Origin of the sequence: Candidatus Sodalis pierantonius str. SOPE, assembly GCF_000517405.1 — a bacterium.
Taxonomy (GTDB): domain Bacteria; phylum Pseudomonadota; class Gammaproteobacteria; order Enterobacterales; family Enterobacteriaceae; genus Sodalis_C; species Sodalis_C pierantonii.
Genome location: NZ_CP006568.1, coordinates 1,787,819 through 1,842,328 on the forward strand (window position 1 = coordinate 1,787,819; position 54,510 = coordinate 1,842,328).

The window sequence follows — 54,510 nt, forward strand, 5'->3', positions numbered from 1 at the left end:
CGCGTCGGAGATCTTCGTCGCGGCGATGCAGGATTATGGCCGGGCGCTGGTGGTCGGCGAGCCGACCTTCGGCAAAGGCACGGTACAGCAATACCGTTCGCTGAACCGCATCTATGATCAGATGCTGCGCCCGGAATGGCCGGCGTTGGGGTCTATCCAATACACTATCCAGAAATTTTACCGGGTCAACGGCGGCAGCACGCAGCGTAAAGGCGTGGTGCCGGATATCATCATGCCCCCCGGCACTGAAACCGTCGAAACCGGCGAAAAATTTGAAGATAATGCGCTGCCCTGGGACAGCATCAACGCGGCCACCTATACCAAGGCCGGCGATTTGAAGCCGTTCTCGGCCGAGTTGCTCAAAGCGCATCAGGCGCGCATCGCCAAAGATCCTGAATTCCAATATATCCAACAGGATATTGCGCGTTTCCACGCCATGAAGGAGAAACGCAATTGGGTCTCCCTCAATCTCGCCCAGCGGGAGAAGGAGAATCACGAGGATGATGCTATCCGCCTTCAGCGCACCAACGAGCGGCTGGTGCGGCAGGGTAAAAAACCGGTGAAGAATCTGGAATCTATCCCCAAGGATTATAAAGAGCCGGATCCCTATCTGGATGAAACGGTGCAAATTGCGCTGGATCTCGCCCATGCCGCGGCCAGCCAACCCGCCGCCCCGCCGGCGGGGTAGCAACGTCATCAGGCGCCTTAACCGGCGCTTTTTTTCGCCGCATCTCAGGGAAGGGGGCGAAAAGTTTAACAAAATGTAAAGTTATGTCTTTTTAGCGAATTATCGGCGCGTAATGCTTGAAAAACGCCGCCAAGACCCTAGATTAACGTTACGCAGTAGGCGTGATTATTTCCGAGGAACCTGACATTTTATGATGCGTATCGTTCTTTTCCTGCTCACTAACCTGGCGGTGATGGTGGTGTTCGGTATTGTACTGAGTCTCACCGGGATCCAGTCCTCCAGTGCCGCCGGATTAATGATAATGGCCGGGCTGTTTGGTTTCGGCGGAGCCTTCGTTTCGCTGTTAATGTCAAAATCCATGGCGCTACGCTCGGTCGGCGGCGAAGTGATTGAGCAGCCGCGCAATGAAACCGAACGTTGGCTGCTCACTACCGTCCGCCAGCAGGCGCAGCAGGCCAATATCGCCATGCCGCAGGTGGCGCTTTATCACGCACCCGATATCAACGCTTTCGCCACCGGCGCCCGGCGTGATGCCTCGCTGGTGGCCGTCAGCACCGGTCTACTGCAAAATATGAACCGCGACGAGGCCGAGGCGGTCATCGCCCACGAAATCAGCCACATCGCCAACGGCGATATGGTGACCATGACCCTTATCCAAGGCGTGGTGAACACCTTCGTTATTTCCGTCTCGCGGATCCTGGCACAGCTGGCGGCGGGGTTCATGTCGTCGGATCGCGACGAGGGTGAAAGCGGCAATGGCAACCCGCTGGTCTATTCCGCCCTCTCCATGGTGCTGGAATTGGTGTTCGGGGTACTGGCGAGCATCATCACCCTGTGGTTCTCGCGTCACCGCGAATACCACGCCGATGCCGGTTCAGCCAAGCTGGTGGGGCGTGAGAAAATGATCGCGGCGCTACAGCGGTTGAAGATCAGTCATGAGCCGCAGGAAGCCAGCAGCATGATGGCGTTTTGCATCAACGGCCGCAACAAGACGTTCAGCGAACTGTTCATGTCCCATCCCCCGCTGGATCAACGGATTGAAGCACTGCGTTCCGGCGCCTACCTGAAATAAGGCGAGCCGGCAGGGCCGCCGCCGGGGAGAGGGGGATGTCGCTCCTTGCGATGGCGGCCTGCAACCCGCCGAACGTCGGCCGGTTACCGCTCATGCCTTAACCCCCCCCCCAGGGCGTCGGCCGGGAAACAGCGATGCTTCAAATCGTGGCGGTTGGCCAAAAAACGGCAAGAGGCGCGACTGTCCGGTAACCGACCAAACCTGCCCGGACGCGCGGCAACCTCTAAAAAATCCCCCACGGCGCGGGGATTTTTTTTGCCCGACACGCCAATCCGTTCGGCATTTGAGGCGCCGCGTTTATTTCCCCACCGCCTGCTGGGGGTTGGCCTGGGTTATACGCATCGAACTGACCAGTGCGGCGCCGGCGGCGAACACGCCCGCCAACACCAGCGAGGTGTGCGTACCGCTGTCGCCGAACAGGTTAAACATTAACGCCACCAGGGCGGCGCCGCTGGTTTGTCCGAACAGGCGGGCGGTGCCCAGCATGCCGCTGGCGCCGCCGCTGCGGTTGCGCGGCGCCGAGGTGATGATAGTGTGATTGTTAGGAGACTGGAATAACCCAAAACCGGCGCCGCACAGCATCATCCGCCAAATAATCTCGCCGTCGGTCGGCGCGGCCGGCAGCCAGGCCAGGGAGAATAGCCCCGCGGCAAACAGACACATGCCGATCCCCCCCCCAACAAACCCGCGTGTACCCAGCCGATCAAGGCGCCGGCCAGTGAGGCGAAAACCATGGTCGCCAGCGGCCAGGGCGTAAGCAACAGGCCTGTTGCGACCTCGGTGCGGCCCAATACGGTTTGCAGATAAAACGGCAGCGATACCATGGCCAACATTTGGGCGCTAAAAGAGCAGATAGACGTACACATGGACAGGGAAAACGGCGGGATACGCAGCAGGTCCACCGGCAGCAGAGGCCAGCGCTGGCGCAGCTGGTGGCGGACGAACAGGGTGCCCACCGCGATGGCCAGACACAGCTCAATGACGATCCAGCGGCCGTTGACCTGCTGGGCGAAACCGCTCAGGGCGGAAAGCAGCAGGCCGAAGGTCAAGGTATTCATCAGCGCGCTGGCGGCGTTAAAGCGCTGGCCGCTGTTCTTCTGCGGGTTACCCGGCAAGAACCGATGTCCCAGCCACAGGGCGAAAAGGCCGATAGGCACATTGATTGCGAACAGCCACTGCCAGCTGGCCACCGACAAGACGCCTGCCGCTACCGTGGGGCCGGCGGCGGTGGACACCGCTACCATCAGGGTATTGATTGCCATACCTCGGCTGAGAATACGCTGCGGATAGATGATCCGAATTAGCGCGCCATTGATACTCATCACCGCTGCGGCGCCGAGGCCCTGTAGGACGCGGGCGCCAATCAGCATCCACAAACTGTCGGACAGTGCGCACAGCAAAGACATCAGGCTGAACACCGCCAGACCGCATTGATAGACACGCCGGTACCCGTAAATATCGCCGAGGCTGGCGAAGGAGAGCAATGAAACGATGATCGCCAGTTGATAGGCATTGACCACCCAAATCGATGCAGCCGGACTGGCGTGGAGTTCACGGGCAAGGGCAACGTTGGCGATGGCGCCATCCAAAACCGCAATGGAGACGCTCAGCACAATCGTCAGAATGGCTCCGTAGCGCTGCGGCAGGGGAACGCCGTCATGGTCGATGTGGGTCATTAAGGTTCGTTCGTCCGTAAAAGCCTTTACTGTAACACTTTTGTTGCAACCGGCGAGGTGCGTTTCGCGCGGGAAATGTAATAAATACTAACTAACGCGCAACGCGGCTGAACCGCCATTGCGCATTGCACAGGCTGCGGCCTTGCCATTATACTAAAAATCATGTTCTATTTTTTTAAAACGCAAACCTGCCCTTACAGGATACTTATTAACATGGCGATAGCAGAAGTCGACCGGCAACCCGATTCGGTGTCGTCGGTATTGAAGGTGTTCGGTATCCTCCAGGCGCTGGGGAAAGAACGTGAAATTGGCATCACCGAACTGTCGCAGCGGGTCATGATGTCGAAAAGTACCGTGTACCGCTTCCTGCAAACGATGAAATCCCTGGGTTACGTCGCGCAGGAGGGCGAATCGGAAAAGTATTCCTTAACGCTTAAGCTGTTTGAGCTCGGTGCGAAAGCGCTGCAAAACGTCGACTTGATTCGTATCGCCGACATTCAAATGCGGGTGCTATCCAACCTCACGCGAGAAACCATTCACCTCGGCGCGCTGGATGAAGACAGCATCGTCTACATCCATAAAATCGATTCGCTGTACAATTTACGCATGTATTCGCGCGTTGGCCGCCGTAATCCGCTCTACAGTACCGCGATTGGCAAAGTGTTACTGGCCTGGCGTGGCGTCACTGAGGCGAGCGACATTCTGGCTGATGTGATCTTCACCCGCAGTACGTCCCGCACCGCCGCCAGTCGAGAAGCTCTGTTGCCGGAGCTGGAGCAGGTGCGCGCGCAGGGGTTCGGCGAGGATAACGAGGAGCAGGAGGAGGGGCTGCGCTGTATCGCGGTACCGATTTTTGATCGCTTTGGCGTTGTCATTGCTGGCCTAAGCATCTCGTTTCCCACGATCCGCTTTTCCGAAGAGGCCAAAAATGATTATGTCAAAATGCTGCACGACGCGGCGCGCACCATCTCCCGCCAGATAGGCTACCACGACTATCCGTTTTAACCCCTCAAAGACCGAACCGGCTCGTTTGATCCGCCGGTTCGGATGCTCACGCATAAAGGAAAAGAAATGACACAATCCCTTACTGAAAATCAGGAACTGGTGTCCGATCTCGTCGCCTGTCAGCTGGTAATCAAACAGATTCTGGACGTTATCGATATCATCGCGCCGGCGGAGGTGCGCGACAAAATGTCCGCGCAGTTGAAAAACATTGACTTTGGCACCCATCCCGCCGCCCGTGACCCCATTACGCGGCGCGCGATTGAGAAAGCCATTGCCCTTATCGACATGAAGTTCGAGCGTGCCTCTCCCCACTAAAAGCCGCTACGTGGCCGCGTCTCGCCCTGGGTGCGACCCGTTAAATTTACCCGTTTATTTTCTTACTTAAAAATCATTTCATTGAAAACTAAATGAGGTACTGTTATCTCTCGTTTAAGTTTAAACAGATAACATTAGTTGATTAGGCATTTCAGGAATAGGGTTTTGAAAAGAGGCACAACGATTAAACTGGTCGCGATTCTGCTGCTCTGTTTGGCTCTTTGGCTGTCGGCGCTGAATAGCTTTTGCGATCAGGGAGGTGATTTTTTCAGCGGCATGTGCCTGGTGACCAAATGGATGCCTTGGTAACGTCTGTTAACAGGCAAATTTTGTCAGCGGGCTACTAAGTCGGCCGTGGAGTGATAAGATAGCCACTGGTTCAATGAGTGGCAGGTTAGTTCATGAATGAGTTGGGAGTTAACATCCTGAATATCGTAATCGCCGTGGCGTCCGTCGCGGTATTCGTCATCGTACTGGTGGTCTGGTTTTTCCTGAACCGCGCCAGTGTCAAAGCGAACGAGCAGACAGCTCTGCTAACCGAACTTCTCGAGCAACAAAAGCAGCAGACCGAGCTGTTGGCAAAACTCACCCGGGGAGACCCGCCCAACCCGGCTTCAACCCCCGTTCCCGGCGAACCTATCATGTTTAAGGATTTTATCGCCGAACGTTAATCCCCCGACGCGCCTGACCCCCGCCGGCTTGTGAACGGCGGTTTATCCCTTTGCGTTGTCCGCCCCTGACAGGGAGAGTGCAAAAACCATGAGCAAGCCCAATCGCTGGTATGATTCCACCAAGTCCCACCATACACCCACCGGTTTTACCAATCCCGATATCTCCCAGCGCGATCCCGGGGCGCTGAAACGCTGGAGGGAGGAGCGCAAGGCGCAGGGGCTGCCGCGTCCGCCCGGCGAGGGTTATGAGGCCTTTGTCCGCCAGTGGTGGCAAAAAGCGGATTTTAGCGGCGATGAAGACGCCGTCTGGTGGCTGAGCCATGCCTGCCTGCTGCTGGTGGGCGGGCAACATATCCTGTGCGACCCGGCGCTGGGCAAGCGCGCCTCACCGCTGCCGTTTGCCGGTCCCCTGCGCAAAACGCCGTTGGCGGCAACCATCGCCGAATTGCCCAATATTGATTGGGTGTTGTACTCCCATAATCATTACGATCATCTTGACCGTGGCACGCTGCGGCGGCTGTTAAAACGCTTTCCCGCGCTACGGGTCGCGGCGCCATTGGATATGGGCGCTTGGTTGCACCGACACGGCGTCAAGCACGTGGCCGAATGCGACTGGTGGGATGCGCTCACGGCGCCGGCGTTCGCGCTGCACTGTACCCCGGCACGGCACTGGAGCATGCGCTCGCTCTGGGACCGCAACCGAAGCTTATGGTGCGACTGGGTGGTGTCCACGTCGCGCTGGCGTTTCTTCTTTTCCGGCGACAGCGGCTATACCCCGCGGTTGGCGGAAATTGGCCAACGCCTGGGGCCGTTTGACGCGGCGGCGTTGCCCATCGGCGCCTATGCACCAGAATGGTTCATGGCGGGAAGTCACATGAGCCCCACCGAGGCGGTGCGTTTTTATCAGGAACTTCACCAGCCCCGGGTGATCCCGATTCATTGGGGGGTGTTCGAGCTGGCGGATGAATCCCTGGACGAGCCGCCGCGCGAGTTACTGCGCGCCCAGCGCGAGGCGGGCGTCAATAATGCCGATTTCGCGGCGCTAAAAATCGGCGGTAAGATCACGCTATGATAGGTGATTTTGCCATTAGCCCGGGAGTCGGCGGCGCTAAAGATCAGCGGGGCCGTGGCCTGCTGGTTAGATGCGAGGCTAGGGGCGTGTCGGGGGGGGGGGGGGGGCTGACGGCCGTTTGATCGGGTAGCACGTGACCTGATGGCCCGGTATTTTGCCGGCCTGACGCCCCTGCGGACTCAGTAGAAGCGGTTTTGCTTCGCCGCCAGCGTAAACCTGCACGTCAGCCTGGATGCGAAAGCTTTAACCGATACCCTGGTCGCCCCCTTAATGCCAATTTGTCGGGCGCGCGACCCCGAAGATAATTAAACGAAGCGGTGTAAAAAATAATCTCAATCGCAATACTGGCCGATTTCCTTTTCCGTTTGTCATATTGCTTTAATATTCACCGTATATAGCGCGTTAATAACCAGATTGTCCAAACGCATCACGCGACAGGTAATAAATGAACATTATGTGTCTTTTTTGTTCATTTTGAGGCATTAACCGCGCATAGGTTATTTTTAAATTTATTAATTGGCATATTAGCAGGTTGTGCATATAAAGAGATTGCACAACTATTGGTGATCCTTTATAGCGTAACTTCAGCACCGCGCTGGGGCGAGGCGTGAGGCTTATAAGCGGATGTTATCTTGGCCGAAAGGCGAGCTGAAGCCCTCTGGTGCATCATTGACGCGGTCATACAGGTTTAGCACAATCTTTCACTATGTTAGAAAAAGAGGTTATAAGGGGAAGGGTTAAAATTGTGAACTAGACCCCTTGATTTCTTACATTGATGAATGAATAGTTATTTCTGAATAATGCATTGGACGTCGGCAGGGGTTTGCGCTAATGTTACCCTTCTCCGATAACGGCAGACCGTAGCGCTATAACCCCGTAGGAAATGAGGGTCTCCCGCACCTTATTGATGCGAGGTTGGTAGCCTAGTGTCTTGATGATGTGCGACATATCCGGCCCTGATTAAAAATGGCTTGCCATTGTTTACAGAGTATGTGATAACGCAATTGGGTAAAATGAGGTACAGTTCTGTATATGAGTGGCATTTTCAGTAAAGAAGTATTGCGTGTAGACGATTTCGTTGCATACCGCTTCTCTGCCGATCCTTATCTTAGTGCCTCAAGCAGTAACGACTCCAGTTTGTCTCTGTATCGCCAAATGGCGAATTAAACACTCCAAAGGAAATATGCAAGATGGCAAAGATCAAAGGTCAAGTGAAGTGGTTCAACGAGTCTAAAGGTTTTGGTTTCATCACTCCGGCCGATGGCAGCAAAGACGTGTTCGTTCACTTCTCCGCTATTCAGGGTAACGGTTTCAAAACTCTGGCCGAAGGCCAGAACGTCGAATTCGAAATCCAGGATGGCCAGAAAGGCCCTTCAGCAGTTAATGTAACTGCCCTGTAATCTAGGTTGCTGCGGCAACGGTTAGGTTAGTCATTTGACTAACGGATAACATCTAAGTCCCCCTGCTGGCTTCGCGCCCGCGGGGGGGGGGGGGGGATTTAAGAGCCCGTACCGGATTCTGTGTAAATGCCTTTTCTCAGAAGTGACCGTCCAGGCGGTCACCGAACTCGATAATAAAGCGGCTCATTGCTATGCGCCCAGTCCCTCAAAGACATTGTCCATTTCTGTGAGGCCGCCTGTATCGCTAGCCACACCACCTTTTTCACTGCGTCGTCGGTCGGGAACACCTTGCGCTTTTTGATGGCATGCCGGATCACGCTGTTTAACGACTCGATGGCGTTGGTCGTGTAGATCACCTTGCGGATGTCCGTTGGGTAGGCAAAGAACGTGGCCAGATTGGCCCAGTTTGCCTGCCAGCTTCGACTTATTTGCGGGTAGCGGATGTCCCAGGCACTGGAGAACGCTTCCAGCGCCTGCAAGCCGGCTTCTTCCGTAGGGGCCTGATAGATAGCTTTCAGGTCGCGGGTGACGGCCTTGTAGTCCTTCCAGGAGACGAACCGCAGGCTGTTGCGCACCATATGCACGATACACAGCTGGAGCCGCGCCTCCGGATACACCGCGTTAATAGCGTCAGGGAAACCTTTCAGCCCGTCTACGCAGGCGATAAGGACATCGTTCAGGCCGCGGTTTTTCAGCTCTGTCAGCACGTTCAGCCAGAACTTTGCGCCTTCATTTTCGGCCAGCCACATACCTAGCAACTCTTTCTGGCCTTCGATGTTGATGCCCAGCGCCAGGAACACAGATTTGTTGATGATGCGGCTATCCTGCTGGACTTTTAGAACGATACAGTCAAGATAAACAATGGGATAGACTGCATCCAGAGGCCGGTTTTGCCATTCGACAACCTGCTCCATGACCGCATCGGTGACCTTTGAGACCAGCGCCGGCGAGACATCGGCGTCATACAGCTCTTTGAACGCGGCGGCGATCTCGCGGGTGGTCATCCCTTTGGCGTACAACGATAAAATCTGGTTATCCATCCCGGTAATCCGGGTCTGGTTCTTCTTCACCAGTTGCGGTTCAAAGGAACCGTCACGATCGCGCGGAGTACGCAGCGCCAGCGAGCCATCGCCAGTGGTAACGGTTTTTGTGGAATAGCCGTTGCGGGCGTTGGTCCCCGGTTTAGGCTGATTTTTATCGTAGCCGAGGTGATGGGTCATTTCGGCATTGAGAGCTGCTTCGACGCTGATTTTTTTCAGCAGCCGATCGAAGTGACTGAGATCTTCAGGGGTTTTGAGATTTTTGGCCAGTTCGTTAGCCAGAGCCTGCAACTGTTTTTCGTCCATAAATTAACCTGTTTTTGATGTTGGATTGAACATATCAAAATCAGGCAAATACACAAATTTCTAAACAGGCTCCTTTAATTTTAAAAGAGTTATCGCCTAAGCGAGCCAGAGAGATTTTACTCGAAATTAAACAATGTGATCTACATGAAGAAAAAATAGAATACCCTCGACAGGCCAGCGCATGAACCATAAATGTTGGTCTGTCGTTTATTATAACAATATAATCATATAATTTTAAATTCATAACAAAGCATTTTTTAACACTGAATTCTCAAAAACCATTTAAACAGTCTTTAAACTTACTCAAACTACGCTCAATCCAGTCCAGAATATAGTGTAAAAAAATCATTTTCTGATCATTTTTTTGCAACGAGTCCAGAATCCTTAAAATCGCTGTAAGCCTTGCCAGTAAAGGGATTCCGGCTAATCCATCGCTTCCCTTGAGAGTCCAGAAATGATTGCCACCCCACACACATGGCATCACGCCCGCGGTCGGTGCAGAGGCTTGCCGTGCAGCGCCAGCCGATCGGGTGGTTGCGGCCATCTATCGCAGCGGGCAATTTTCGCGCACTGAAATGGTGCAGTTGCCTTCTTTATGTGCAATCGGCGTCCACGGCGTTGGCATTGACGGTATTGATGTCGACGCCGCCGATGCTCTGGGCATCGCGGTATTCAACACGCCGGAAATGAATACCCGCTCGGTGGCTGAACATGCGCTGGCGCTGATGTTCGCTCTGACCAAACGGATCCCCGCGGCTGACAGCGCGCTGCGCGCGGGTCACTTCGCCTTTAAATATGAGAGGGGGATTGCGCGAGCTTCAGGACGCTCTGCTGGGGGTCATCGGGTTTGGCGCCATCGGCCGCGCGACGGCCACGCTGGCCCGCGGGCTGGGTATGCAGGTGCAGGTGCTGACTCGCCGCCCGGTGGCGGATATCGCCGCCATGGGTTTACGTCAGGCCGACAGCCTGTCCGCGTTGTTGGCTAACAGCGACATCGTTTCGCTGCACCTCCCGTCCTTGCCGGAAACGCGCCATATCATCGACGCGCGGGCGCTGGCACAGATGAAATCGTCGGCCTATCTCATTAATACCAGCCGCGGCGCGCTGGTGGATGAGGCGGTGTGGCCGCGCCGCCGGCAGCCCTGACGCGCTCCCCTCGCCGCCAACCCCGGCGTTAGCCCCCCGCCGCCTGCATCGGCGCGATGGTAAAACCTTGTCCCTCAAGCCGCGCGCGCAATGCCGCGGCCATCGCCACCGCGCCCGGTGTATCGCCATGCACGCAGATGCTGTCGATGCGCGACGGCAATGCCCGACCGCTCACCGTTGTGATGGCCTGCTGCTCCAGCATGCGCAAAATACGCGTCGCCGCCTGCTGCGGATCGTGCAACACCGCGCCGTCAAGCTTGCGCGACAGCAGATTGCCGTTATCCGCATAGGCACGATCGGCATAAATCTCGCGCACCACCGGCAATCCTCGCTTAAGCGCCGCTTTCTCGGTCTCCATGCCGGGCATGACCACCATGATCAAGTCGCGATCCACGCTGTATATCGCCCGGGCCACCGCCTGCGCCGGCGCGGGATCTGCCGCCGCCAGATTGCCCAGCGCGCCATGGGTTTTAACATGCCGCAAAGGTATGCCTATGCTTTTGGCCAACCCCTGCAGGGCGCCGATTTGATAAACGATCTGCCGCTCTATCTGCGCCGGGCTATCCCCAAGGATTTGTCGACGGCCAAACCCTTGTAAATCATAAAAACCGGGATGGGCGCCCGCACCGACGCCCTGGGCGTGGGCCAGGCTGAGCGTGCTATGCATCACCTCCGGATCCCCAGCGTGGAAGCCGCAGGCGATATTCGCCGAGCTAACGATCTCCAGCATGCGCGCATCATCCCCTATTGCCCACGGTCCAAAGCTCTCGCCCATATCGCTATTTAAATCGATTAACATGCTTTTTTGTCTCCCGGTTGGCCGTATGCGGCACGCTGGCATCATTCTTGCCTATTAGCTGGCTTAGGAAAAACGCTGTGCATTGACAGCCTTTTTTCGGTATACCAAAAGTATTCCAAAAACACCCGCTAAGTAAAGCCCTGCGCTTTCATGCAGGGCAAAACAGGATATTCGCGTGCGACAAAGCCTAAATACCCCCTCGTGGCGCATTTTGCCCATTGCCGATCAGGCGGTTTGCGTGGACTTCGGGGAAGTCATCGATGAACAGATTAATCAACGGGTCACCGCGCTGGCGGCCAGAGTCAGGGGCGCGGCGCTGACCGGCGTCCTCTCGCTGATCCCCACTTATCGGGCGCTGACCGTCGCCTACGATTCCACCCAGATCAGACAGACGCAGCTGGTGGCGCGGCTGCAGGAACTGCTGAGACAGCCAGACGCCGCCGGCCAACGGGCGAAGTGCTGAACTATCCCGGTCAGTTACGGCGTGGATCTGGCGGACCTGGCCGCTCTGCACCATCTCACGCCGCAGCAGGTAATAGACCTGCACAGCGCGGTCCTCTACCGGGTGTATATGATAGGGTTTATGTCCGGCTTTGCCTATCTCGGCGGTCTGGATCCGCGCCTGCATACTTCGCGCCGGGAATCACCGCGTCTGAAAACCCCCGCCGGCAGCATTAGCATCGGCGGTATGCAGACCGCCGTCGGTTCGGTAGAGGCGCCCAGCAGCTGGCATTTGATCGGCCGTACGCCGGTGCGCAGTTTCGTACCGGACCGCGAGCGGCCATTTTTGTTCAGCGCCGGCGACCGGATCCGTTTTACGCCGGTCTGTGCGGGCACCTTTACACGTCTGCAGGCGCAAGGCGATTATCTTCCCGACTGGACATGGCAATAATGGCGAATGGTTTAGAAGTACTGACCCCCGGCGTCTATACCACCGTACAAGACGAGGGACGGTTTGGTTTTGAAGATTACGGCGTGCCGCCCTCGAGCGCCATGGATGAGATGAGTTTCAGCATCGCCAATGCCCTGGTGGGCAATCCGGCCTCGACGGGCGCGCTGGAATTCACCCTGACCGGCGCAACGCTGCGCCTGACCGGTACCGCCCCCTGCCGTTTCGCCGTGACCGGCGATATGCAATTGACGCTTGATGATAAGCCGCTTACGACCCACTGCCGTCACACCCTGCTGCCGGGCAGTACGCTGCGCATGATGCGCGCTTGCAGCGGCGCCCTCGGCTATCTGGCGGTGGCGGGCGGTTTCGCCATCGCGCCGGTGATGGGCAGCGTATCCACGCTGGCGCGTGCCGCGCTCGGCGGTTTAGCTGGCCGTCCGTTGCAAAAGGGAGACTGGCTGCCGCTGGCGGCAACACCCGACATCGTGCCGCGTCAGGTCAGTCAGCCGGCGCAGCGGCTCATGCCCCAGCGCGAACGCCGGCCAGTGCGGGTGGTCGCGGGGCCGCAGCAGGGGCATTTTGGTCAGGCCGGGGGGGGGGGACGTGTTTTCTCGCCGGCGAGTACCGCGTCAGCGGTGAAAGTGATCGGATGGGCTACCGCTTGAGTGGACCGCCCGTGCCCCACGTGCAGGGATTCAATATAGTATCCGACGCCATCTCCCGCGGCAGTATTCAGATCCCCGGTAACGGACAGCCGATTATCGCCATGAACGACCGCCAGACGACCGGCGGCTACCCCAAAATCGCCACCGTGATTCGCGCCGATCTGGCCCGGCTGGGCCAGCATAAACCCGGCGACAGCCTGCGCTTCGAGCTGGTCAGCGTGGAAAAAGCAGAAAGCCTTTGGATAGGCCGACACCAGCATATGCAGCGCTGGCTGGGGGAATTACGCGAGGCCGCGCTGCGGGGTTAGCGCGCACGACATCGCGTGAGGTGGCACGGCGGCAGTCGCCCGTTAGCCGGTCTGGGCCTCTGTCGCCGCGGCGCGCAGGAAACCGGTTATCAGCTGATGCGGCGGCGATTGACGCCAGCTGTAACGCATTACTACGATCAATTCACGGTAGAAAGTCAACGACTTCCCCAGCGCCACGCCACGCCACGCCACGCCAAGATTATGCTCCACCATGCGCACAATCGCGTCAATCTCATCAATTTCCAGCGCTATTTTTGGCGTCAAGCGCTCGCGTCGCAAAAATTGACTGACCATCCTGCCGCCAAACGACGTGCGATCATAACGGATAAACGGCGCGACGCGCAGCAGCGCCAGCGGATCCTCTCCTTTCATACCCAATGGTGTGACCAGCACAAACGGCTCGCGCAGCAGCGGTTCGCTGTAAAGGTCTTTGGTTAACACGAAATCCGGTTTAATCACCACGGCCAAATCGATATTACCCACCTCGACCTGATTGAGCAGATTGAACGAGACGCCGGGAATGATTTGGGTTTCCAGATCCGGCGCTTGGCGCTACAGGCGCAGCAGCACCTGCGGCAGCAACCCGGTTTGGGTGGTGGAAATGGCGCCGATCCTGATCGTGCCGCGGTATTCGCTGACGGTCGCCGGCTGGCGCATGCGGCCGAAAAGCGTCACGATTTCCTGCGCGAGCGGCAGCACCCGCTGCCCGTTGGCATTGAGCACGGCCGCTACGATCGAACAGCAGCATGCCGAGATGTTGCTCCAGCAGACGAATTTGGGTGCTGACCGCCGACTGCGTCAGGCCAATGCGCTGGCCGGCCGCTGAAAACGTGCCATAGCGTGTCACGGCGATGAAGGTGTGCAGTTCGCGCAGCATGGGTATCACTTAGCAAAATTTTTGATGAGTAGTAGCGATAATATTCGCTTTTAATAAAAATATTTCAAGGTAAGAATAGCCTGCAACGGCCGATTTCCGGCTTTAACAGGAGAGTACCCATGGCCCTGAGCCCGTTTCATTTAGCCATTCCGGTTGACAATCTGCCCGCCGCGCGCCGCTTTTACCGGGATATATTCGGCTTGGCGGAAGGCCGCTCCAGCGATCAGTGGGTGGACTTCGATTTTTACGGCCATCAGTTGGTGATTCATGAACAGACCAAAACGCCGGCACAGCATGCGCTGGGCACCAATCCGGTGGATGGCCATGACGTTCCCGTGCCGCATTTTGGCATTGTATTATCTTGGGAAGAGTGGAAAGCGCTGACGGCGCGGCTGCGCGATTTCGCTACGAAATTCGTTATCGAACCTTATGTTCGGTTTAAAGGTCAGATAGGTGAACAAGCGACCATGTTTCTGCTCGACCCCTGCGGCAATGCGCTGGAATTCAAAGCTTTTAAAGACAGAAGCCAGCTGTTTGCCAAATAAGCCGCCGGGCTGATTGCCCCATGAAAAACACGGCCAACGGACGTTAACTGACGATGGCGATGCGCTATCGCCGTCGCACGGGTTAATACCCTTTATCCTTACATTATCGGCGCCGCGTAGCGCATAACGCCCTCCGCCACCAAAAAACGCCGTTGGCGAAAAAGAGCGCCGGCTGTAACGCTGTGATTAGCGCAGTATGCGGAGGCGGCGATAACTGGCGTTATGCCCCCTTATTCGGCATTTCTTTGCACTCCCACATCCCCATCCACAGCGAGGAGACGGTGACGTGCGCTGTTTGCCATACCGCCCGCCAAATCTTTATATCACTACGCTCGGCTCCTTCGATGGCAATAGGGAATATTTTCGCCGCGACAAAGTCCGGCCGCAGGTTGATTAAATCTGCCGGCTGTTTCTTGTTTATTGTAAACAAAGTTCCCCCGCACTTTTACCGCCAGTGATATTTGCAATTTTGTCACTGGTGCATAATTTTTCGTTTAAAGAGGAATGAATTGGCCGGTATGACGAGTCGCGTATTTGCCATTGACTTCCTATCCCATTGATCATGTAACAAAAAATAATAATCCTTTTGGAACGACTCGTGACTAAATTACCCTATTTTTATAAGAAACTCGTGCGTTTTATTATTGCGATAATTTGCATTATTATATTACTGCTGGGTGTTTTCATTTATTTCATTTTTGGCAAACGGGCAGATCTGACTAACTCGAAGTAATAGACTATTCGCATGAGAATCGAGACTGTTGTTGTACCGGTCGCAACCGGAATGCACTATTTATCCGAGCATCCCCCGGCCGCCGCATTTCAATCGCGCTGCCAGTGCCGCGGAGGTCCGCCGCGGCGGGCATCACGGCCTGGAGCCCGATTGCCCTCTCCCGCACCCCATGCTGCGCCCGCCGCGCCTTCGCGCAGCGAGCATAAGAGAGCAGGAGTCAATACCGCTGCTGGCTAACGCCCTCCAGCATACTTCTGAGCCCTTGAACAACGGGCCTTCTGCCTCGCCATGGCGATAAATGGATCATCTCTACGCGGGATGGGCCTTCCGGCGGCGCGTTTTTGCCGACGCTAGTCGTATGCCATTGTTCACAGGCGGCAACAAACTGCGCCTCCAGCATTCCACCCGCGCGACCGTTGTCCTCACGTTCAACGCAGGTCATCGCTCCCCGCTTGTTGACCGTAAAGACGTTGTTCAATAAACCGAAAGCCTCCTCCGTTAATAGCACTTCTCTGATCATCGTGTCGTCGTAGCTAAGGCGTACCGCGATGCGCCCATCGCAAAACTGCCCCTGCAGGCCATATTGGCTTCTAAGCTCCGGCGGACTATTGTCAATCATGCGGATAAAGCCCAACACGTGTCTTAAGGCCTTAATATCCTTCACCGGCATTCTATCCAAAATGCGAGGCCGGTTAATATTTAATAGATTAAATAAGACTTCGTAATCTTCCTGCAACGAACGTCCAGTGAAAATATATCTGATGAAATCTACCGTTTTGCGCCATAAATTGAAGTGATACACACTTTGATCGCCGGCTATCATTCTTCCTGCCATGCTGGCGGAAATAGCCATATTCACCTTCCCTGATGATGTCTGTGCTGCAGTCCTCATAGACAGTTCTCTCTATCATTTTTCGAGTCTTATACAAGCTACCGTGCTGGGCAGAAATCTTTCTACGACAACCTTGAAAAGATAATCCCCGACCGACAACGCAAAATCGGTTTCCCTTATTCAACGGCATATTTCATGCTCATGATTTTACCGTTTTCTCATCGCATTCATAGTCAATTTCCAACACCATGCGCAAGAGTGCCGCAACCGGTTCAAACATCGCTTCCGGTATTCTGTCGCCGCAGCCGACATGCTGGAAAAGCGCCCGCGCGAGGGGGATATTCTCCACAACCGGCACGGCGGCGCGTTGCGCTAGGTCAACAATTTGGCCCGCACGTCCCGCCATGCCTTTATCCAGCACGCGCGGCACCGGCATCTCTTGGGGATGATATCCCAGGCATATCGCAATATGGGTCGGATTACGTATCACCACCGCCGAACGTTTAACATTATGCGCCAAACTTCCGCTTTGAATTTCATGCTGCATCTCGTAGCGGCGACGTTTCATGTTGGGATCGCCTTCCGCGTCTTTATATTCCTGTTTCACCTCTTCTTTGCTCATTCTTTGCTGTTTCAGCGTGTTATGGGCCTGGAATGCATAATCGAGAATGCCAAGAACAATATAAAAGCCGATTAAGCCAAACCACATCCAGCGGATGAAGGTGGAAAACAGCGGCAATGCGCAGCGGCTATTGCAAAACGGCAACGCCTGAAACGTTGGTGCATAAAAATAGAACAAGCCGGCGAAAATCAGCGTCAATGCCACCACTTTGCCCATTGATTTGCACAATTCTATGAGGCTATGCATTGAAAAAATTTGTTTTAAATTGCTGACCGGATTTATACGCCGCCCCTTGATGCCCACGGCTTTGTTGGCCAGGACGACCCCAACCTGCAGCAGCACGCTGCCAACGGTGGCCAGCGCTAACATACCGCCGAACAGCGCGAACATCAATTCGACCGACGACAGTACAACATGCATTAGCTGGTTCAAAGCAAAAATAAAAGGTCGATTAATCAGGTTTATGGACAGAATAATCAGCGCCGAGACGCGTTCCAGCACCGCCTCGGCAAACAGATGCCAGAAAAGGAGTATTACCGCCAGTTGAGCGCCCGAGGTAATTTCATTGCTTTTTATCACCTGCCCTTCTTTACGGCCGTCGCGTCGTCGCTTTTCGGTCGGCTTCTCGGTTTTTTCACTCATGCCGCAACCACCCTGCGCTTAAGGACGGGTAAAGCGTTTCCGTCTCGCGCAGATAATGATGGAATGCATAAGGCAAAGACAGCAGCAGGAGTAAAAGCGCCAGCGCGCTTTTGATCGGCATCGATAAGAAAAAGACATTCAACTGCCGTGCGGAGCGATTGATCAAGCCGAGCGTCAGATCCGCCAATATCATACTCAGTACCGCCGGCAGGGAAAAACTCAGGCACAGACGATAGAGCAATTGCCACTGCATCAGAATGAAATCAAACAGCCTGTGGTCTAGCGCCAGCGTGGTGCCCGGCGGGAAGGCGCGATAGGAGTCGTACAGCGCGCTGAGCAACAGATTTAGGCCGCCCCCAAGGAAGAACAGCGCGCATAAAAATTGGCTGAATAACAGGCCAAACAGCGAGGTCTGCATCGCCATGGCCGGATCCCATCGTGGCGCCGCGCAAGGTATCGATAAGAAAACCCGCCATATCCACCGCCCAGAAGGGAATGGCGGCGCAAAACCCGAGGATGACGCCGATAAGCAGCTCCCCTGGCAGTTGTTGCAGCCAACCCCAGCCGCGCAGCTGCGCTGCCTGCTCATACACCACCGGCAGGACGGGAACCATCAGCGCCAACAGCACGCCATTTCTTATCAGAGCGGTCCCGAGACTGCGGGTATTGAGCAGCGGGAACAGCAATGTCAGGCCAAGGGGACGAATCAGCGTGTACGCCACCGCCACTACCCCGTCGGTTAGCGCTATCATCCGCCGCGCACGCCGATTTGCAGCAAGACCTGGCGCGTATAGCCCAGCAAGATCCCGCCGAGCCAGGGATAACTGGCCATAAGGGTTATCGCCACCGCCAGCAGCTTTATCATGAATTGCAGAGTCTGATCCTGAATTTGCGTTAACGCCTGAAACAGGCTGACCAGAATACCGACGGCGGACGCCACTAGCACGACCGGTAAAGAGGTGATTAGCACAATCCACATCAGTTGGGTCACCAAATGGGTCAGGGCGGCGTCGTTCATGAAAAGCTCTGCACCAGCTGCAAGAGAATCAAGTCCCAACCGCCCGCCAGCAGGAAAATCAAGAGCTTGAACGGCAGTGAAATTGTCATCGGCGAGACCATCATCATTCCCATCGCCAATAGTACATTGGACACCAGTAGGTCGATGGCGAGGAACGGCAGATAAATCAGCAGGCCGATGCGAAAAGCCTGACTGAGCTGGCTGACGGTAAACGCCGGCAGCAGGATGAGCAGCGAGTCCGGCCTGACCTGCCGGCGCGCCTCTTCCGGCCAGGTTTTGGCTATCAGGTTGTGGAAATAGCGAATTTCTTTCTCATCGGCATTGCGGCGTAAAAACTGGCGATAGGGGCCCAGCGCTTTGCCGTCGTAGCCGCTCGCCCATGGCGGGTCGCCGGGCGCGGCCACCGGATGCCATTGGGCTTTGACCGCTAAGGCCGTCGGGGCCATGATGAACAGTGACATGATAAGCGCCAGGCCGTACAGCGCCATGTTGGGTGGCACCTGTTGGATCCCCAGCGCATTGCGCAAAATTGATAACACCACCGCCAGTTTCAGAAATGAAGTGCCCATCACCACCGCCAGCGGCAGTAGGGAAAGGACCACCAGCAGGATGATCAACTGCCAGGGCGAGTCAGGTAATGACATAGTGTAATCCGGCTGATGGGCTTCTTGCCGACGTTATCGCCCCGGCCCATTCCCCCACTATCCGGTATTGGCCTGATCCGCTTTGGCATCAGTAAGATACCAGCGGGTGATACGCACCAGCAGAGCGCCTTCGCAGCGAATGAGTTCCCCCTGGCCCAGGATCTTATCCTGTAGACGCAGGGTGGCGTAAGGCGAAAACCGGCCTGTCACCGGTACGACATCTCCGGCAGAAAGCTGGCGCAGCGCACCCACCGTCAGCGTCACCTGTCCCACGTCTACCCGCACCCGCTGCGGTAGCGTATCAAGGTGAAGCGTGGCGGCGGGCGGTAGTGGCTGAGCTACGCCGTTATCTCCAGCCGCCGGATCCGCACCATCCGACGGGGCATCCTGGGCTGCGTCCTGCTCCAGCTGCACCGCGATATCCTGCATTAGCGCGTCTATTTCCATGGTCTCTTCCCCTTTCCAGGTAATGCGTAATACCGCGCCACCGGGCAGGATTAACGCATATTTCCCCGCCCGCAGGCAGCCCGCGGTGTGTAGTCGTATTCCCGCGCCCGGCCCAAGCTGGCGCAGCTCTTTTAGCGTCAGATCACTCCCACCGATACTCAGCGCCGCCCTGAGCGGGAACGATGCGTCGGCAATCCGCGTCGCGGGAGTCGCTGCGGCGGCCAGCCTGCGCCATACGCACGCCGGCAACGCCATTAACACCCCTTGAAAGGCCTGCTGCTCGACGCACCAAGAAAAGGTGGCGGCCAGGTGCCGACCCAGGACGCTGCACGGTCGGGGCGGCGTCCACGGCGACAGCGTCAGTTCCGCCGCCGCCAGCAACGGCGAGAGGCCCCAGGCGACAATCGACGCCATCAGCGGTTCCGCGATCACCGTCCAATCGGCCGTGCCCAGCACGGTTTCACACCAGCCCTGCCATACCGCCGTCGGTAGCCACAGGTCACAGAGTGCGCCGTCGGCGTCAAGGGTGATGATGACCCCCTCCGCGCGCGCCGGCCACGGCTGCAGCCGCAACGCCGTAGCGCCTAAAGTACCGCCGCCGGGCATCAGCCTCTCGGCCAGCGGCTGCTCCTCAGGCGCCAGGCTCAGCACGGCGGACCTCCAGACTTACCCGGTAACCGGCTTCGCCAAGCACGGCGGCCAGACGTGGCACCACCTCGTTTAGACGGTGGAATAAGGCCGCCTCCGGCACGATGACGCACATTTGCAGACCGTCCGGCCCGTCGCTGACGTCGCAAATCAGACCGTCGGCGCGGCCACCCACCAGCCGATAACGCGCTTTCGCCCCTCGCGCCGTGAGCGGCGGCGGCGCTTTGCCGCACGCCGCCTTTGCGCCCCGCTCCATTAAGCGCGCAAAGGCCGCCGGGTGCGCGCCCGCGGCGCTGTCCCCCTGCGTTCCGTCCTCCGCCTGCCAATGCCAGGCGCTTCCCTCAGTTTTGATAGCCGTCATCCGTTAGTACCAGCGTGAGTTTTTCCTGCTGTTTCATTAACGTTACCCGCGCCTGCTGCAATGCGCGACGTCGCTCCTCCAGCAGGGCGCGCGTCTGCCGCAGGCGGCAGCGTTCCTCGTTCAACGCATATACGCCCCGCAGCACGCCTTGCATTTCCCGCGCCCGACGTCCCATGTCGCCCACCGTCGCCCTCCCTCGCCACGACAGCATGGCATGCCGCGTCCGGGCGAGCCGCGCCAGTTGGGCATCGCCTTCGCGCGCGTTGGCCTCGTTTTGACGTTCATCGCGGCTAACCTGCGCGAGCAGCCGCCGCAACCGCGCCTCGCGCCGTGCTTTTAGCCGCAATAGTTCTTTCAACACCTTTTTCCGGTCAGCCGCATAAGCTGCTGCTGCAGAGCATCGAGGTCGCATGACGCCGTCTCCCGTTGTTGTAAAAAAGCGCAGATGGCAGGATAGGCGTCTACTGCCTGATCCGTCAGCGGATCATCGCCGCGCTGGTACTCGCCGACCCGCACCAGTAACTCCACCTCGCGGTAAACCGACAGCAATTGACGCAGCGCCGCCGCCAGCGATAGATGCGCCTCGCTGACGATCGACGGCATGATGCGGCTTAAGCTTCTCAAGACATCGATCGCCGGGAAGTGGCCGCCTTCCGCCAGGCGCTGGGATAACACAATATGCCCATCCAGCAGGGAGCGGACTTCGTCGGCCAGTGGCTCATTGATGTCGTCCCCTTCCACCAGTACGGTATAGAAGGCGGTGATGCTGCCAACCGTCCCCATGCCGGCACGCTCCAGCAACCGCGGTAGCGCCGCAAACACCGCCGGCGGATAACTGCTGCCCACGCAGGATTCGCCGGCGGCCAGCGCAATTTCTCGACCGGCACGCGCATAGCGCGTCAGAGAATCAGCCAGCAGCAACACCCGCTTTCCCCTGTCGCGAAACGCCTCGGCAACGGTCGTGGCCAGCGAGAGCGCGCGTACGCGCTCCAGCGCAGGCCGGTCCGAGGTCGCGACGATAGTGATGCAGCGCCGCCTGGCTTCGGCGTCCAGCGTTTGTTCAAGAAACTCGCGCACTTCCCGGCCGCGCTCGCCAATGAGCGCCAGGACCGTGACGTCGCAGTCAGGGCACGCGCTCAGCATCGATAACAGCGTGCTCTTGCCGCCACCCGCGGCGGCGAAAATGCCGATGCGTTGCCCCTCGCCGCAGGTCAACAGACTATCGATGGCGCGGATACCGCTCAGCAGCGGCCGGGCGATCCGCTGGCGCGACAGCGGCGGCGGCGGTAAGGCATCCAACTCCCGCCAGGGTCCCTCGGGATCGGGCCCGTCGTCCAGCGCCTTGCCCAAGCCGTCGATCACCCGGCCGAGCAAGCCGCCGCTCACCGGCGCGCGCTGGCGACGGCGCAGCGGCTGCACCGGTTGACCGTAGCTCAGGCCGTCCGTCGCCCCGTAAGGCGATAGCAGCACATCATCCCCTTCGATACCCACCACCTCCGCCAGCCCGCCCGTGGGCAACAGCCGGCAAACTTCCCCCATCATCGCCCCCGGCAGGCGGGCGCGCAGCAGCGTGGCGCCAATTTGCAGTAGCGTACCGGTTAAGCGATAGCCGTCGGGGGGATCGCCCTTCGGGGTCAAGCGTTGCCTGAGCACCGCCGCCAGGCGCGGGTTACAGGTCGTCAACGACCAACTCCTCAGCGCTCAGATCAAGGGCTGCCAGCACCTGTATCTCACATTCTGTCCCCAATTCCTGCCAGGACAGTACCGGAATATCGTGCCGAAACGTCTCGATGATCCGGCGCAGGAAACGGCGCGCGTCCACCGAGGTCACCACGCAAACCTCCCCCAGCGGCGCCAGCGCATCGGCTATCAGAGTCAGAATACGGTGATTTTGCGCCGGGCTCAGCGCGGCATAGGTACCGAGGGCGGTTTGCCGTATGGATTCGCGGATCAGGTTTTCAATGCCTTCGCCGATACGCACCACCTGTAGCGGCTCCCCCTGCGGTTTCAGCCGGTGGAGAAGATGCCGCCGCAGGGCAATGCGCACATATTCGGTCAGCATCAGGACGTCTTTCTCCCGCGGTGCCCATTCAATCAGCGTGCCGAAAATCAAGCGTAAATCGCGAATGGAGACCCCCTCCACCACCAGACGTTGCAGCGTTTCGGTAATTTTGCTGATAGGCAACTGGCGCTGCAGCTCTTTGACCAGCTCGGCATAATGAGCCTCCATGGCGTCCATTAGATAGCGTGCTTCCTGCACGCCGATAAATTCCGCCATATAGCGGACCAGCACCCGACGCAACAGCGCGGACAGGCAGCCCTCCTGCGCGGCGACCCTGAGGCCGCGTTCGCGCGCCAGCGCCGCCATCTCGGCCGGCAGCCAGGTTATTTGCCCCATACCGTCCGGCAACGCGACCGTCTCACCGCCCAGATCGTCGGCAATACCCAACGCGAGGCAAAACGGCGGTTCCGGCATAACCTGGCTAAACACCGGCTCTTGATACAGCAGCAGCGTCATCGCCGCCCGCGGCTGCGCCGGCTCCACCACAATGGTTATTTCCGGTAGCGGGACGCCGTAGTTTTCAAACAGCGACCAGCGTAGCGCGTCGATTTCCTGCGTCAGCGAGGGGGTATTGAGAGAGGGCGCAATCCGCAACATCAGCGGACAGGCCCCCGGCCGCATGACGTCCCCCGCGCTCGCCTTCTGCGCGGCAGGCCCCGCGCCCGACGAACGGCGACGACGTTGCCAGATAAGTAGGCAAGGCAGCGCCGACAGCAGCGCCAGCATAAAGAAATCGATAAAAGGGAAACCCGGGATCAGCGCGAACAGCAATAGGATCACCGCGGTAAGCATCAGCGCCTGCGGCTGTTTACCCAGTTGCATGGAGACTTCGCCGGCCAGATTCTGGCGCTTTTCGCCGGGGACCCGCGTAACAATAATCCCGGCGCTTAGCGAAATAAGCAACGAGGGGATTTGCCCGCAGAGGCCATCGCCGATTGACAGCACGCTGTAGGTCTGCAACGCCTCGCCCATCGCCATGCCGTGCTGCACGATGCCGATGATGATACCGCCGATAATATTTACCAGCACCACGATGATGCCGGCGATAGCGTCCCCTTTGACGAACTTCATCGCACCGTCCATTGCGCCCAGGAAACGGCTCTTCTGCTGCACCAGTTGGCGCAGCTGGCGCGCCTGGACCGCATCGATAACCCCGGCGCGTAAATCACCGTCGATACTCATCTGTTTGCCAGGCATTCCGTCAAGGGAAAAACGCGCGCTCACTTCCGCCACGCGTTCGGTGCCCTTGGTAATGACTATGAATTGCACAATGGTAATGATGAAAAAAATAACCAGCCCGACCGTTAAATTGCCGCCCACCACAAAGCGGCCGAACGCCTCGACAATGCTGCCCGCGTTATGTTGCAACAGCACCAGCCGGGTAGTGCTTATCGTCAGGGATAAACGGTAAAGCGTGGTAATCAGCAGTAGCGAAGGAAACACCGACAGATCGAGCGGATCGTTAATGTAGATAGCGATCAACAGCAAAATCACCGAGAAAGTGATATTGATCGCGATAAGAATATCCACCATGAAGGTGGGCAGCGGCAGAACTATCATCACAATCGCGATGAGCAGCATCAGCGCCAGAATGATGTCCTGCCGCCCGCGGCAGACGGCCAGCCAGCGGTTTTGTTTCAGCCAGTCGGTTACGCTCCCCGACATAGCGCCTCCAGAAAGGTTTGCTGGCGCTGATGTAGCCGCAGCCAGAGTTCCGCCGCGCTGTGCGCCGGCGGCGAACAACTGATGGCCAGCCCCGCGCCCAGAGCGTACAGGCGCTGGGGCACGCCGGCGAACAGGGCCGGAGTCCAGCGCTGTAAACCCTGGCGCAAGGCGTCGGCGGCGGAAGTGACGCGCGGTATATATTGGCCGAGGTGGAGCCGGCCACCGCGATAGTGCAAATAGGTTTCGCCACGCGCATGGCGCCAGCACATAGCGCCCGACACCGGGCAGTCGCCCAGATCCGCCAACCGGATAAATTGTTGTAAATTCCGTTCAGTAACCAAATCCCATTCCATGACGTCTCCCGGGCAATGAATGGCGACAGCGTCCCAAATGGCGCGGGCAGCGGGTATCGGGGCTACACCTGATTTGCCGCCAACTGCCGCAAAACGCCGATGATTTGCTCGCGCTGGTCATCATCCATAAAACAGCCGTCAGGCAGCAGCGTGTAGAGGGTGGCCAGGTGGTGGATAAGACGGTTGCGCAACGCGCCTGGGGGCTTAAGGGTCGCCAGCCGCGCATTGAGCCAGTCGGCAAATAGCCAGCTTTCGCCGACGATCTCAATGGTCAGCGGCAACAGGGTGCCCGTCGGCAGCCGGCATAGCCCTTCGATACGCCGGCACTCATTCTCAAGTCCCAGGAACAGCAACAGCCGGCGCAGACGCTGCAGCACGGCCGCGAGCCGCTGCTGTTGCTGCCCCGGCAGACAGGCGGAGAGTTCAAACGCCATGATCCGCAGCAGCACGCGCAACCGCTGACGCCGCTCGCGCCAGCCGGCGATACGCTTGAACCATTCCATCAGCGACACTTCCGGCTCATCCAACGCCTGTTGCATCAGGCGCGTGATCGGTCGCAGCGAGGCCGGATCGACCTCCCCCATTTCCATCATGGCAAACAGCGTCGTTTCCCAACCCTGCTGTGCCATCAATGCAGTCAGTTTGGCGCTAAGCCCCTGTTTTCGACGCTGACTCAGCGTATCTTGCGCCAACCGCGAAGACAGGGCGACGATTTGTCGCGCCATTTCCAGCGCCTGGCGGTCCTGCGGCGCCAGCGCCAGGATGCGGGCCACGCCGGCGCCCTGCTCCCCGCCGCTTTGCACCAGCTTAATGAGCGCCTGCTGCTTGCGCGCTTGCCAGCCGGCCGGTCCCAGGTCTTTACGGCCAAGCACTCTGCCCGCCATAGCCATGCCCATCTCTTCCAGCGTTTCACAGAGGGCGTTGCTTGACGTCTGTTCAAGCTCAAGCAGCGCCATCTCCTGCAGGGCCATCTTCCGCTCCTCCGGTACCTGCCGGGCGTGCACATCCTGCAACGAAGCCGGCGGCAATATCCCTTCGCTCGTTTTCATTGGGTTCTCCTGATGACGCCGTAGCGCCCCGCAGCCAGTCCAGCAACTGCGCAAAATGACGATCCAGCGAAATGTCCACCGCGCAGTGTGCCGATGCCAGCCGCGCTTCAGCACGGGCATAATGGGGCGCGGCAACGATAACGATGGTTAAGCGCTCGCCCCACTCGGCCCGCATCCGCGGCACCAGCGCGGGGTGGACCCGCAGGGTCAATGTTCCCTCGCCGGCCAGCTTTTCCACCTGCCGGGCCAGCCGGGCGCACAGTGGCTCATCCGCAGGCTGCTGTTCATACCAGGCGCTGAGCACCTGCGCCATGCACTCCTGGATGCGCTCGGCCGCGTGCCGAATCAGCAGACGTTCTTGTTCTGCCTCGTCCAGCACCCGACCGACATGCCGCTTCAGCCATTGCCGCTCACCGCGCCGCAACAGGGCCTGCTCCAGGCGGGCGCGTTCGGCAAGAAGCTCGCGTCGCGCCCGTCGCTGGTGTCTTGCGGTCTGCCGCAAAAGGGCCGTGGCTTTACGGCGCGCGGCGCCGAGTATCAACTCGGCCTGGCGTTCCGCCTCTTTAAGCGTCTGATCCCGCGTCAGGCGGGTAGCAAACCAGTCGGCAGGGATCACCGGGCCGTCTGGCACAGGCCCGGTCAATTCGATAATGGTTAATCCTCGGGTGGACATAACACCTGCTTCAATACAATGAGCGCGCTGCCGGGTACCTTGGGCCACAATGCCCGCTCGGGCGGTGGCAGCAAAATCATCAAGATATAAAGCACCGGCTCATTGACCGCCAGCCTGGCAAGGACGGCAGCGCCCAGCGATATGGCGCGCTCGGCCAGTTGGTCCGGCGCCCATACCACGCCCCGTTTGCCGCCACACAGCCCGAACAGCTGCCAGACGGCCTCTTCCGATAGCCATTGCCCTATCACCTGACGGTAAGCGGGTAACAGCAAATAATCGCTGCACTCCAGCACCAGTAGCCCAAGACCCAGCGCCGCTGCCGTCATCATCGGTGCCAAGCGGGCCAGTCGCCGCGTGCGCGGCGTTAGCGCCTGGCCGAGCGGCGGCGTGCCCCGCCGTCGCCGCAACGCCTGATTCAACCCTTCATCCAGCGGCGGCCGCTGTCCATAACGCCAGTCAGGCCGCGGCCGGAAACCGAGGGCGGCCAGCCAGGCGGGATGAGCATAGCGCGCGGGTTGCCAGCTATAGCGATACAGCTGTAGCAACAGCGGGTCCGGGGGCGTTAGCGCCGCCGGTCCCGCCATTTCCCCGCCGCCAGATAGATCATCGCGATAAGCGTCAGCGCCAGCGGTATCATGAGCAGACGGTAATGCTGAATAAGCCAGTGGATGGCCCTCCCCTGCGGATCCTGGTGCACACTCGGCGCTGACGCAGCCATACGGTAAGACGCTGGCTGCATCAGTATGCTGATGTGATCATATTGCAGACCGGGAATGGCTTTCTCGACCAGATTCCTTATCTGCATGCGAAACGTCTCCATATTGACCTGCGGCGAATATTTGATGAACACCGCCACCGATACGGGGGCGCCGGCCTCCTCGTCGCCGGCCGAGCGTGAGGCGATAGCAACATCCGCCTGCACCACCCCTTCCATCTGGCTAAGCATGCCCCCAATGCGCTGCTCTTTCAAGTAAAGGATCTTCTGATGCTCTTCGCTGGGCGACACCACCAATTGATTTGGCGGGAACATCATTTCGGCGGTGGTGTATTTGCGGTGAGGGAAACCATTTAGCCGCAAAAGCTCGACGGCATTGATGAATTGCGCCTGTTCGACCCGCAGCGTTATCCCGCCCTCGCCCCGCTGTTTATCCGCATCAATATGGTGCTGCATCAAAATCGCCAGCATCTGATTGGCGTCCTCCTCCGGCAGGCCGCTATAGAGCTCGATGCGGCAACCGGACAGCAACAGTATCGTCGCAGCAACGGCCAGGCAGCGCCCGCTTTTCATGCCATATTCACCAGTTTATTGATGGATTGCGCCATCGAACCGGCTATTTTGGCGCCAAGATCGATACTCGACGTCACCCCAAAGATCGCTGCCTGTCGCACCAGCATATCGTGTGGCGACAGGGCCCCTACCGGCGCCACGCCGTAGAGCAATTGACTGAATGCCGCGGCGGCATCCACAGAAGCCTCGGCCGGCGCGGCCGTCAGGCCGTTGGTCGGCGGGGCGATGTGGTAGGCGTTTTCGATTTTCATCCGTGACTCCCGTGGTGATACTGCAAAATGGCCTTTAGCGTCTCGACCTCCGGCCCCGCCACCCGCGCCAGGCGCACCCGGGCGGCGGCGATGTCATCCAATCCGAACAACAAGAAAGCATAGCATGCTGCCCGTAGCGATTCATCGGGCACCAGAAAAGGCAAAGCGGGCAACATGGCGCGGACCTGTTGCCGGTAACCGTGATTCACGCCCGCGCACGCAAGCTCCACCAGCAATCGGCGATCGGCATCCGCGAGCATCGTCATATCTTAGCGATAATGCCGCCGACCATATCTTTCATGGTCTTGAGTATCGCGCTGGAATAGTTGATAAAGGTTGAATATTGCTGCACCGCGAACTGCGCTCGCAGTAAGGAGGCAGGGTCAGTAAGCTTATCCGCCGTCATTTTATCTTCGACATCATTTCCCGCCTTATGTGCCAGAAGGGAAAGCGTATTGATGAGTTGTGACACATCCATGGGCACCTCCGGTGTCTTGCGTCTTGGCCACTGCCGTAATTTGGGTAATGCGCGTCGCGCCGGGCAGCGGCAATAAAGGGATTATCCGCGCACAGCGCTGCAGGCAGCATCCGGTGTAAACCTGAATTCAGGGCAGGATATGGCAGCGTCACGGGCCTCTCCGGTGGCATAGAAGCCTAATGATCCCGCGACAACGCTGTGATCAACGGCGGCGCGAAGCTCTCGCGACAATGCGCAGATAACCGGCAGCTCGGGGGGGGGGGATCGCCGCAACGGACAGGTCAAGAGCGGCGCGCCTGTCGCCAACGGCCTGAGCAGGCCGCGCGCTGGGGTTCACACCAACAGCTGATTAAGCAGGCGATAGGCGTGGCGCGTATTGCACTGTAACACGGCCTAGCCTCACTCATACTGATGGCGCTTTGCAGCGCCATACGGGCATCCGCAAGCCACCCCATGGCCTGTAAACACACGGCCATTTGATACATCGGTTCCGGGTGGTCGCCATCAAGCATCAGTGCATAACCGTAAAAATTCATCGCCCCTTGATACTCTTTCGTCTTCATGAGCGTGCCTGCCAGCGCAACATGCGCGCGCCAGCTCCAACGGCTGCGACATCACCAGCCAGCTGAAATCAATGAGTGCGCGGTCGTAGCGCCCGCTGTGGAGTGCCTGATGCCCGCCGGTATAGCGCTGCTCAAGCTCGCTGGTTATGGCTGTGTCAATGGCGGCGCAGGGATCGCATTGGCCGGCATCGTCATCCCGGATGGATATCATCATCACCTCCAGACCACGCGGTCAGATTGCCTCGGCGAGACGGCGCGTCTCGCTTAACGGCGAGGCAGGGTATAACAAACGCCGCGCCGGTCAGTGAAGACCGGCGCGGCGGCTGAGCAAGCGGGAAGCGGGGAGCTCCAACCAGAGATCGCCATGATAACGGATCCTCTCCGCGCCCAGTGATAGCAGCACCTGCACCAACTGCTGGCGTTTACGTGCCAACGCCAAGTCAAAGACATCAGCGATCACCAGCATCCTAACGCTGACCAGCCAGCGCAGCGCTTGGAAAACGCGGCGCAACACCGCCATCAGGCGGAACAGCTGCTGAGGCCGGCTGCGGGCATCGCGTTCACGCTGTAGGGCGCAGAGGATAAGCACGCCCCCCTCCACCCGGTAGGTGACCTGATAGGGGGGCAACTCCAGCTGATGACCGATGAGCAAGGCGCTGCCCTCCAGGTAAGCCGGCCGCGAACGTAGACCTTCGCTCAGCAACTGCCGTGCGAGCTCTTCCATAGCCGGTTACCTCACTAGGTGCTGTAACGCCTGACTGTACTGTTCCACGTACCTCTGGCCCATTTCCAGCATTTGCCGCATGATATCTTTAGCCTGCGCCTGCAGCTCATCTTGGGTTTTCTCATAGGCGTGCGCGCTTTTATGCAACAATTCGGCTTCCGCTTTGGCCGTATCTGCCTCTTTGGTCATGCCGCTGGCGCCCGCCGCGCATCCGCTGTTGATGAATTGCCCCGAATCATGGCCAAGACCTTGGTGTTGATTGAAGGTATTGGTGCTGTTGGAATGCAGGTTTTCCCCCGGATTCTGTTTGAGATTTTTTACGGCCCGGAAACCCGTAACCGTTCCCCCCATGCCACATACACCGCCGGCCAAACCGCCCACCGAACTCATCACCGCGGCCTGGAACGCCTTGTCGATGCCGTCGCGTGTTTTGGTCAGCGCGTTAACATCCAGCGCCCAGGCCTGTGCCTGCCGTTGCGCATTATATTCATTCATCATGTTGCGTAACTTTTTGCACATCATCATCATCTTTGCCCAGATCTCGTCATACCTCATCAGGTCGCCATAAGGATTCCCTTTCACGGGCGCGCGGGTAAAGACATCCGTGGCGGCCGCCGAATTGAGCGCCGGGTCGCCCTGTGGGACCAAAACGTCGGCGGGCTGTAAAGGAAGCGTATTATTTGTTTGATAGCGGCTATCCATAATCTCTCCTTAGGCGCGGCCGACGACGACGCGCGCCAGCGCCGAACCATAATTGTCAATAGTGTGCAATGCGCTCTTGCATGATTGCATACTGTTCTGGAAGGTGTCCTGTAATTGCTGATACTGCGTTGTCTTGCGCGCTTCGATCCATTTTTGTACACCGTCACTGAATGACTGGTTGGCCATTAATTCCTCAATTTGCTTTTGTAGATCCGCAAAGGTCATTGAGGTCACGCTTTGTTGCGTCTGGTTCGCGCCTTCGACCCCATTATTCGCGATTCTGAGATAAGTAAAGAACTTGGATCCTCCAACGGCTTGCCCGGCGTCCTTAATATTCCCCGCGCTTGCCATGCTGCCCATCATGGACATCGCGCCAAAAACGGTCTGCAATAGCGTCGCGTTGAGGATAACCTTTGCGCACGTCTCTTTGTCCGCGCCACAAAGCAGCGCGGTTTCGGCGCTCGCCTTGATGACGCCAGCCACGCCATTCATGATGGTAGCCATGCCCCCCACCACATCGCCCGCCATGACTCTGAGCGTCCCCATGACCAGTTGTAGGCCGCTGACTATCCAGTCGCACACCGCGCTGATAATGCCCGCTTTGCGCACTTTATCCGCTTGCTCGGCGGTTTTATTGATTTGCGCCTGATAATCCTTGAGCTGGCGAGCACGCAATACATCCTGCACCTCACTCGCGCGCTGGATTTGCTGGCAAATACTGTCGGCGTTTTTATTGCAGATATTCTGCATGAGGCCATTGACCATGAGCGACAGCGTCGCCACATCCAAGGTGAGAAATTGGCCCAACGTGGGACGCGCTGGCGGAGCGGATGGCAAGGCATCAAACAAATCGTCCAGCGCGGATTGCGCTTGTGACGCGGTGACGATGCCGGTATAGCTCGCCCCGGCCAAAGGCTCCACCCTCTCTGCCGGGGCAGGCCAGGCGGTATTGACCACTTTCAACCCGAGCGCCCCGGCGGCGACGGTCGTCCCCCCCTTATTGTCTATTTCGACCAGGTTGGCGCACGGCTCGGCGGCGATCCCCTGCATCATGTTAATCGGATAGTGACTCATCATCGCCTCCCGTTGCGGCCAAGCCCGTCCGCGCCCGCTGTCGTATGGCCTGATGGTGCTTAAGCTCGCCGCAAATCAGCAGCGCCGCGCGAAACGCTTTGCGGGCATACGTCTTATTGCCGCAGGCAAAATAGCATTCGCCCGCCGCACAGGGTGCTTCAGGCGCGGCCACCTTAATTTGCGCCGCGCGACCATAGGCATAAATAGCGTCGATCCATGCTCTTTGGGCCTGACAACATTTTCCCAAGTGGAACCAGTATTCAAACGACCAACCATCATAAAAAGTCAGCAATTTGAATATCCTTGCCGCGCCGGCCTGATCGCCGGCGGCGGCTAATTGTTTGGCATAGTCAAACAGCGTCTGCAAAGAGGTCTCGACCTGCCTGTCTAACAACATATAGACCGAGCCGCCCTGACGGAGAAAATCCCCTACCGCTTGAACATCCTGCCAATCATCCGGTTGCGCCTTATCCCCGGATAATGTCATTCAACAACCGCCCCCACTTGTCCATGCAGGATTTGGCGCCCTCAAGCATGGCGTTATAGGTATTGGAATACTTATCCAACAAAATTTGCTTTTGTTTCAACAGGTCGGTATCGCCGTTAAATGAGTTATCCAGACTGGCCTGAATGGACGTCAGCGTTCCTTTATCTAACGATTTAGTGGGATCATCACCCATATATTTGTCGATGGTTTTGCCCTCCACCAAGATGCCATTCGCCAACATGTAGTCGTAGGCGCCATCCGGCAATGGTTCGGTTCCCTTTTCATCCTTTTTAGAAACATCCGCGATCGCTTTGTCCATCCTGTTGGACATGTCTTTGGTGGCATGGGCGCGGTTGGCTGCTTGTTGCATCGCGTTATATTGATCACTTAATACTTCTTCCATCAACTGCGAGATGCCTAACAGGGTGTTACAGGCCGTGGAAAAGGGATTCACTTCCGTATAACGATCGATAACCGCTGCGGCATTGGCTGACCCCTTGTCTGCGGGTAATTTCACATACAACGTGTTCAACATCGCGTTAGAAATTGGCGTTCCGCTCATAGCGAGACCCCCAGGGTAGCGTTAATACTGGCCTGTTCGTGTTTTACGCGCGTGACTAGCTGTTTGAACTTCTTTTCCAGCTCTTTCATATCTCGGGCCGCCTCGCGCTCGAGTTGCGTGAGCCCCCCCCTCCGGGAAAAAACTTTTCAGACGGGCGGTTCTGCGCGCGGCATCCGGATCCCTGCCCGCGGTGCTATCCAGCATGACCAGGGATTGTTTTAGGTAATTAAAATCATGAAAACATTTCTGCAACCGGCGATATTCCCGATCGAGCTGCATCTTCAACGCTTCGCTGTTTTTTTGCATGCTGTCGTCCCCTTCCCGTTAGACATCATCGTTGTGGCGTTATGACTTGATATTTAGCGTCGTCATGTCACGACAACCCAATGGGGCATTGTGATAACGAAAGTAAATGCCGTTGAGAATATCTTCAGCCTGTAGCGCCGATTCCAGCAATACGGTGAATTGCTGATATTGCGCCGGGCGCACCGGCGAGATCATCGCCTGCCGCAGGCGACGCTGGATGGCGCGAAGCTGGCGTTGCCACTGCTCGGCCTGGACAGGTGAATCGCGTAAACCGTCTTCGATAAGGGTCAAGGTGGGCACAGCAGCCTCCGCTTAGAAATCATAGGGATAATTGATTAGCGCCCCACGATAGTGGATGGCGATGGCGCGGTCAGTAAGGGCAATCACTTCAACGCCGTCCGGCAATTGGCTGCCGACCTGTAGGCGTACGCCGTTTTCCAGCACCAGGTAAATACCGCGGCGGCTATGGATGATGCCCGCCGCCGGCGAGGGCAGGCGCTGCGCGCCGTCGGCGGACGCCGGTACCGCCTGATAGCTGAGCGTCAGCCCGGGGAACTGCGCTCTCAGACGGTCGAGCAGGCACTCAAGACGCTCCTTGCCTGCTTCGTCGAGCACCCCGCTCAGCGTGAACGCGTCTCCCACCGGCGTCACGCTAATTTCCCCGGCCAGTCCGCCTTCCTTAAGCACCGCGATGATGGCCTGACTCTGTATCGCGCGCCGATTTTCAATATGCCAACGTCGCAGGCCGGGAATTTGGCGCAGTTGCGGCAGCACCGCGGCCCAGCGCTGACCCATGGAGATATTGCCCTCGATAGACACCTCGCCAGGCGCGGTGCTGCGCACCCGTGCGCTGGCGTAGCCTACCTGTTGCAACAGCTCCTGGACATCGCGAGCGAGCAGATCGCCGCGCACGACCCGATCGCGAAACACAACGCCCCAGGACGCCAGTCTCTGACGTACCCCTCCCATCTGCGCCCCCTCGGCGCAATAGCCGGACAAGGTCAATACTCCATCCGGCGCCCAGGCGGCGTTAACCTTGTCCATACCGGGCTGCTGCAACATCCGTTCTACTCGTCCAGGAATACCGGGGCCGCTCTCCCACGCCACGCCGTTTAGCCACAGGCCAGCCAGCATGGCGGCCAGTAACACCGCCGCCAGGGCGCCCGTCCAGAGTAAAGCGCCATAGCGCGTCGGCAGCACCATTTCCGCCAAGCAGTCTTGCGGCGAACCAAAGGCCAGAGTCACGCCGGCGGTCTGTAAAATACCGGATGCCGGCAGCGCATCACCCTTCCGATGCCGGCGGCCATTGACCCGCACCGACGCGCCACCCGCATCAGTATATAATCGGCCTGCTGTTATCGTCAACGCCACCTTGGCCGCCGCCGTCAGCGGAACACAGACATCGCAACCGCGTTCGCCGAGCGTCAAACCGTCCTCAGGCAGGACGATTTCCCGCCCGTGCAGCACGCCGCCAAGCAGGCGGATTTTCCACTGATTATTCATGGCGCTTCACTACCGGCGACGGTGGCCTTGATCAAAAACAGTCGAATGACGCTATGGGTTTCATCAGTACGGCTTCTAAACAGATGACCGAGCAGCGGAATATCGCCCAACAAGGGGATTTTGTTTTGCCCATGCGTCTGCTTATCCTGCTGGAAGCCCCCCAACAGCAGACTTTGTCCAGGTCGGAGGGTGGCTTGTGACGCTATCTCGGAATTTTGCACCTGGGGCAAGGGATCCGTCGCGGTAAGCGGCGTCGCTTGCTGACCGTCCTGAATGTTCAGGCTCAGCATGATGTTCTGTTTCCCTTGGTCTTCCATAAGCCGTGGCGTAACGCGCAGCAGGGAACCGGTGGTCACCGACTCCAGTTTGGCGAATTTATCGGCCTGCAACTTGGTATAAAACGTCACATTTTTATCCAGCACCGCCTGGATATTATTGAGCGTCACCACCGACGGCTGCGACAAGATATACGCATGGGCGCTTTGTTCCAGCGCATTAAGCCGCACCATAAAATCGCCGGTGTTGCTGATAACCGATGAAAACCCGCCCGTCAGACCGACATCGCTATTAAAAGTGAAAGCATTGGTGCCCAGAGACACCGCGCCGCTCCAATCAATACCCAGCTTATTGATATCGCCGACGTTAACATCGATGATCATGACTGAAATCTCAATCATTTGCGGCCGTTGATCCAGCGCCATGATGAGTTTGCGATAACCCGCCATATTGGCCGCATAATCGCGCACGATCACCGCGTTTTGCCGCGGATCGGCGGAAAACATCGGCAACCCCTGCGTTTGCGGCGTCGACGCATTCCCGCTCGCGTCCGCGCCGCGGCTCATGTCGCGCAGCACGCTGACAATACCCGGCACCACTACGGTTTGATCCCGATATTGATAGCGGTCGTCCACCGCGGTGGCGTATTTTAGTGGATAGATCGTCATACTGACCGCCTCTCCCTGGCGCTTAGTCAGCTCACCGTCCAGCATGGAGGCCAGCTGCGACACGCGATCAAGACAAGCCGGTACGCCTTTGATATCCAGCGCGTTCACCCCGGGAATACGCCGAATTTCGCAGCTTTTTTTCTCCGGCACTTGACGGTTTTGCAAATAGCGAATGAATTCCAGCGCGCGCAAAGTCGTGAGAGTGATAACCTGGCGCCTTAGCTGGGATGCCGGATAAATAAACAAGGTATCGCCATCAAAATAGAAAATAAGATGATACTGGTTCATTAACTTATTGAGAATGGCCAACGGCGGCCCCGGCGGAATAAAACCGCTGAAACTCACATCAACCTCGGGGTCTATAGTGATGGAAGTATCATAATTCTCAGCCAAATTGGATAAGACTTGCGATAACGGCATTTCCCGGGCACGCAAAGAAAAATCCGCTTCACACCAGGGTAACGTTTTGGCATTGACAGAGGAAATAATAGACACCATGAATAGTATTAGCGTGTTATAATTCCACTTCATGTCGCACATCCTGACGGGTTATGCCAAGTCCGGCGACCACATTTGTCAAATATCGCGCCAGCGCAAGTTGTTTTTCTAATTCCGTCGCCAACGCCTCATTTGCCAAAGTTTTATCATAATAACATCCAAGCCAGGCCTCGGCAGCCGATAATTGCAGAGCATAATCATGAACCCCGGGATGCGCGGCTAAGAGCAATGTTAAATAACGTATTGATATGTTAGATAATATAACTGAATCACTTATTGAAATGGTAAAGAAAAATGATAGCGTGCTTATATAAGCTCGAGCGGGCTGATTATCAATTAACAATAACACCTCACTCCCCTTTTCCGATAGATGAATATCGCTAAGAAAAGAGACGCCTCTAAATCTATTAAGCATGAATGGGTTCTCCTCATTACTTCGTCATACTCAGTTGAAAACCTAACAGGGTACATCAGCAAAATACCTGATTCCCAATGGGGCAAGATTAACCACATATCCCCTTACAAATTAATACATAAACCCTCGCGTCATCCATTATTCTATAACCATCCGACGTTTTTAAAAAACGGACAAAATCCCAACGGCAACTTTTTTATCAGCACATTAATCAGGGATGACCATGATGAAAAGACAACAGTCATTAGTAACAAAGCTAACTATATTCATATCAATAAGCCTGATAATTATATGGCTAATATCCGTATTCGCCGCGACATATGTTTCGTTAAATTTGAGTAGATACCGTATATTAGAGAATCTCGCCCATTTTTCCGCATTGCGTATGGAATTGACCAACCATCGTTTTGAAGGCGCGGAACGGGATGCCCAAGCGCTCGCGCACCGCTATAAGCTTTATCACGCAACGCCGCTTATGATATTGCCCAGTGAAAAAAGCGAAAGCCGCTATTTCCCCTTCAATCCCGATAAATGCATTCCGCCGGGCAAAAGAGAGCGTGACCGCACGTTCATCCAGGTTTTCGGCACCGCCGGGCAGACCTATTACCTGGATAGCTTTATTTTAGATCGTCGCTATGGCGTGTCGCTGCTACCGCCACGCGACCATACGCCGGACTATTTTATCCGCCAGCAGGTCGAACTTAACGCTTTCCCCAATCAACCCGCTCACGACAACCTGTTCTGGGGCAGACCTGAGTTTCTTCCCGGCACCGGCTGGAGCGTGGCCGTCGCCGCCGCCGCGCCGAATGATGTACTCACGGGTCTGACAGTAAAGCTGAACGATTTACTCTCTTACGGCCACCCGGTACTGGGGTCGGACATTAATCTCTGGCTGGACGGCAGCAACCGCATCCTACCATTTTCGCGTGTATCGGCGCAGACCGCCGCCCGCCTCCAGCCGATGCTGCAACGACTCACGCTGAAGGACGGCTGGCAAGCGGTTCCCGGCTATATGCTATTGCGCACGCAGCTGAAAGGGCCTGGCTGGCAGCAGGTGATCTTGTTTCCCCAAAGCGGCGGTATGAAACGCACCCTGGACGTTATTGCGGCACAACTGCCCTTTGCGGTGGTCACGCTGCTAATGCTGGCCGTAACGTTATTCTGGTTGTTGCATCGCTATCTCGCCCGTCCGCTCTGGGACTTTGTCGCGATTATCGGCAAAACCGGGCCCCACTCGCTTTCGACCCGCCTGCCGGAAAATCGCCATGATGAGTTGGGCAGCATCGCCCATGCTTATAATCTGCTGTTGGATACCCTGCGCACTCAGTATGACAACTTAGAGAATGTCGTTGCCGAACGGACCCGCGCGCTGAACGAGGCTAAACAGCAGGCGGAACGGGCGAACAAACGTAAGAGCAGTCATCTCACCACCATCAGCCACGAATTGCGCACGCCCCTTAGCGGCTCGCTTGGGGCGCTGGAACTGCTGCAAATGACAACCTTGACCGACAAGCAGTTCCAACTGGCGGATACCGCCCGCCAGTGCGTGTTCTCCTTATTATCCATCATTAATAACTTACTGGATTTTTCCCGAATCGAATCCGGCCAGCTGTCGCTGCATATCGAAGAGACCCCTTTGCTGCCGATCCTTGATCAAGCGATGCATACCATTCAGGGGCCGGGTCAAAGTAAGGGTCTGACGTTACGTACCTTTGTCGGCAAACAGGTACCGCTGTATCTGGATATAGACGGAATGCGTCTGCGGCAAATTCTGGTCAATCTGCTCGGTAACGCCCTCAAATTCACCCAGTCCGGCGGCATCTTTTTAAGCGTAAAAAGACACGATCAGCAAGTGATCTTTGCCGTCAACGACAGCGGCCAGGGGATCGCGCCGGAAGATCAGGCGGATGTGTTTACCCCGTTTTTCCAGAGCGAAGGCACTATGCAGGGCACTGGCCTGGGGCTCGCCATCGCCGCCAATCTGGCGAAGATGATGGGCGGTTCGCTCACGCTAAGCAGTACACCAGGGTTGGGAACCTGTATGTCGTTTATCATGCCGCTCAACGACTACCGTGAACCCCACCCGCTGGGAGGGCAACTGGCCGCACCGTTGGCGCTTCATCGGCAGTTGGCCGCCTGGGGCATAAGTTGTGAACCGTCGCTCGAGGACGGGCCCTTCTCCGCCGCCGAACTACGTTTCCTGCCGGGCAAACTGTATGACCGCGTTATCCGCGCTTTCGCGGGCGACTTGCCGGAAACCACCGGCAATATTCCGGTACAGCCCTGGCGGCTGCGTATTCTGCTGGTGGATGACGCGGTGATTAATCGGGAGATTATCGGCATGATGCTGCACTCTCTTGGGCAAAATGTCACCCTCGCCGCCGACGGCACCAGCGCGCTGGCGCTCGGACGACAACAGCAGTTCGACCTGGTGTTGATGGATGTCCGCATGCCCGATATGGACGGCACCGCATGCGCCCGCCTCTGGCGCGAGGATCCGGAGAACCGTGACCGCGACTGTATGATCACCGCGCTCTCCGCCAATACCGCCCCGGAGGATATCGCGCGCTGCAAAGAGGCGGGTATGCGGCATTATCTGACCAAACCGGTCACGCTGGCGCAGCTGGCTGACGGCATTAGCTACGCCGCAGAATATCAACTCCACCGGGATATTCCGCTGCAAGAACAAGACAGCCGGTTAACCACGTCCTTTCTGTCGGCAGGCAGCGATCTGCTGCGCCAAAAAGTACACGAATCACTGCATTCGCTGCTCAATGATATCGAACTGAACGTTAACGATGTGGAAAAAATCAGCGCGTTGTTACATACCCTGAAAGGGGGACTGGGACAGGCGGGGTTGGGAGAACTGCTGTGCGACGTCGTCGATATGGAAAATCTGGTCAAGCATGGCCTCCCGCTGTCCGGGGAACAGATAGCCGAATTACGTCATGCCCTGGACAAATATCTAAGCGCCGAAAATGCATCCGCACGGGATGCTATTACTCAAGAGGTCACGGAATATGAATAATTATAAAATCCTGCTCGTGGATGATCATGAATTGATTATCAACGGCATCATTAACTTGCTCGAACCCTATCCGCGCTTTAAAATCGTGGCGCATATTGATGACGGCCTGGCGGTGTACAGCCAATGCCGGATCCATGAACCGGATATTCTGGTGCTGGATCTCGGCCTGCCGGGCATTAACGGCCTGGATTTGATCCCCCAATTGCGTTCCCGCTGGCCGCAGATGTCCATTCTGGCCTATACCGCCCACACTGAAGAATATATGGCGATACGTACGCTGGCCGCCGGCGCGCTGGGTTATGTTTTGAAAAATAGCCGCCAGCAGGTATTGCTGGCGGCGCTACAAACCGTAGCGGTCAACAAATGCTATGTGGACCCAGCGCTGAACCGGGATATGATCCATACCGCCCTGAGCATGGAGGCCGACAATCAAGAATTGCTGACGCCTCGGGAACGGCAAATCCTCAAACTCATCGCCGATGGCAACACCAACCGGCTAATCGCTGAGCAGTTATACATCAGCGTGAAGACCGTGGAGACCCACCGCTTGAATATCATGCGAAAATTGAATGTCCATAAAGTCACGGAGCTGCTCAACTGTTCTCGCCGACTTGGATTGACCGACTAACCTTCAACAGCACTGGCCAACCATGGCGGCGAACACTACTCCCGCCGCCGGGGTTCGGCCCCCAGTCCGCGCTCAGCGCGGTTGCAACGGCGTGACACAGGCCCGGGTCCGCTTCAGAGCAGCGTTCCACCGCCGCTGAACCAAAGGTAGCCACTCCAACGGCCCCGCACGGCTCCCCCGCTTTAACGCCTCGCCGCCCGCACCAGGGCAACGAATGCCAGACGAGGAGTGGCGACAGATTATAAGACGATTTGGCGCGCTACCTATCAGGTTTTCGACTGACATTGACGCCACAACAACAAGGCGACTCCCTGCTTGTTCACCCTGCACAGACGCTCACTGAAACCCACCCCGTTTGTAAAGGACGGCATGTTGTTTTGTCCGAGCGGTCGATATACGCGGCAATGATCACGACGCAGGAGTCTCATTTGATGGCGTCCATCCTCGGCACAGCGCATTGCGAAAGGGGTTCCGTGGCGTCCCTCACCGAAACCGCTCAATATAACTTTGCTTTTCCAGCAGGATAGCTTCATCGAGTTTATCAATCAATTTACGCAATTCGGTCAAATCCTGATGCCGAATTTGTTCCGGTTTCTTTTCCCTCGCCCGGCAGGCCCGATGGAAGGCCGACACCAATTGCGCGCGAACATCTGTCAACATGGCTTGAAGTAACAATTTTTTGCTATCGCCTTTCATATTGTTCCCTCCTAAATAGCTTGTTAATAATTATAATATTGCCCTTACGGGCATTGGTTTTCATCTGGTTATGATTGTCTCTTTACGTATCTAGTTAATTAACTCTCTCATTGATACAATTTCAAATAATATTTTACCCATACTTATGGTCTAGTTAAATTAGGGCCAAGTGCGACAATTCTCCACGGGCCATACAGGAAAATAGAAATTTCCCTTGGATGGTCAGGCCTCGAATGCCCTAAGCTATAGATTGATAATCAACGGTATTGTCATTCATCGCGCACGTTACCGCTGGTATGATGTATGTGACTTTAACGCTATCGCCGCCACTCTGCGCGTCTTACCGGTATACTTTACTCTTCTTTGCTGTTCCTTGCGCTCTGACTTTACCGTTTACAACACGGCGCTATCCGTTCTGTTGGTTAGCGCCCCGCGATCCCGCAGCCATTTTCTCCCTCTCTGTAGTTGATTGAGGCGCGAGTTATCTTATTTAGCAGATAATAGGTGAACAAGATTAAGCGCTGTCATTCTGTACATGGGTAATTTATACTCGCAACAATAACGGTTAACAACTAAACTAAAGTTCAGTTGCCTCTTCGCTTTGTTGAATAAATCCGAAATTTTTGACGACTTCCTCCCTATCAGGGCGATTGTTACATGATGCGGACGCTGTTTGGCATTCCTAACAACGTGATCCGGTTAAGCGCTTTGACCATTGCCATAGCCTCACCTACCTGCGCGTCATAGTCATGCAGACTCAGATGACCACCCAGAAGTATTTTAAACCGGAACATGGCCGTTTCAGCCAGTGAACGCCGGTGATAACCTACTTTCTTTTTCCAGGTATCGTTATTGCCGCTCAGATGCTGATTTGCCACCGCATGGTTACGCTCATGGTATCGAGCTGGCCAATATTGCGCACCACTTCGCGGTGGGATAAGCGGCTTTATTTTTTTCCTCAGCAGAGCATCATGACAGTAACGCGTATCGTAAGCACTGTCAGCCGACGCTTCCCTGATTTTCCGGTGGGTTTGGTTAATCAGCCCGGGCAGCGCCTGCGCATCTGTCGTACCGCTTAGCGATAAATCGGCACAGATAATTTCATGTGTCGCGCTATCTACTGCCAGATGAAGCTTGCGCCATACTCTGCGCCTCTCAGCCCCATGCTGCCTGACTTTCCATTCGCCTTCGCCGAAGATTTTCAGGCCGGTGCCATCGATGACCAGGTGTGAGATTTCGCCGCGGGTTGGCGTTTTTATGCTGATGTCGACGGTTTTTGCTCGCCGGCTGACCAGAGAGTAATCTGGGCAGCGCAGCGACAGCCCCATCAGTTTAAAAATCGAGTCAACGAAACCCTGTAACGCCCGGAGCGAAAGGTTAAACACGCGCTTTATCATCAGAACCGTGGTAATGGCCATATCGGTGTAGTGAAGCGGCCGGCCACGATGTTCAGGTGGTGTACTCTCAGTCCATGCAGCAATGGCTGACTCATCAAGCCATACTGTCAGGTCCCCCCGCTGCCTGAGCGCATTGTTATATGCGGGCCAGTTGGTAATTTTAAACTTTTGCTTTGCCATGGGGACCTGATGTTGAAACGAATGTAGTGATCATAGCCGCCAGTCACCTAAAAGTTCGATTTATTCAACAAAGCCTTGCCTCTTCTGACTCTCCATCTCTGCTTTTGGGTCGACAGTCACCCCTTTGCCCGACCTATCGCCGTAAGCGATCGCGTTATTGCCTGGCGCGTCAATGCTATTATCGCTCTTCCTCTCTCGCGGTGCGCCCCCATTCACCGAGGACAGATCATCACCCTCACCAGGCCATCGAACAGCGGGCTTGACGTCATCGCGGGCGTTAGCTTGTTCATTTTCCTATCGTTTAACTTGCCAGCATCATGTCATTTCTACTTGATGCGTTTAATAAAACATTACCTTCGCGCTTGCGGTTAACAACTTATTAAAAAACAGGTCTGCGATAATTTGTCATTACGGAAAATAGACATCCGGTCGTCCGCTATACTTTCAGTGGTCATTTATTTCAAAGCTAATAGGAAGCTATTATGTTCAATAAAACACAAATTATGTAACATAATCAAATTACCTGCTGTGGTGGAAATCATGTGGGCATCGTCGATCATATGGAAGGTGAGGATCATATCAAGCTCGCAAAAAGCGACCCGGAATCGGGCGGCCAGCACCATTTGATCCCCTTATCCTGGGTCAAAGAAGTCAAGGAAAACAAGGTTATACTCTCCAAAACCAAAGATGAAGTGCATCAAGCGTGGCAAGCCTGCTAGTTGACGCTGCGCCGACGGCCCGCAAAATTGCAACGATTTTCACCCGTGTTAAAGCCTGCGCGGCATGAACCTGCCGTGCAGGCATCACCCAAACACAAAAACACCCCCTACTTAATAAAAAGTAATAGCCTGCCCTGCAAAAGGGCAAAATTTTTCACGGTATTATCCCGGCACCGAATATTTCTATTTCAGCATCGCGAAGTATTTCCTTTATTATGACGGAAATGCCCGCAATGCGTTCACTGTTTATTTAATGCATCCATCAGACAGTACATTCAGACTTACCCCTCCTTTATGTTACGTTAAAATACATGACCGCCCTTCTTTAATGTATCACGTTATATTAATGCTTTTTCGCGGTGAAGCCCATTTAATATCACCGTCGTCTTCATATTAAGAGGGGACCTTTATCCGGCGGTCGTCGCTGGAATGAACAGGGGAAACCTAGGAGGTGCCGAAGGCATTATAGGATGTCGTATACGAAATCCCTTCTGCTGCATGCTGTCGTCGAAATGTTTTTATGAATTGAGTTATAACGCGGCATTCCTTGTTACGTTACGCCTATTTTGACGAAAAAGACGCTTTGTTGAATAAATCCGAAATTTGTGACGACTTCCTCCCTATCAGGGCGATTGTTACATGATGCGGACGCTGTTTGGCATTCCTAACAGTGTGATCCGATTAAGTGCTTTAACCATTGCCATTGCCTCACCTACCTGCGCGTCATAGTCATGCAGACTCAGATGACCACCCAGAAGTGTTTTAAACCGGAACATGGCCGTTTCAGCCAGTGAACGCCGGTGATAACCTACTTTCTTTTTCCAGGTATCGTTATTGCCCCTCAGATGCTGATTTGCCACCGCATGGTTACGCTCATGGTATCGAGCTGGCCAATATTGTGCACCACTTCGCGGTGGGATAAGCGGCTTTATTTTTTTCCTCAGCAGAGCATCATGACAGTAACGCGTATCGTAAGCACTGTCAGCCGACGCTTCCCTGATTTTCCGGTGGGTTTGGTTAATCAGCCCGGGCAGCGCCTGCGCATCTGTCGTACCGCTTAGCGATAAATCGGCACAGATAATTTCATGTGTCACGCTATCTACTGCCAGATGAAGCTTGCGCCATACTCTGCGTCTCTCAGCCCTATGCTGCCTGACTTTCCATTCGCTTTCGCCGAAGACTTTCAGGCCGGTGCCATCGATGACCAGGTGTGAGATTTCGCCGCGGGTTTGCGTTTTTATGCTGATGTCGACGGTTTTTGCTCGCCGGCTGACCAGAGAGTAATCTGGGCAGCGCAGCGACAGCCCCATCAGTTTAAAAATCGAGTCAACGAAACCCTGTAACGCCCGGAGCGAAAGGTTAAACACGCGCTTTATCATCAGAACCGTGGTAATGGCCATATCGGTGTAGTGAAGCGGCCGGCCACGATGTTCAGGTGGTGTACTCTCAGTCCATGCAGCAATGGCTGACTCATCAAGCCATACTGTCAGGTCCCCCCGCTGCCTGAGCGCATTGTTATATGCGGGCCAGTTGGTGATTTTAAACTTTTGCTTTGCCATGGGGACCTGATGTTGAAACGAATGTAGTGATCAGAGCCGCCAGTCACCTAAAAGTTCGATTTATTCAACAAAGCCCTGTATCGTTCTAAAAGTCCGGCAGGACAGCCGCATCATCAACAAATCTGTGTTCCTGGCGCTGGGCATCAACATCGAAGGCCAGAAAGAGTTGCTAGGTATGTGGCTGGCCGAAAATGAAGGCGCAAAGTTCTGGCTGAACGTGCTGACAGAGCTGAAAAACCGCGGCCTGAACGATATCCTTATCGCCTGCGTAGACGGGCTGAAAGGTTTCCCTGACGCTATTAACGCGGTGTATCCGGAGGCGCGGCTCCAGCTGTGTATCGTGCATATGGTGCGCAACAGCCTGCGGTTCGTCTCCTGGAAGGACTACAAGGCCGTCACCCGCGACCTGAAAGCTATTTATCAGGCCCCTACGGAAGAAGCCGGCTTGCAGGCGCTGGAAGCGTTCTCCAGTGCCTGGGACATCCGCTACCCGCAAATAAGTCGAAGCTGGCAGGCAAACTGGGCCAATCTGGCCACGTTCTTTGCCTACCCAACGGACATCCGCAAGGTGATCTACACGACCAACGCCATCGAGTCGTTAAACAGCGTGATCTGGCATGCCATCAAAAAGCGCAAGGTGTTCCCGACCGACGACGCAGTGAAAAAGGTGGTGTGGCTGGCGATACAGGCGGCCTCACAGAAATGGACAATGCCTTTGAGGGACTGGCGCATGGCAATGAGCCGCTTTATTATCGAGTTCGGTGACCGCCTGGACGGTCACTTCTGAGAAAAGGCATTTACACAGAATCGTGTACAGGGTCAATTGATGGTCTGAGAAGACATTACTGAAACCTTTTTCACCTACCCCTAGGTCATTCTAGTCATCCGCTAACTAACGGTATTGCAGGACGATACCATCAGCACAGTCAGCAGCGAGCGTTATCACACATTTCCAATTTTCTCTTTCCTTGACATCAAGCGGGACATGACCTGACAAATGGCGAACCAACTACTCCTAGGATAAGTGTGCTGTAGTGAGGGCCTTAGAGCTTTGCAGAACATTTAGCCTGATATGATATCTGTGCTCAGAGGCTGTTGCGTTGGCAAAACGCGGACGACTGCCGCGCTGGAAGATTTGCCGTGCCCCATTTTTATCGAGCGCAGATTTGCGTAATGCTATCGGCACAAAGATAAGTTGGAAAATGACGTAATTGAAGGTAAAAACTGGCCTGAAAGGACATCAATGGGAAGGATAAGCTGTTTATTTGGGATGGGCTAAATACTCTGGGCATGAATTCTCATGTTCATGCAAGCAACGGTATGTATAGAGCGTTGACGAGAGCAAAACTACTTGCTTACTTCACACTTAAGATGTAATGCTTGCTACTTTAAATATCACGAGTATAATCCATTAAAGCTGTTCAGCCACCACAAACATATGGAACACATTGATGATAACGATCATAGGCTGTAATAAAGGCGGGGCGGGTAAAACCACGACAGCGATAAACGTTGCCGTAGGGTTGGCAATGCAAGGCTATGATGTCTGCCTGGTGGATGCCGACGTACAGCGTTCAGCGGCGCGATGGTATGCTGAAAGGGAGCAAGCCGAATTGGTTCCAACGGTAACGCTTATCGAAAAAAGAGACAATATCTCGCAGACTCTCCGGAGCCTTGATCAAAAGTACGATCATGTGATTGTGGATGTAGCCGGGCGTAACAGTCGTGAGCTGATAACGGGGGGTACCGTCGCTCACCAAATCATAGCGCCACATCAATGCTCACAACTCGATCTCGATACCATGATTGAGCTTGAGCAACAAGTAGAAAGCATGCGTGATTTGAACCCGGACTTAAAAGCGTTCAGCTATCAAAGTATGGCAACCACGAATCCGGTTATACGCGGTAATGAACGTCGGGAGTTTTTGGAGTTCGTAAGTGAGTTCGCCGGTATCAAGCCGCTAAATGCCATCGCTTGCCATCGAAAAATCTATCGTGATGTCATGTCTGAAGGGAAGTCGGTTCTGGAGGCTTCAAATGAAAATGCAAAGACAGAAGTATTGGCGCTGCTCAAGGAGATATTTTAATGGCTCTGAAAAAACCCGTGAGAAGAACCGTGAGCGAGGCCGAGGCGGAGGCATTGGCAAATCGCCTGGCGGATCGTCCCTATGGAGAAACGCATAATTCTTCCTCAGCGTCTGCGGCGCCACCAGAAGAGAAAATTGCTCGTACGACTATTTCGCTGCCATTGTCGTTATTGCGGGAAGTCGAAGATATCGCCCTGGAAAACAAACGTAACGGTACGGATCCTAAAAATGTGAGTGCAATCATCCGTGAAGCATTAAACGCTTATCTAAAGACATAGATAACGTTTTAATTCATCGTCGCCTAGATTTGTTGATGTTGTCTTCTGAGAGCCTGTTTAGAAATTTGTGTATTTGCCTGATTTTGATATGTTCAATCCAACATCAAAAACAGGTTAATTTATGGACGAAAAACAGTTGCAGGCTCTGGCTAACGAACTGGCCAAAAATCTCAAAACCCCTGAAGATCTCAGTCACTTCGATCGGCTGCTGAAAAAAATCAGCGTCGAAGCAGCTCTCAATGCCGAAATGACCCATCACCTCGGCTACGATAAAAATCAGCCTAAACCGGGGACCAACGCCCGCAACGGCTATTCCACAAAAACCGTTACCACTGGCGATGGCCCGCTGGCGCTGCGTACTCCGCGCGATCGTGACGATTCCTTTGAACCGCAACTGGTGAAGAAGAACCAGACCCAGACCCGGATTACCGGGATGGATAACCAGATTTTATCGTTGTACGCCAAAGGGATGACCACCCGCGAGATCGCCGCCGCGTTCAAAGAGCTGTATGACGCCGATGTCTCGCCGGCGCTGGTCTCAAAGGTCACCGATGCGGTCATGGAGCATGTTGTCGAATGGCAAAACCGGCCTCTGGATGCAGCCTATCCCATTGTTTACCTTGACTGTAGCGTTCTAAAAGTCCGGCAGGACAGCCGCATCATCAACAAATCTGTGTTCCTGGCGCTGGGCATCAACATCGAAGGCCAGAAAGAGTTGCTAGGTATGTGGCTGGCCGAAAATGAAGGCGCAAAGTTCTGGCTGAACGTGCTGACAGAGCTGAAAAACCGCGGCCTGAACGATATCCTTATCGCCTGCGTAGACGGGCTGAAAGGTTTCCCTGACGCTATTAACGCGGTGTATCCGGAGGCGCGGCTCCAGCTGTGTATCGTGCATATGGTGCGCAACAGCCTGCGGTTCGTCTCCTGGAAGGACTACAAGGCCGTCACCCGCGACCTGAAAACTATCTATCAGGCCCCTACGGAAGAAGCCGGCTTGCAGGCGCTGGAGAACGCTTCCAGCGCCTGGGACATCCGCTACCCGCAAATAAGTCGAAGCTGGCAGGCAAACTGGGCCAATCTGGCCACGTTCTTTGCCTACCCAACGGACATCCGCAAGGTGATCTACACGACCAACGCCATCGAGTCGTTAAACAGCGTGATCCGGCATGCCATCAAAAAGCGCAAGGTGTTCCCGACCGACGACGCAGTGAAAAAGGTGGTGTGGCTGGCGATACAGGCGGCCTCACAGAAATGGACAATGCCTTTGAGGGACTGGCGCATGGCAATGAGCCGCTTTATTATCGAGTTCGGTGACCGCCTGGACGGTCACTTCTGAGAAAAGGCATTTACACAGAATCGTGTACAGGGTCGCGCTCGGGGAGGCATTGTCAGATCCCGTCTGCCTGGTTGGCTGGTTGGCTGGTTGGCTGATTGGCTGATTGGCTGATTGGCTGATTGTCATGATGGGACCGGGATGGCGGGCTAAAGTGCCATCACCACGGGATGATTCCGCGCCAGAAATTTTCTTCACGCCTGCCAAGCCAGGCGTTATGGCCGCGCCGTCGTGCCGGCAGCGTGTGGAATAGCGGTCTCATTTAATCACCCCATAATTTAATCGACATTTCATAATCCCCGTAGGGACTGTCGCTATCGATGACCCTTTCTTGCTGAAACACCGGGGGACGCGGGCGTTTTACCGGATTAGGAGGGGTGAAAGTGGGAGAATGCCAACCGTAACCATCGTAATGGGGCCGTGCTCTGGAAGGCGCATGCGCGGAAGCAGCAGAACTTCCCGGAAGAGGGTCGGTTACCGCGAACGAAAGAGCATCATCCTTGAAGGTATAGGCGGTTTTTTGCTGGCTGCACAGGGTTCTTTGGTCCTTGGTTTCAAAGTTAATCCCGCCTCGCGTTAACTTTGACACTCCTTTAGCCGGATCCGGTTCAATTTGCTCTCTAAAAAATTGCTGAGGCCGATCGTTGACCGAATAAGACATCTCGGGAACAGGGGAACGGTAAGAATAATCTATTTTATCTTCGGCAGAGCATTCCAACGCTATACCCATTGCCGCTATGAGTAAGGTGGATAGTCTTAAGATACAAATAATAGCCGTGTTGTATTTTCGCCGGGATGAAGCGAAAGGCGCGTCAACATTTTCGGTGGCCGTTAAGCTTCCGTCTGAGGGCGTGAGTGACTTATTCGTTGTTAAAATTGGCATTTATTCCTTTCTCCTTGAACATTCCCCTCCGTTTTGCTGCAAGCGTCAACGTTCACGAGGATGGCACGACCGGGGGAATAACCTTCGCTATTTCTTTTTATGCCGCGCGCGTGCTAAGGATTAACATCATTAACCGACTAATGTTTAAATGTGAAATAAACACCGCTCTAGTTTTGAGGATTTTTGGCGTCTATCCATGTTAAGTAGAGGAAGGTCATGGTGATCCCCCCTCGCGGAGTAATGTATGAAGTATCCCTTTATTGCGTTATGGCTGATAATAATAGGCGTATCTTTATCCGCAGCGGCCCCAGCCGCGACCGGGATATTTCACCCTTTCGCCCATGATTGCGCTACGACGGATAATGTCCCGGCTGGCAAACCGGCGGTTTATTTAATATCCAGTTCATCTCAATACGATGAAAGCATTATCGACGAGATCGAGACGGTATTTAGCCGGCAAGGTTATGCCGTGGATAGCCGTTATCTTGACCAGCATCCCACGCCGTTGGGCTATGTGAATACGGATGACATCCGCGCGGCAACGCTAATCAAAGCGTTAACGGATGACAATGTAAAATATCTGTGGTTTGTCAGGGGAGGATCTGGCGCGCTGAACCTTTATCCTTATTTGTATCGTAGTCGCAACAAGATAGCGGCCTCTTCCCCCAAAGTGCTTATCGGCTTCAGCGATGTGACGGTCCTGCATCACTTTATCAATAACGTCATCAAGTGGCCCAGCGTTCACGGTATTCTTGCGTCCTACAACCGCGAAATGTATGACGTGCGCAAAGAAGAACAGGTGAGTATGTACAGCAGCATTTCGCAGATTTTCCGCACGGTGGCGAACGGTATGACCTATACGGGCATTGAGCCGCTCAATTTGCCCGCCTTCGCGGGCGGCCAAGGCATTGTAAACGGCGGTAATCTGACGTTGATGCAGTCGCTATTCTCCACTCGCTATGAGAAAAGTTATGCCGATAAAGTTCTGCTTATGGAAGACACCGGCGTCACCTATAAACAGCTTGACAGGACACTCCATCAACTCGAGTACATGAAAACTTTCCGTCCCAAGGCGGTCATTTTTGGCCAATTCTATCCCATCGTCGCGGATAAAAAGGAGCGAGATCTCTACCGCTACGTGCTGCAGGACTTTGCCAGACGGGTGGATTTTCCAGTCTATTATTATCCCGAGTTTGGCCATGGAAAAACGAACCAGCCGTTTATTCTGGGCCAACGGATGACCATTCAGTGCAATAAACATTATCGCTATTGCAGTCTGACTCAACCGCCCATCAACGCTGCGTCGTCCGCCTGACGGTCTTTATCCGCCGCGGCTTTAACCGACTCACGCAACCAGCAACGGCCGTAGAAAGCTAAGGTCTGCTTGGCTATCGAGCTACTGTAGTTGCAAATAGTGGGACGCTGCGTCCGCCAGCCCCTGACAGCAGTCGACAAACTTTTGCCGCCGATCGTCCTCGGTGAACCTCTCCCCAAGACCGCCTTTGGCATTGTGCCGCTGCGCTGTTAATTGACGCTCGTCTTTGAAGTGCAGCGTCACGCTATGGGGCAAATTGTCGTGCATTTGTTCTTCTTCGGCGCGCCAGGCGACCATGCTGATGCGGGCCAATTTAACGGGATCGGCCTGCTGCATAACCTGTCGCGGCGTGAAATCGCTTACGCTGAGCCGGCCTTTTTCCAACATGACCTGAACGCAGTAAGGCATGGAAAAGCGGGCCTGCATTTCATTCTCCGGCTGCGCATAGGCCAGGTTACGCCAGTTGGCGATGCCGACTTTGGTAACAACCTGTTCAATATCCTCAGCGTTGAAGCGGTGCTAGGCTTGCAAATCGGCAATCGCATCCAAAATGCGATGCGTGGATCCGCAGCAGGGATGCTTTTTCGGCATGAGGCCAACCCGTTCAATCACATGGTCGGTGGGAATAGAGTGCTCAGGCCGTTGCTGAGCGGATTGACCCGCATACAGTTCGCTAAAACCCTGCGGGCCTTCGATAATGTCCCGCCGGCCGCTCATGCCGGTTTTGGCCAGTACGGCAGACTCCACGGCGCCGCGCGCCGCCATGCCGGCGTGAAACGGTTTTAGCGGCGTACCAAATTGGCCTTTTACGCCGCTGGCCAGGCTTACGCGATACTGAGTGCGCGCGCAATGCCGGCTTCGTCCAACCCCATCAGCCAGGCCACGCCCGCGGCGGTACCGATACATCCCACGGTGGAGGTGCCATGCCACCCGGCGGTGTAATGGGATCGCCCTACTGTTTCACCGATCCACGCCTGGGCTTGGAGGCCTATCAGGTAAGCGTCAATCACTGCCGTACCCTCGCGCCGTTCCGCCAGCGCCACCGCCAGCAGCGCGGGTACCAGCACCGCTGAAGCATGGCTCATGCCCGGTGCGAAGTTATCGTCATAATCAATGGCGTGCGCTGCGGTCGCATTGATCAAGGCCTGAACGGCGGGGGAGCGGTAGGGCACCGTCCAGGCATCGCTTACGGCGCGGGTGGAGAAATCATCTCGCCCCGCGTAAAGACAGGCCAGCGTATCGGTAATGGCCTCTATCGCCAGTTTTCGGGCCTGCGGCGTCAACCTCTTGGGTTGCGCGCACCAGGCGGCGAGAGTCTCGATCACGGTCATGATAAAATCTCCCTTGCGTTGAGCGAGTCAAAAAGCAGTTGTAGAAGTCGGCTGGTTTGAAAACGGTTCACCTCTTGTCCAGGCGTATCGGTGTCTACACGATGGATGATGACTAAGGCCAACGACGGTATCACCAGGCAAAAATGACCGCCCGCGCCGCGCGCCGAATAGCTGCCCTTGGGGAGGATTACCCCCGGCCAGGCGACGCCGTCGCGCGTGACCCACCACATCGCGTCGTAATCGCCGCGGCAGCCGGCGTGGGAGACGGGTAGCGTGCTGCTCTGGACCCAGTGCGCCGGTATCACCTGGCGATCGTCCCATCTGCCCTGCTGCAAAAATAACTGGTCGAACCGGAGCAGGTCACGGCTGGAAAGACGAAAGGGATAGACGGGGTGGTCCGAGAAATCCCCGGGTTCCATGGCGCCATCCTGCGCGGGACGAAAGTCCTCCATGCCGATGGGGCCGGCGATCCGCCGCGCGAAGGCGTCGTGGATCTCCTCACCGGTCAGCTGGCGCCACACGCTGCCGAGGGCGTTGAAGTCCCAGTTGTTGTAGCACCAGTTGTCGCCGGGCGCGTAACGATGGCGCTGAGGTTTGATACTTCTCATCCAGGGGGTTTCGTAATTGGCGGGATGATAAATGCCGGAGCGGGCCATCAGTAAATCATACAGCGTCGCCTGCGCGCAACCGAATAAGGCGCTCAGAAAACTTTTACGCATGGAGTGACAGGGATAGCGCCGTGTATCGTCACCGTAGCGGAAAAGGATGTCGTGCCGGCGCGCGACCAGCATGGCGGCGCTGTCTAGGGTGGATAGATAGTGTTCCAGTGGGCTAAACATGGTCGTTATCCCTCGCTGGCGGCCAAAAACCGGCGGCTGTAGGCGTGCGTCACATTCTCCTGGCGCAGGGCGTCGGCGGTGAATTCCTCCAGAAGTCTACCCTGGTACATGATGCTGACCCTGTCGCATAAGTGTGCCACCACCGCCAAATCGTGCGTGACGAGAAGATAGGTCAATCGACGCTGCCGGCGCATTTGGCTAAGCAAATTAAGGATCTCTGCCTGCACTGAAACGTCCAGCGCTGAGGTGGGCTCATCCAGCAGCAGGATCGACGGCTCCAGGATCAGCGCGCGAGCGATAGCCACCCGCTGGCGCTGCCCGCCGGAAAGTTGATGGGGATAGCGGTAACGGAACGCGTCTGACAGGCCGACGGCGTTCAGCACTTCGCTGATGCGCGTTTCATGGCGATCAAGCCCCTGTAATTGTAACGGCTCTCGCAAAGTATTCCATACCATTTTGCGCGGATGCAATGAGGCATAGGGATCTTGGAACACCATCTGGACATCCCGGTAGAAGCCTTTGTCGCGCCGGTGCTGCTGCTCACGGTTGTTAAGCAGGATATGCCCCTGATAATGATGATTCAGGCCCGCCAACGCGCGCAGGAGAGTTGATTTACCGCAGCCCGATTCACCGATAAGGCCATAGCTTTCACCTTGTCCCAGAAGAATATTGACGTTGTCGACCACCTGACGGCGCTGACGTCCCTCGCCGAAGGCGATGCTTAATGCCAGGGTTTCAATACTGCGCTGTGCGCTGGGAATCACATTCATAGGGCGACACCATAACGATAGCTCGGGCCGTCCAGCCAGGCCGGATCGCGCGCGGGGACGCTAAGCGTCGCCACCGGATGGCGCAGGCGCGGCTGACTGTCGAGTAATGCCCGGGTATAAGGATGGCAGGCGTGCTCCAGCTGCGCCGCGCCAGTTGTTCATCGAGGATGGTCAGTACCTGTTGACGCACGGTAACGTCCAGCGCGCTGGTGGGTTCATCGGCGATGATAAGATCTGGCTCGGGGATCAGCATCATCGCAATCATCACCCGTTGCCCCATGCCGCCCGAAATTTCATGGGGATAGAGCCGGAATACCTGTTCCGCTTCGCGGATATGCACGGCTTCCAGCATCGCCAAGGCTTTGTCGCGGGCGTCTTTTTGACTTACGCGCGCATGCAAGCGGTAGGCTTCGGTAATTTGCTGGCCGATCCGCATCAGCGGGTTAAGGGAAAATTTCGGGTCCTGTAATATCATGGAAATGCGATTGCCGCGGATGCGACGCATCTGTTGCTCGCGGGCATTGAGCAAATCGATATCGCCAAAACGCATCCTGTCGGCGCTGATACGGCCAACTTTGGGCGTCAGCTTGAGCAGCGCCCGACAAGTCTGGGATTTACCCGAGCCGGATTCCCCTACGATGGCCACTTTTTCCCGCCCGACGGTAATGACACATTTCGCACCGTAGGATGATCCTGATAGGCGCCTTTAAACACCACATTGAGATTCTCAACGTCCAACAAAAGATCATTCATAGCGGAGATCCATCACGTCGCGCAGGCCATCGCCTAACAGGTTGAAAGCCAGGCTGGTAAACAGAATGGCCAGACCGGGGATTGCCGCGATCCAACCGTGGTTCATCATGAATTCCCGTCCCGAAGAGAGCATGGCGCCCCACTCCGGGCTGGGCGCCTGCGCGCCCAGCCCGAGGAAACCCAGCCCCGCCGCGGTCAGGATAATGGCGGCCATATTCAGCGTGACGCGCACCACCACTGAGGGCAGGCACATCGGCATTAAATGGTGCAGGATGATATGCCATGAGGACGCGCCCTGTAGCCGTATCGCCGCGATATAGCCCATTTTGCGAATCGATAGCGTTTCCGCCCGCGCCAGGCGCGCAATCGGCGGCCAGGAGGAGAGCGCGATAGCGATAATCGTGTTCTCAAGGCCGGGGCCCAGCGCGGCGATAAACGCCAGCGCCAGAATCAAGCTGGGAAACGCCAGGAAAATATCCACCAGACGCATCAGCACCGTATCTACCCAACCGCCGAAATAGCCGGCGGTGGTGCCGATAATCAGACTGAGCGGGGTGATAATCACGGCGGTAAGCGCGGCGATATATAGCGTAATCCGCGCCCCGAAGATCAGCCGACTGTAAATATCCCGGCCCAGCTCATCGGTGCCGAACCAGTGATCGGCGCTGGGCGGCTGCAGGCGGTGGGACAGAT

Annotated in this window: 62 protein-coding genes and 9 pseudogenes (2 of these 71 only partly in view); 23 read left to right on the forward strand and 48 right to left on the reverse strand. The window is 56.1% G+C overall.

The features are described 5' to 3' along the window. Nucleotides 1-688, forward strand: the final stretch of a protein-coding gene (prc, locus tag SOPEG_RS09100) for a carboxy terminal-processing peptidase (protein ID WP_025245103.1). Its footprint begins 1,352 nt before the window's first position; only the last 688 of its 2,040 coding nucleotides appear in the window; the start codon falls outside the window, past its left edge; its stop codon occupies nt 686-688. A gap of 190 nt (nt 689-878) precedes the next feature. Continuing rightward, complete coding sequence (htpX, locus tag SOPEG_RS09105; protein ID WP_025245104.1) at nt 879-1,760, forward strand: protease HtpX; 882 nt, start codon at nt 879-881, stop codon at nt 1,758-1,760. A 297-nt stretch (nt 1,761-2,057) separates the two neighbouring features. Here the strand turns inward: htpX and SOPEG_RS09110 are convergent. Next, nucleotides 2,058-3,436, reverse strand: a pseudogene (locus SOPEG_RS09110) (MFS transporter). Between the two features lie 213 nt (nt 3,437-3,649). On the opposite strand from SOPEG_RS09110, the gene kdgR reads away from it, so the two are divergent. From kdgR to cspE, 7 genes are all read left to right on the forward strand, one after another. Further along, nucleotides 3,650-4,441 carry a DNA-binding transcriptional regulator KdgR gene (gene kdgR / locus SOPEG_RS09115; protein ID WP_025245105.1) on the forward strand — a complete coding sequence of 264 codons (792 nt, stop codon included), beginning with the start codon at nt 3,650-3,652 and terminating at the stop codon, nt 4,439-4,441. Nucleotides 4,442-4,507: 66 nt separating this feature from the next. Then, the gene (locus SOPEG_RS09120; protein WP_025245106.1) at nt 4,508-4,756 is read left to right on the forward strand and encodes a DUF2766 family protein; all 249 of its coding nucleotides are present in this window, start codon (nt 4,508-4,510) and stop codon (nt 4,754-4,756) included. A gap of 165 nt (nt 4,757-4,921) precedes the next feature. Next, nucleotides 4,922-5,065 carry a PhoP/PhoQ regulatory lipoprotein MgrB gene (gene mgrB, locus SOPEG_RS09125; RefSeq protein ID WP_025245107.1) on the forward strand — a complete coding sequence of 48 codons (144 nt, stop codon included), beginning with the start codon at nt 4,922-4,924 and terminating at the stop codon, nt 5,063-5,065. 92 nt (nt 5,066-5,157) lie between these two features. Continuing rightward, a complete protein-coding gene (locus SOPEG_RS09130; RefSeq protein ID WP_025245108.1) occupies nt 5,158-5,427 on the forward strand; it encodes a YebO family protein in 270 nt (89 codons plus the stop codon). Between the two features lie 88 nt (nt 5,428-5,515). After that, a complete protein-coding gene (locus SOPEG_RS09135) occupies nt 5,516-6,499 on the forward strand; it encodes an MBL fold metallo-hydrolase (protein WP_025245109.1) in 984 nt (327 codons plus the stop codon). 1,032 nt (nt 6,500-7,531) lie between these two features. Then, nucleotides 7,532-7,666 carry a DUF2627 domain-containing protein gene (locus tag SOPEG_RS24425; protein ID WP_071882013.1) on the forward strand — a complete coding sequence of 45 codons (135 nt, stop codon included), beginning with the start codon at nt 7,532-7,534 and terminating at the stop codon, nt 7,664-7,666. A 23-nt stretch (nt 7,667-7,689) separates the two neighbouring features. Further along, nucleotides 7,690-7,899 carry a transcription antiterminator/RNA stability regulator CspE gene (gene cspE / locus SOPEG_RS09140; protein WP_005968829.1) on the forward strand — a complete coding sequence of 70 codons (210 nt, stop codon included), beginning with the start codon at nt 7,690-7,692 and terminating at the stop codon, nt 7,897-7,899. Nucleotides 7,900-8,035: 136 nt separating this feature from the next. Here cspE and SOPEG_RS09145 read toward each other — a convergent pair. Further along, a pseudogene (locus SOPEG_RS09145) lies at nt 8,036-9,245 on the reverse strand (IS256-like element ISSoEn2 family transposase). Between the two features lie 271 nt (nt 9,246-9,516). After that, complete coding sequence (locus tag SOPEG_RS28500; RefSeq protein WP_162149698.1) at nt 9,517-9,789, reverse strand: hypothetical protein; 273 nt, start codon at nt 9,787-9,789, stop codon at nt 9,517-9,519. 31 nt (nt 9,790-9,820) lie between these two features. Between SOPEG_RS28500 and SOPEG_RS29405 the strand changes: the two are divergent. Continuing rightward, nucleotides 9,821-9,949: pseudogene (locus tag SOPEG_RS29405) on the forward strand (hydroxyacid dehydrogenase); the annotation flags it as partial. Nucleotides 9,950-10,052: 103 nt separating this feature from the next. Beyond that, nucleotides 10,053-10,391: a 2-hydroxyacid dehydrogenase gene (locus SOPEG_RS29410; protein ID WP_025245112.1), complete on the forward strand. Its 339-nt coding sequence runs from the start codon at nt 10,053-10,055 to the stop codon at nt 10,389-10,391. 28 nt (nt 10,392-10,419) lie between these two features. Here the strand turns inward: SOPEG_RS29410 and SOPEG_RS09155 are convergent, their stop codons facing one another. Further along, a complete protein-coding gene (locus SOPEG_RS09155; protein WP_335334080.1) occupies nt 10,420-11,235 on the reverse strand; it encodes a LamB/YcsF family protein in 816 nt (271 codons plus the stop codon). A gap of 130 nt (nt 11,236-11,365) precedes the next feature. Between SOPEG_RS09155 and pxpB the strand changes: the two are divergent. The 3 genes and pseudogenes from pxpB to SOPEG_RS30225 all read left to right on the forward strand — a co-directional run bounded on the left by pxpB (nt 11,366) and on the right by SOPEG_RS30225 (nt 13,055). Beyond that, a pseudogene (gene pxpB, locus SOPEG_RS09160) lies at nt 11,366-12,082 on the forward strand (5-oxoprolinase subunit PxpB). After that, nucleotides 12,082-12,747 carry a 5-oxoprolinase subunit C family protein gene (locus SOPEG_RS30220; RefSeq protein ID WP_051419580.1) on the forward strand — a complete coding sequence of 222 codons (666 nt, stop codon included), beginning with the start codon at nt 12,082-12,084 and terminating at the stop codon, nt 12,745-12,747. Before pxpB ends, SOPEG_RS30220 begins: the two are co-directional and overlap by 1 nt. Beyond that, nucleotides 12,732-13,055, forward strand: coding sequence for a 5-oxoprolinase subunit C family protein (locus tag SOPEG_RS30225; RefSeq protein WP_051419582.1), 324 nt, complete (start codon nt 12,732-12,734; stop codon nt 13,053-13,055). Before SOPEG_RS30220 ends, SOPEG_RS30225 begins: the two co-directional genes overlap by 16 nt. A 42-nt stretch (nt 13,056-13,097) precedes the next feature. Here the strand turns inward: SOPEG_RS30225 and SOPEG_RS29415 are convergent, their stop codons facing one another. The 3 genes and pseudogenes from SOPEG_RS29415 to SOPEG_RS29425 form a co-directional block, all read right to left on the reverse strand. Then, nucleotides 13,098-13,592, reverse strand: a complete 495-nt coding sequence (locus SOPEG_RS29415) for a LysR substrate-binding domain-containing protein (RefSeq protein ID WP_335334089.1) — start codon at nt 13,590-13,592, stop codon at nt 13,098-13,100. Between the two features lie 15 nt (nt 13,593-13,607). Next, nucleotides 13,608-13,754 carry a hypothetical protein gene (locus tag SOPEG_RS29420; protein ID WP_236851876.1) on the reverse strand — a complete coding sequence of 49 codons (147 nt, stop codon included), beginning with the start codon at nt 13,752-13,754 and terminating at the stop codon, nt 13,608-13,610. Nucleotides 13,755-13,836: 82 nt separating this feature from the next. Further along, a pseudogene (locus SOPEG_RS29425) lies at nt 13,837-13,932 on the reverse strand (LysR family transcriptional regulator); the annotation flags it as partial. Between the two features lie 119 nt (nt 13,933-14,051). Between SOPEG_RS29425 and SOPEG_RS09175 the strand changes: the two are divergent. Then, on the forward strand, nt 14,052-14,477 hold the full coding sequence (locus SOPEG_RS09175) for a VOC family protein (RefSeq protein WP_025245114.1): 426 nt from the start codon (nt 14,052-14,054) through the stop codon (nt 14,475-14,477). Nucleotides 14,478-14,697: 220 nt separating this feature from the next. On the opposite strand, the gene SOPEG_RS09180 is transcribed toward SOPEG_RS09175, so the two are convergent. The 30 genes and pseudogenes from SOPEG_RS09180 to SOPEG_RS27310 form a co-directional block, all read right to left on the reverse strand. Then, the gene (locus SOPEG_RS09180) at nt 14,698-14,907 is read right to left on the reverse strand and encodes a hypothetical protein (RefSeq protein WP_025245115.1); all 210 of its coding nucleotides are present in this window, start codon (nt 14,905-14,907) and stop codon (nt 14,698-14,700) included. A gap of 520 nt (nt 14,908-15,427) precedes the next feature. Beyond that, entirely contained in the window at nt 15,428-16,063 is a 636-nt protein-coding gene (locus SOPEG_RS09185) for a hypothetical protein (protein WP_025245116.1), read from the reverse strand. Between the two features lie 178 nt (nt 16,064-16,241). Further along, nucleotides 16,242-17,306, reverse strand: coding sequence for an EscU/YscU/HrcU family type III secretion system export apparatus switch protein (locus SOPEG_RS09190; protein WP_025245117.1), 1,065 nt, complete (start codon nt 17,304-17,306; stop codon nt 16,242-16,244). Continuing rightward, nucleotides 17,299-18,058 (reverse strand): annotated as a pseudogene (locus SOPEG_RS09195) (EscT/YscT/HrcT family type III secretion system export apparatus protein). Before SOPEG_RS09195 ends, SOPEG_RS09190 begins: the two are co-directional and overlap by 8 nt. Further along, nucleotides 18,055-18,324, reverse strand: coding sequence for an EscS/YscS/HrcS family type III secretion system export apparatus protein (locus SOPEG_RS09200; RefSeq protein WP_025245118.1), 270 nt, complete (start codon nt 18,322-18,324; stop codon nt 18,055-18,057). The pseudogene SOPEG_RS09195 and the gene SOPEG_RS09200 overlap by 4 nt, the downstream one beginning before the upstream one ends. Beyond that, on the reverse strand, nt 18,321-18,968 hold the full coding sequence (gene sctR, locus SOPEG_RS09205; protein ID WP_025245119.1) for a type III secretion system export apparatus subunit SctR: 648 nt from the start codon (nt 18,966-18,968) through the stop codon (nt 18,321-18,323). Before sctR ends, SOPEG_RS09200 begins: the two co-directional genes overlap by 4 nt. Nucleotides 18,969-19,025: 57 nt before the next feature. Further along, a complete protein-coding gene (locus tag SOPEG_RS09210; protein ID WP_025245120.1) occupies nt 19,026-20,066 on the reverse strand; it encodes a YscQ/HrcQ family type III secretion apparatus protein in 1,041 nt (346 codons plus the stop codon). Further along, nucleotides 20,047-20,424, reverse strand: coding sequence for a hypothetical protein (locus SOPEG_RS09215; protein WP_025245121.1), 378 nt, complete (start codon nt 20,422-20,424; stop codon nt 20,047-20,049). The genes SOPEG_RS09210 and SOPEG_RS09215 overlap by 20 nt, the downstream gene beginning before the upstream one ends. Continuing rightward, nucleotides 20,405-20,782, reverse strand: a complete 378-nt coding sequence (locus SOPEG_RS09220) for a hypothetical protein (RefSeq protein ID WP_025245122.1) — start codon at nt 20,780-20,782, stop codon at nt 20,405-20,407. Before SOPEG_RS09220 ends, SOPEG_RS09215 begins: the two co-directional genes overlap by 20 nt. Next, entirely contained in the window at nt 20,779-22,107 is a 1,329-nt protein-coding gene (locus tag SOPEG_RS09225; RefSeq protein WP_417903437.1) for an EscN/YscN/HrcN family type III secretion system ATPase, read from the reverse strand. Before SOPEG_RS09225 ends, SOPEG_RS09220 begins: the two co-directional genes overlap by 4 nt. After that, nucleotides 22,094-24,151, reverse strand: coding sequence for an EscV/YscV/HrcV family type III secretion system export apparatus protein (locus SOPEG_RS09230; protein WP_025245124.1), 2,058 nt, complete (start codon nt 24,149-24,151; stop codon nt 22,094-22,096). The genes SOPEG_RS09225 and SOPEG_RS09230 overlap by 14 nt, the downstream gene beginning before the upstream one ends. Further along, nucleotides 24,136-24,504, reverse strand: coding sequence for a type III secretion system protein SsaM (locus tag SOPEG_RS09235; RefSeq protein ID WP_025245125.1), 369 nt, complete (start codon nt 24,502-24,504; stop codon nt 24,136-24,138). The genes SOPEG_RS09230 and SOPEG_RS09235 overlap by 16 nt, the downstream gene beginning before the upstream one ends. 62 nt (nt 24,505-24,566) lie before the next feature. Then, nucleotides 24,567-25,553, reverse strand: a complete 987-nt coding sequence (locus tag SOPEG_RS09240; RefSeq protein ID WP_025245126.1) for a SepL/TyeA/HrpJ family type III secretion system protein — start codon at nt 25,551-25,553, stop codon at nt 24,567-24,569. Continuing rightward, nucleotides 25,447-26,226 (reverse strand): hypothetical protein, encoded by a 780-nt coding sequence (locus tag SOPEG_RS09245; RefSeq protein WP_025245127.1) that lies wholly within the window; start codon nt 26,224-26,226, stop codon nt 25,447-25,449. Before SOPEG_RS09245 ends, SOPEG_RS09240 begins: the two co-directional genes overlap by 107 nt. Then, nucleotides 26,208-26,810, reverse strand: coding sequence for a type III secretion system domain-containing protein (locus SOPEG_RS09250; protein ID WP_236851727.1), 603 nt, complete (start codon nt 26,808-26,810; stop codon nt 26,208-26,210). The genes SOPEG_RS09245 and SOPEG_RS09250 overlap by 19 nt, the downstream gene beginning before the upstream one ends. Next, nucleotides 26,789-27,514 carry an EscJ/YscJ/HrcJ family type III secretion inner membrane ring protein SsaJ gene (gene ssaJ, locus SOPEG_RS09255; RefSeq protein WP_025245129.1) on the reverse strand — a complete coding sequence of 242 codons (726 nt, stop codon included), beginning with the start codon at nt 27,512-27,514 and terminating at the stop codon, nt 26,789-26,791. Before ssaJ ends, SOPEG_RS09250 begins: the two co-directional genes overlap by 22 nt. After that, nucleotides 27,511-27,765, reverse strand: coding sequence for a type III secretion system inner rod subunit SctI (gene sctI / locus SOPEG_RS09260; protein ID WP_025245130.1), 255 nt, complete (start codon nt 27,763-27,765; stop codon nt 27,511-27,513). Before sctI ends, ssaJ begins: the two co-directional genes overlap by 4 nt. Beyond that, complete coding sequence (locus tag SOPEG_RS09265; protein ID WP_236851729.1) at nt 27,762-28,025, reverse strand: EscG/YscG/SsaH family type III secretion system needle protein co-chaperone; 264 nt, start codon at nt 28,023-28,025, stop codon at nt 27,762-27,764. The genes sctI and SOPEG_RS09265 overlap by 4 nt, the downstream gene beginning before the upstream one ends. A 2-nt stretch (nt 28,026-28,027) precedes the next feature. Then, nucleotides 28,028-28,243, reverse strand: a complete 216-nt coding sequence (sctF, locus tag SOPEG_RS09270) for a type III secretion system needle filament subunit SctF (RefSeq protein ID WP_025245132.1) — start codon at nt 28,241-28,243, stop codon at nt 28,028-28,030. Between the two features lie 333 nt (nt 28,244-28,576). Further along, nucleotides 28,577-29,017: pseudogene (locus SOPEG_RS26210) on the reverse strand (SycD/LcrH family type III secretion system chaperone). 90 nt (nt 29,018-29,107) lie between these two features. Next, the gene (sseE, locus tag SOPEG_RS09280; protein ID WP_025245135.1) at nt 29,108-29,530 is read right to left on the reverse strand and encodes a type III secretion system effector protein SseE; all 423 of its coding nucleotides are present in this window, start codon (nt 29,528-29,530) and stop codon (nt 29,108-29,110) included. A gap of 6 nt (nt 29,531-29,536) precedes the next feature. Next, complete coding sequence (sseD, locus tag SOPEG_RS09285) at nt 29,537-30,232, reverse strand: type III secretion system translocon protein SseD (protein ID WP_025245136.1); 696 nt, start codon at nt 30,230-30,232, stop codon at nt 29,537-29,539. A 9-nt stretch (nt 30,233-30,241) separates the two neighbouring features. Next, nucleotides 30,242-31,306 (reverse strand): type III secretion system translocon subunit SseC family protein, encoded by a 1,065-nt coding sequence (sctE, locus tag SOPEG_RS09290; protein WP_158382366.1) that lies wholly within the window; start codon nt 31,304-31,306, stop codon nt 30,242-30,244. After that, nucleotides 31,287-31,793: a CesD/SycD/LcrH family type III secretion system chaperone SscA gene (gene sscA / locus SOPEG_RS09295; protein WP_025245138.1), complete on the reverse strand. Its 507-nt coding sequence runs from the start codon at nt 31,791-31,793 to the stop codon at nt 31,287-31,289. Before sscA ends, sctE begins: the two co-directional genes overlap by 20 nt. Then, nucleotides 31,774-32,355, reverse strand: coding sequence for a type III secretion system translocon protein SseB (gene sseB / locus SOPEG_RS09300; RefSeq protein ID WP_025245139.1), 582 nt, complete (start codon nt 32,353-32,355; stop codon nt 31,774-31,776). Before sseB ends, sscA begins: the two co-directional genes overlap by 20 nt. 21 nt (nt 32,356-32,376) lie before the next feature. Beyond that, a complete protein-coding gene (locus tag SOPEG_RS27305; protein ID WP_148297037.1) occupies nt 32,377-32,661 on the reverse strand; it encodes a hypothetical protein in 285 nt (94 codons plus the stop codon). Between the two features lie 39 nt (nt 32,662-32,700). Next, a complete protein-coding gene (locus SOPEG_RS09305; protein ID WP_025245140.1) occupies nt 32,701-32,961 on the reverse strand; it encodes an EscE/YscE/SsaE family type III secretion system needle protein co-chaperone in 261 nt (86 codons plus the stop codon). Nucleotides 32,962-32,973: 12 nt separating this feature from the next. Then, nucleotides 32,974-34,164: a type III secretion system inner membrane ring subunit SctD gene (sctD, locus tag SOPEG_RS09310; protein WP_025245141.1), complete on the reverse strand. Its 1,191-nt coding sequence runs from the start codon at nt 34,162-34,164 to the stop codon at nt 32,974-32,976. Further along, nucleotides 34,161-35,639, reverse strand: coding sequence for an EscC/YscC/HrcC family type III secretion system outer membrane ring protein (locus SOPEG_RS09315; protein WP_025245142.1), 1,479 nt, complete (start codon nt 35,637-35,639; stop codon nt 34,161-34,163). Before SOPEG_RS09315 ends, sctD begins: the two co-directional genes overlap by 4 nt. Then, nucleotides 35,623-36,021: a hypothetical protein gene (locus SOPEG_RS27310; protein ID WP_071882162.1), complete on the reverse strand. Its 399-nt coding sequence runs from the start codon at nt 36,019-36,021 to the stop codon at nt 35,623-35,625. The genes SOPEG_RS09315 and SOPEG_RS27310 overlap by 17 nt, the downstream gene beginning before the upstream one ends. Before the next feature lie 217 nt (nt 36,022-36,238). Here SOPEG_RS27310 and SOPEG_RS09325 point away from each other — a divergent pair, with 217 nt between their 5' ends. Both SOPEG_RS09325 and SOPEG_RS09330 read left to right on the forward strand, forming a co-directional pair. Next, nucleotides 36,239-39,049: a hybrid sensor histidine kinase/response regulator gene (locus SOPEG_RS09325; protein WP_025245144.1), complete on the forward strand. Its 2,811-nt coding sequence runs from the start codon at nt 36,239-36,241 to the stop codon at nt 39,047-39,049. Next, nucleotides 39,042-39,677, forward strand: coding sequence for a two component system response regulator (locus SOPEG_RS09330; protein ID WP_025245145.1), 636 nt, complete (start codon nt 39,042-39,044; stop codon nt 39,675-39,677). The genes SOPEG_RS09325 and SOPEG_RS09330 overlap by 8 nt, the downstream gene beginning before the upstream one ends. A 483-nt stretch (nt 39,678-40,160) precedes the next feature. On the opposite strand, the gene SOPEG_RS09335 is transcribed toward SOPEG_RS09330, so the two are convergent. Together SOPEG_RS09335 and SOPEG_RS09340 are read right to left on the reverse strand one after the other, a co-directional pair. Then, complete coding sequence (locus tag SOPEG_RS09335; RefSeq protein WP_025245146.1) at nt 40,161-40,373, reverse strand: hypothetical protein; 213 nt, start codon at nt 40,371-40,373, stop codon at nt 40,161-40,163. 653 nt (nt 40,374-41,026) lie between these two features. Continuing rightward, on the reverse strand, nt 41,027-41,950 hold the full coding sequence (locus SOPEG_RS09340; protein ID WP_025243834.1) for an IS5-like element ISSoEn1 family transposase: 924 nt from the start codon (nt 41,948-41,950) through the stop codon (nt 41,027-41,029). Between the two features lie 518 nt (nt 41,951-42,468). Between SOPEG_RS09340 and SOPEG_RS09345 the strand changes: the two genes are divergently transcribed. Beyond that, complete coding sequence (locus tag SOPEG_RS09345; protein WP_236851797.1) at nt 42,469-42,669, forward strand: DUF2171 domain-containing protein; 201 nt, start codon at nt 42,469-42,471, stop codon at nt 42,667-42,669. A gap of 635 nt (nt 42,670-43,304) precedes the next feature. On the opposite strand, the gene SOPEG_RS09350 is transcribed toward SOPEG_RS09345, so the two are convergent. Then, nucleotides 43,305-44,228 (reverse strand): IS5 family transposase, encoded by a 924-nt coding sequence (locus SOPEG_RS09350; protein WP_025245147.1) that lies wholly within the window; start codon nt 44,226-44,228, stop codon nt 43,305-43,307. Between the two features lie 76 nt (nt 44,229-44,304). Here SOPEG_RS09350 and SOPEG_RS09355 point away from each other — a divergent pair. From SOPEG_RS09355 to SOPEG_RS09370, 4 genes and pseudogenes are all read left to right on the forward strand, one after another. Further along, a pseudogene (locus SOPEG_RS09355) lies at nt 44,305-45,015 on the forward strand (IS256-like element ISSoEn2 family transposase); the annotation flags it as partial. A gap of 664 nt (nt 45,016-45,679) precedes the next feature. Beyond that, entirely contained in the window at nt 45,680-46,315 is a 636-nt protein-coding gene (locus SOPEG_RS09360; protein ID WP_025245149.1) for an AAA family ATPase, read from the forward strand. Continuing rightward, nucleotides 46,315-46,593: a ribbon-helix-helix protein, CopG family gene (locus SOPEG_RS09365; RefSeq protein WP_025245150.1), complete on the forward strand. Its 279-nt coding sequence runs from the start codon at nt 46,315-46,317 to the stop codon at nt 46,591-46,593. The genes SOPEG_RS09360 and SOPEG_RS09365 overlap by 1 nt, the downstream gene beginning before the upstream one ends. 121 nt (nt 46,594-46,714) lie before the next feature. Continuing rightward, nucleotides 46,715-47,929, forward strand: coding sequence for an IS256 family transposase (locus SOPEG_RS09370; RefSeq protein WP_025245151.1), 1,215 nt, complete (start codon nt 46,715-46,717; stop codon nt 47,927-47,929). Between the two features lie 259 nt (nt 47,930-48,188). Here SOPEG_RS09370 and SOPEG_RS27315 read toward each other — a convergent pair whose 3' ends face one another. After that, nucleotides 48,189-48,809 carry a hypothetical protein gene (locus SOPEG_RS27315; RefSeq protein WP_148297038.1) on the reverse strand — a complete coding sequence of 207 codons (621 nt, stop codon included), beginning with the start codon at nt 48,807-48,809 and terminating at the stop codon, nt 48,189-48,191. 244 nt (nt 48,810-49,053) lie between these two features. On the opposite strand from SOPEG_RS27315, the gene SOPEG_RS09375 reads away from it, so the two are divergent. Further along, nucleotides 49,054-50,124: an LD-carboxypeptidase gene (locus tag SOPEG_RS09375; RefSeq protein ID WP_025245152.1), complete on the forward strand. Its 1,071-nt coding sequence runs from the start codon at nt 49,054-49,056 to the stop codon at nt 50,122-50,124. Between the two features lie 81 nt (nt 50,125-50,205). Here SOPEG_RS09375 and SOPEG_RS30565 read toward each other — a convergent pair whose 3' ends face one another. The 7 genes and pseudogenes from SOPEG_RS30565 to SOPEG_RS09400 all read right to left on the reverse strand — a co-directional run. Further along, on the reverse strand, nt 50,206-50,622 hold the full coding sequence (locus tag SOPEG_RS30565; RefSeq protein ID WP_335334090.1) for an MmgE/PrpD family protein: 417 nt from the start codon (nt 50,620-50,622) through the stop codon (nt 50,206-50,208). Between the two features lie 21 nt (nt 50,623-50,643). Continuing rightward, nucleotides 50,644-51,030, reverse strand: coding sequence for an MmgE/PrpD family protein (locus SOPEG_RS30570; RefSeq protein ID WP_335334081.1), 387 nt, complete (start codon nt 51,028-51,030; stop codon nt 50,644-50,646). Further along, the gene (locus tag SOPEG_RS30575) at nt 50,949-51,455 is read right to left on the reverse strand and encodes an MmgE/PrpD family protein (protein WP_335334082.1); all 507 of its coding nucleotides are present in this window, start codon (nt 51,453-51,455) and stop codon (nt 50,949-50,951) included. Before SOPEG_RS30575 ends, SOPEG_RS30570 begins: the two co-directional genes overlap by 82 nt. Then, entirely contained in the window at nt 51,452-52,246 is a 795-nt protein-coding gene (locus SOPEG_RS09385) for a serine hydrolase domain-containing protein (protein ID WP_236851731.1), read from the reverse strand. Before SOPEG_RS09385 ends, SOPEG_RS30575 begins: the two co-directional genes overlap by 4 nt. Before the next feature lie 53 nt (nt 52,247-52,299). After that, nucleotides 52,300-53,064 carry an ABC transporter ATP-binding protein gene (locus tag SOPEG_RS09390; protein WP_025245154.1) on the reverse strand — a complete coding sequence of 255 codons (765 nt, stop codon included), beginning with the start codon at nt 53,062-53,064 and terminating at the stop codon, nt 52,300-52,302. Further along, a pseudogene (locus SOPEG_RS09395) lies at nt 53,061-53,817 on the reverse strand (ATP-binding cassette domain-containing protein). The gene SOPEG_RS09390 and the pseudogene SOPEG_RS09395 overlap by 4 nt, the downstream one beginning before the upstream one ends. Next, nucleotides 53,810-54,510, reverse strand: partial view of an ABC transporter permease gene (locus SOPEG_RS09400; protein WP_335334091.1) — the 3' portion only. 70 nt of this gene lie beyond the right edge of the window; 701 of the gene's 771 nt are visible here — the last part of the coding sequence; the start codon falls outside the window, past its right edge; the stop codon is at nt 53,810-53,812. Before SOPEG_RS09400 ends, SOPEG_RS09395 begins: the two are co-directional and overlap by 8 nt.

What these genes read in the sequence shown, in the direction of transcription:
- SOPEG_RS27315 (WP_148297038.1), bottom strand. Translation starts at nt 48,809, where the DNA reads ATGCCAATTTTAACAACGAATAAGTCACTCACGCCCTCAGACGGAAGC.
- SOPEG_RS09135 (WP_025245109.1), top strand. Translation starts at nt 5,516, where the DNA reads ATGAGCAAGCCCAATCGCTGGTATGATTCCACCAAGTCCCACCATACA.
- SOPEG_RS09390 (WP_025245154.1), bottom strand. Translation starts at nt 53,064, where the DNA reads ATGAATGTGATTCCCAGCGCACAGCGCAGTATTGAAACCCTGGCATTA.
- cspE (WP_005968829.1), top strand. Translation starts at nt 7,690, where the DNA reads ATGGCAAAGATCAAAGGTCAAGTGAAGTGGTTCAACGAGTCTAAAGGT.
- SOPEG_RS30220 (WP_051419580.1), top strand. Translation starts at nt 12,082, where the DNA reads ATGGCGAATGGTTTAGAAGTACTGACCCCCGGCGTCTATACCACCGTA.
- SOPEG_RS09250 (WP_236851727.1), bottom strand. Translation starts at nt 26,810, where the DNA reads ATGGCGGGACCGGCGGCGCTAACGCCCCCGGACCCGCTGTTGCTACAG.
- SOPEG_RS09130 (WP_025245108.1), top strand. Translation starts at nt 5,158, where the DNA reads ATGAATGAGTTGGGAGTTAACATCCTGAATATCGTAATCGCCGTGGCG.
- sctI (WP_025245130.1), bottom strand. Translation starts at nt 27,765, where the DNA reads ATGAAAATCGAAAACGCCTACCACATCGCCCCGCCGACCAACGGCCTG.
- sctR (WP_025245119.1), bottom strand. Translation starts at nt 18,968, where the DNA reads ATGTCATTACCTGACTCGCCCTGGCAGTTGATCATCCTGCTGGTGGTC.
- ssaJ (WP_025245129.1), bottom strand. Translation starts at nt 27,514, where the DNA reads ATGAAAAGCGGGCGCTGCCTGGCCGTTGCTGCGACGATACTGTTGCTG.
- SOPEG_RS09240 (WP_025245126.1), bottom strand. Translation starts at nt 25,553, where the DNA reads ATGAAAACGAGCGAAGGGATATTGCCGCCGGCTTCGTTGCAGGATGTG.
- SOPEG_RS09215 (WP_025245121.1), bottom strand. Translation starts at nt 20,424, where the DNA reads ATGACGGCTATCAAAACTGAGGGAAGCGCCTGGCATTGGCAGGCGGAG.
- SOPEG_RS27305 (WP_148297037.1), bottom strand. Translation starts at nt 32,661, where the DNA reads ATGCAAAAAAACAGCGAAGCGTTGAAGATGCAGCTCGATCGGGAATAT.
- SOPEG_RS09200 (WP_025245118.1), bottom strand. Translation starts at nt 18,324, where the DNA reads ATGAACGACGCCGCCCTGACCCATTTGGTGACCCAACTGATGTGGATT.
- SOPEG_RS09315 (WP_025245142.1), bottom strand. Translation starts at nt 35,639, where the DNA reads ATGAAGTGGAATTATAACACGCTAATACTATTCATGGTGTCTATTATT.
- sctD (WP_025245141.1), bottom strand. Translation starts at nt 34,164, where the DNA reads ATGAATAATCAGTGGAAAATCCGCCTGCTTGGCGGCGTGCTGCACGGG.
- sseB (WP_025245139.1), bottom strand. Translation starts at nt 32,355, where the DNA reads ATGAGCGGAACGCCAATTTCTAACGCGATGTTGAACACGTTGTATGTG.
- sctE (WP_158382366.1), bottom strand. Translation starts at nt 31,306, where the DNA reads ATGAGTCACTATCCGATTAACATGATGCAGGGGATCGCCGCCGAGCCG.
- SOPEG_RS09370 (WP_025245151.1), top strand. Translation starts at nt 46,715, where the DNA reads ATGGACGAAAAACAGTTGCAGGCTCTGGCTAACGAACTGGCCAAAAAT.
- SOPEG_RS09235 (WP_025245125.1), bottom strand. Translation starts at nt 24,504, where the DNA reads ATGGAATGGGATTTGGTTACTGAACGGAATTTACAACAATTTATCCGG.
- SOPEG_RS30570 (WP_335334081.1), bottom strand. Translation starts at nt 51,030, where the DNA reads ATGTATCGGTACCGCCGCGGGCGTGGCCTGGCTGATGGGGTTGGACGA.
- SOPEG_RS09155 (WP_335334080.1), bottom strand. Translation starts at nt 11,235, where the DNA reads ATGATGCCAGCGTGCCGCATACGGCCAACCGGGAGACAAAAAAGCATG.
- SOPEG_RS09330 (WP_025245145.1), top strand. Translation starts at nt 39,042, where the DNA reads ATGAATAATTATAAAATCCTGCTCGTGGATGATCATGAATTGATTATC.
- SOPEG_RS09230 (WP_025245124.1), bottom strand. Translation starts at nt 24,151, where the DNA reads ATGTCGGGGAGCGTAACCGACTGGCTGAAACAAAACCGCTGGCTGGCC.
- SOPEG_RS27310 (WP_071882162.1), bottom strand. Translation starts at nt 36,021, where the DNA reads ATGCTTAATAGATTTAGAGGCGTCTCTTTTCTTAGCGATATTCATCTA.
- SOPEG_RS28500 (WP_162149698.1), bottom strand. Translation starts at nt 9,789, where the DNA reads ATGGCCGCAACCACCCGATCGGCTGGCGCTGCACGGCAAGCCTCTGCA.
- SOPEG_RS09335 (WP_025245146.1), bottom strand. Translation starts at nt 40,373, where the DNA reads ATGAAAGGCGATAGCAAAAAATTGTTACTTCAAGCCATGTTGACAGAT.
- SOPEG_RS30225 (WP_051419582.1), top strand. Translation starts at nt 12,732, where the DNA reads ATGGGCTACCGCTTGAGTGGACCGCCCGTGCCCCACGTGCAGGGATTC.
- sctF (WP_025245132.1), bottom strand. Translation starts at nt 28,243, where the DNA reads ATGGATGTGTCACAACTCATCAATACGCTTTCCCTTCTGGCACATAAG.
- SOPEG_RS09360 (WP_025245149.1), top strand. Translation starts at nt 45,680, where the DNA reads ATGATAACGATCATAGGCTGTAATAAAGGCGGGGCGGGTAAAACCACG.
- SOPEG_RS09265 (WP_236851729.1), bottom strand. Translation starts at nt 28,025, where the DNA reads ATGCTCGCGGATGCCGATCGCCGATTGCTGGTGGAGCTTGCGTGCGCG.
- SOPEG_RS09175 (WP_025245114.1), top strand. Translation starts at nt 14,052, where the DNA reads ATGGCCCTGAGCCCGTTTCATTTAGCCATTCCGGTTGACAATCTGCCC.
- SOPEG_RS09185 (WP_025245116.1), bottom strand. Translation starts at nt 16,063, where the DNA reads ATGGCTATTTCCGCCAGCATGGCAGGAAGAATGATAGCCGGCGATCAA.
- SOPEG_RS09350 (WP_025245147.1), bottom strand. Translation starts at nt 44,228, where the DNA reads ATGGCAAAGCAAAAGTTTAAAATCACCAACTGGCCCGCATATAACAAT.
- SOPEG_RS30575 (WP_335334082.1), bottom strand. Translation starts at nt 51,455, where the DNA reads ATGACCGTGATCGAGACTCTCGCCGCCTGGTGCGCGCAACCCAAGAGG.
- SOPEG_RS09190 (WP_025245117.1), bottom strand. Translation starts at nt 17,306, where the DNA reads ATGAGTGAAAAAACCGAGAAGCCGACCGAAAAGCGACGACGCGACGGC.
- SOPEG_RS09365 (WP_025245150.1), top strand. Translation starts at nt 46,315, where the DNA reads ATGGCTCTGAAAAAACCCGTGAGAAGAACCGTGAGCGAGGCCGAGGCG.
- SOPEG_RS09325 (WP_025245144.1), top strand. Translation starts at nt 36,239, where the DNA reads ATGACCATGATGAAAAGACAACAGTCATTAGTAACAAAGCTAACTATA.
- sscA (WP_025245138.1), bottom strand. Translation starts at nt 31,793, where the DNA reads ATGACATTATCCGGGGATAAGGCGCAACCGGATGATTGGCAGGATGTT.
- kdgR (WP_025245105.1), top strand. Translation starts at nt 3,650, where the DNA reads ATGGCGATAGCAGAAGTCGACCGGCAACCCGATTCGGTGTCGTCGGTA.
- SOPEG_RS09340 (WP_025243834.1), bottom strand. Translation starts at nt 41,950, where the DNA reads ATGGCAAAGCAAAAGTTTAAAATTACCAACTGGCCCGCATATAACAAT.
- SOPEG_RS09245 (WP_025245127.1), bottom strand. Translation starts at nt 26,226, where the DNA reads ATGTCCACCCGAGGATTAACCATTATCGAATTGACCGGGCCTGTGCCA.
- SOPEG_RS09120 (WP_025245106.1), top strand. Translation starts at nt 4,508, where the DNA reads ATGACACAATCCCTTACTGAAAATCAGGAACTGGTGTCCGATCTCGTC.
- sseE (WP_025245135.1), bottom strand. Translation starts at nt 29,530, where the DNA reads ATGGAAGAGCTCGCACGGCAGTTGCTGAGCGAAGGTCTACGTTCGCGG.
- SOPEG_RS09375 (WP_025245152.1), top strand. Translation starts at nt 49,054, where the DNA reads ATGAAGTATCCCTTTATTGCGTTATGGCTGATAATAATAGGCGTATCT.
- SOPEG_RS24425 (WP_071882013.1), top strand. Translation starts at nt 7,532, where the DNA reads ATGAGTGGCATTTTCAGTAAAGAAGTATTGCGTGTAGACGATTTCGTT.
- SOPEG_RS09385 (WP_236851731.1), bottom strand. Translation starts at nt 52,246, where the DNA reads ATGCTGGTCGCGCGCCGGCACGACATCCTTTTCCGCTACGGTGACGAT.
- sseD (WP_025245136.1), bottom strand. Translation starts at nt 30,232, where the DNA reads ATGGATAGCCGCTATCAAACAAATAATACGCTTCCTTTACAGCCCGCC.
- htpX (WP_025245104.1), top strand. Translation starts at nt 879, where the DNA reads ATGATGCGTATCGTTCTTTTCCTGCTCACTAACCTGGCGGTGATGGTG.